We start from the raw sequence: 55,932 nt of genomic DNA on the forward strand, positions 1-55,932 counted from the left end.
GATGTACCCGTGGGTGGTCAGCGTCAGCAGGCTGCACGACGCGGGCTGGCGCCCGCAGTGGACCAACGAGGAGGTCCTCGGGGAGCTCCTTGAGGAGGTCGCGGGCCGCCGTACCGTCGCGGGACGCAGGCTCGGCCGCAAGGACGCGACGGCAGCGGGTGCCGCGGGTGCGACGGTCGCTCTGCTGGGCGCCGCCGCTGTGGTGCGGCGCGCCCGGAAGGCGCGGCGCCGGATCTGAGACGTACCCCGGGCCCGGCCGTGGGCCTGTAGAGAGCTCCAACGCGGCACGCGCGCGTGCCGGGCGAAAGCGCTATTCCGTGATGTCCGTGCCGTGCGGCACCATGGCCGCATGGCACGCACCACGAACGACCACCCCGGCGAGCAGGCCGCACAGGACCCCATCAGGCTTCTCGCGATCCGTGACGCACCGCTCTCCCTGGACGAGGTCTTCCGGGCGGTCGGTGACGACGCCGCGGGCGGCACGGCGCTCTTCGTGGGGACCGTGCGCAATCACGACGGCGGCGCGGACGTCGACGAGCTCGGCTATTCGACCCATCCGACGGCCGAGGCCGAGATGCGCCGAGTGGCCGAGAGGGTCGTCGCCGAATTTCCGGTGCGCGCCCTCGCCGCCGTCCACCGCGTGGGCGACCTGGCCGTGGGCGACCTCGCGGTCGTCGTGGCGGTCTCCTGCCCGCACCGCGCGGAGGCCTTCGCCGCCTGCCGCAAGCTGATCGACGACCTCAAGCACGAGGTACCGATCTGGAAGCACCAACGATTCTCCGACGGTCAGGAGGAGTGGGTCGGCGCCTGTTGAGCCCGTCGCGGTCGGAACGGGCTCGTGTCTGGTCCGGCCGTTCGGACACGGTCGGCGGACGGAGTCCGACGCGGTCGTCGAAGCCTGGGAGGCCCGCCGGGGCCGAGCAGTGCGAGAGCGGCCATCAGGAATTGGGCCGGCCAGGAGGAGTGGGTCGGCGCCTGTTGATCGCCGGCCGCTTCACCGGGCCAGTTGGCCCAAGTGGGCTCCGGTTGCGTAACCCGACCCCTGGCGTGAGCGTTGACGCAGCGGATGGTTAATCTGCTGATCAGTCAGTTGTTGTCGCTCAAGGGGTCGGGAGGTCGACATGGCATCACTTGCCTGGTTGCTGATTCCGTTCGCGGCAGCCGTCGGTGCGGGGGTGTGGGCCGCCTTGGCGGCGCGCAACCGCAAGTCCGGCAAGACCGGGGACAACACCGAGCTGAACGGCTACGCGGCCTTCCGCGAGGCGATGGAGAAGTCCCACTCGGGCACGTGAGGCCGAAGGCCCCGAAGGTGCACTGACAGACAGGTCCCGTACTGTCGTTCCATGCCACGCCGCACCGCGACGATGCTCGCCTCCACCCTGATGCTGATCGCGCTGCTCTGCGCCGGAGTCCTCATCAAAGTGCCGTACTCGGAGATGTCCCCGGGTCCGACGGTGAACACCCTCGGCGACCACGGCGGCGAGCCGGTGCTGCAGATCTCCGGCCACAAGACCTATCCGACGACCGGTCACCTCAACATGACGACGGTCCGGGTCACGAGTGCCGACTACAACATGAACATCGCGGAGGCCGTGTACGGCTGGATGGCCCACGACAACATCGTGGTGCCGCACGACACCCTCTACCCGGACGGCAAGACCGAGCAGCAGTCGAGCCAGGAGAACGCCGAGGAGTTCAGCCAGTCCCAGGAGAGCGCCAAGGTCGCCGCGCTCAGGGAGCTGGACATCCCGGTGAAGTCCCAGGTCGTCGTCTCCACCGTCTTCAAGAACAGCCCCGCCGAGGGCAAGCTCCACGCGGGTGACGTCATCAGGAAGGTCGACGGCAAGCCCGTCAAGGAGATGACGGACGTCGCCGAGCTGGTCACCCAGCACAAGCCGGGCCAGGACGTCGTCTTCAGCCTCGTCCCCGTGAAGGAGGCGGCCGCCGCCGAGAAGGCGGGCAAGGAGCCGACCCGCACGGAGGACGTCAAGATCACCACCGAGAAGGCGAAGGACGGCCGGGCGATCGTGGGCATTCAGGCGGGCACCGATCACACGTTCCCGTTCACGATCGACATCAAGCTCGCCGACGTGGGCGGCCCCAGTGCCGGACTGATGTTCGCGCTCGGCATCGTCGACAAGCTGACCCCGAACGACCTCACGGGCGGCAATTTCGTGGCCGGCACCGGCACGATCGAGGACAACGGCAAGGTCGGCCCGATCGGCGGCATCGGCATGAAGACGGTCGGCGCGCGCGCCAAGGGCGCCGAGTACTTCCTGACGCCCAAGGACAACTGCGCCACGGCCGCCAAGGACGTCCCGGACGGCCTCACGCTGGTCAAGGTGGACACCATCGACGACGCGGTCAGCTCCCTCGACGACATCCGCAAGGGCGACACCGCGGACCTGCCGCAGTGCACGGTGAAGAAGTAGCCGGTGAAGAAGCAGTAGCCGGACGTACGCGGGCGGGGCCGGACCCCGCCCGCATACGGGAACGGCGTGGTGTCAGGCGAACGTGGCCGCAAGCGCCTCCGCGAGGCCCGGAACCAGGTCGGACCCCGTCAGGACCTCGGTGGCCGAGTCCTTCTCGCGCAGCCGCAGGGCCGAATCACGCGCACCGTCACGCAGCACCGCGACCGTCATGCGGACCTCCTGGCGGTCCGGGTGCTCGGCCACCCACTTCGCGAGCTGAGCCTCGCTGAGCCCCTCGGGGACGGACGTCTCCGCGGACGGCGGCAGCATCAGGCGCTCCACCGTGAGCGCGCAGCCCGCCACGGAGTCCGGCCAGGCGATGGTGCCGAGGAACTCGTCCAGCGGCTTGCCCTCCGGGATCTCTTCCTGCTCGATGGGTGTGAGGCCGGTCTCCTCGGGGGAGTTGTCGAGGCCCAGCTGACGGGCGAGGCCGGGTTCTTGGGAGCGCAGTCGCGCCGTGTCGACGAGCGCGAAGAGGCGTGCGGGCCGGTCCCAGCCGAGGCCGGACGCGTACTCGTCGATCTCGAGAACGGCACGGGTGAGGGGGCTCGCTGCCATGGGAGTGTTGGACATGGTCACAATCCTGCCTCGTTAGTCCCGAGAAACGGGAACCGAGTAAAGCGTAGGTAAGTTGCATAGGTGTGGGTCCACGATCACAGGACCCTGACGGATCAACAGAATCAACATCGAACTTCGAGGTGCGCACCTTGGCTTTCCAGATGCCGGACCGCGGCGGAGGCCCGACGGGGCCACGGATCAGAGTGGGCCGACCGTCCCGTCGCGTCCGGACCCTGCTCATGACACTGGGCATCCTGGCGGTACTCGCCATGGTGTTCGTCATGTTCGCGGGGTTCTGGACGGACTGGCTCTGGTACCGCTCGGTTAATTATTCGTCGGTCTTCACGACGACACTGTGGACCAAGATCGGCCTGTTCTTCGTCTTCGGCCTCCTGATGGCGGCCGCGGTCGGACTGAACATCTGGCTGGCGCACCGGCTGCGCCCGCCGCTGAGCGCCATGTCGATGGAGCAGCAGAGCCTCGACCGGTACCGCATGAGCATCGCGCCGTACAAGAAGTGGCTGCTGCTCGGCATCGCCACGCTCGTCGGCCTGATCGCGGGCGCGTCCGCTGCGGGCCAGTGGCGCACATGGCTGCTGTGGGTGAACGGCGTCTCCTTCAATCAGAAGGACCCGCAGTTCCACCTGGACGTGTCGTTCTTCGCGTTCGACCTGCCCTGGTACCGCTTCCTGCTCGGCTTCGGCTTCGCGGCCACGGTGCTCTCCCTGATCGCCGCCGCCCTGACGCACTACCTGTACGGCGGACTGCGGGTCACCAGTCCCGGCGCGCGCGCCACGGCTGCGTCCACCGGGCACCTGTCGGTGCTGCTGGGCGTCTTCGTGACGCTCAAGGCGGTGGCGTACTGGCTCGACCGGTACGGCCTCGCGGTGAAGTCCAGTGACTTCAAGGCGACGGGCGACTGGACGGGCCTTCGCTACGTGGACGCGAACGCGTACCTGCCGGCCAAGACCATCCTGTTCTGCATCGCCGTCATCTGCGCCCTGCTCTTCTTCGGGACGCTGTGGCGGCGCACCTGGCAGCTGCCGGTCATCGGCTTCGGCCTGATGGTCCTCTCCGCCATCCTCATCGGCGGTCTGTACCCGGCCATCGTGCAGAAGTTCCAGGTCCAGCCGAACGAGCAGGCCAAGGAAGCGCCGTACATCAAGAAGAACATCGCGGCGACGCGCAACGCGTACGGCATCAGCGGTGTGAAGCCCGAGGACTACAAGGGCGCCGGCAAGGCCGACGAGGATCCCAAGAAGAAGCGCGACGACGCGGACTCGGCCGCCAACTACCGGCTGAACGACCCGAACATCGTCTCTCCGACGTTCCAGCAGCTGGAGCAGGAGCGCGAGTACTACCGCTTCCCGACGACCCTGGACGTGGACCGCTACAACGGCCAGGACACCATCGTCGGTCTGCGTGAGCTCAGCCTCGACAAGCTCGAGAAGCGCAACTGGATCAACGACCACTTCGCCTACACCCACGGGTACGGCATGGTCACGGCCAAGGGCACGGAGACGAAGAAGGGCTCCAAGGGCGCCCCGGACTTCACGAACTTCGGTCTGCCGACCGCCGGCAACCTCGGCGAGTACGAGCAGCGGATCTACTACGGCGAGAAGACCACCCAGTACTCGATCGTCGGCGGGCCCCAGAAGGAGCTCGACTACGAAGAGGACGGCGGCGGCCAGAAGACCTACAGCTACAAGGGCGACAGCGGGGTCAATCTCTCCAACCCGATCAACCGTGCGGCCTACGCGGTGTCCTTCGGCGAACCGCAGATGCTGTACTCGGGCGCCATCGGTGAGGGCTCGCGGATCCTCTACAACCGCACCCCCAAGGAGCGCGTCGAGTCGGTCGCTCCCTGGCTGACCATCGACGGCGACACGTATCCGACGGTGGTCGACGGCAAGATCCAGTGGGTCGTCGACGCCTACACGACGAGCAACGGCTATCCGTACGCCTCGCGGACCACGCTCGGCGACACCACGGCCGACTCGCTGTCCGAGTCCGACGACCAGCGCGCGGTGGTGGCCCAGCAGAACCAGGTCAACTACATCCGCAACTCGGTGAAGGCGACCGTCGACGCGTACACCGGAGAGGTCAAGCTCTACACCTGGGACGACACGGACCCGGTCCTCAAGACCTGGAAGAAGGCGTTCCCGGACACCGTCAAGGACAAGGGTGAGATCCCCAAGGCCCTGATGGACCACCTGCGCTACCCCCAGGACATGTTCAAGGTGCAGCGCGAACTCCTGACGCTCTACCACGTCACGGACCCCGGCCAGTTCTACAACGCGAGTGACGCCTGGCAGGTGCCGAACGACCCGACGAAGAAGGACAACAGCGCGGTTCCGCCGTACTACCTGTCCATGAAGACGCCGGGCCAGACGCAGCAGCAGTTCGCACTGACGACGACGTTCACCCCCAGCGGGCGCCCCAATCTGCGCGCCTTCATGACGGTCGACGCCGACGCCAGAAGCAAGGACTTCGGCAAGATGAAACTGCTGAGAGTCACGGGCGACGTGGACGGCCCGGAACAGGTCCAGAACAAGCTGAACTCGATGACCGAGGTCGGTAACTTCGTCCGGGACATGAAGGGCGCCGACTCCGACGTCCTCTACGGAAACCTGCTGACGGTGCCACTGGACGACGGGTTCCTCTATGTCGAGCCCGTGTACGTACAGGGACGCAAGTCGGCGTATCCGCTCCTGAAGAAGGTCGCGGTGTCCTACGGCACGGAGACCGCGTTCGCGGACTCCCTGAGCGACGGCCTCAACCAGGTCTTCGGCGCCGAGGGGACCACCAAGCCACCGGCCGACGAGGGCGACACGGACGAGCCGGCCGAGCCGCCCAAGTCGAACGACCCGACGGTGCAGGCTGCCCTCGACGACGCCCAGACGGCGTTCGAGGACGGGCAGACGGCCCTGAAGGACGGCGACTGGGAGGCGTACGGCAAGGCGCAGGACGACCTGCAGGAAGCCCTGCAGCGCGCCGAGGACGCCCAGGCCGCGGCGGACAAGAAGGGCGACAAGAACGGCGACGCGAACGCCGACAAGAACGGCGACAAGAAGGGCGGCTGACCTGCTGCGAAACACCCCCTCCGCGCCGTGGTACGGTTGCAACACAACGGCGCGGGGTGGAGCAGCTCGGTAGCTCGCTGGGCTCATAACCCAGAGGTCGCAGGTTCAAATCCTGTCCCCGCTACTCAAGACAGAGGCCCGGATCCTTATCGGATCCGGGCCTTCGTCGTGTGTGCGTGGGGTCCGTGGCGTCGTGCGCTGGTCTGTGCGAACCGTGCGCCTCCCGGGGGGAGTTGAGGGATTCGTGTTTGACTTGTCTCTCTGTGGGCATGTCGACAAAACGCTGAAGTGACCTCACTGGCTGCGGTATTTCAGGTATACCCAGGGTTGCAGGTGGTGCGACGATGGACGTTATGGGGGACAAGGCAACTCTGTTGGATACAGGGCGGTTTGTGCAGGCGGCCGACCGGGAGGATCCCGGGACGGCCGCCGAGGAGTTGCGCCACCGGATGGCCGCCGAGGCCGGAGATGTCGACGCGATGAGCGTCCTCGGAAGCCTTCTGCTGCGCCGCGGTGATCTCGACGGGGCCGAGTCCCTGCTGCGCGCCGCGACCGCCGAGGGTGACCGTGCGGCGGCCAACAACCTCGGAGTCCTCCTTCACCAGCGCGGGTACGCCGACGAGGCGGCCGGCTGGTGGCGGGTCGCCGCCGTGGCCGGTTCCGCCGCTGCCGCGCACGCGCTCGGGCGCCACCACCGGGAGCGCGGCGACGAGCCCGCCGCGGAGTACTGGCTGCGGCAGTCCGCCGAGCAGGGCCACGCCCTGGGTGCGTACGCCCTCGCCGATCTCCTGGAGCACCGCGGTGACGTGGGCGCCGAGCGCTGGATGCGGGCCTCGGCCGAGCGCGGCCACCGCGAGGCCGCGTACAGGATCGCCCGCGCCCTCGACCGGCGGGCCACTGCCGAGCGCGCCGACGGCAAGGCCACCGCGAAGGCCGACGTCAAAGGAGCACGTTCCGCTGCCGCCGAGGCCGAGCAGTGGTACCGCCAGGCCGCCGCGCGCGGACACCGGCGGGCCGCGCTGCACCTCGGCGCGATCCTGGAGCAGCGCGGCGAGCTGAAGGAGGCCGGGCGCTGGTACCTGAACTCCGCGAAGGACGGGGAGGCGCGTGCCGCCTGCGCCCTCGGCTTCCTGCTGCGTGACGCGGGCGACGAGGAGAGCGCCGCCGTCTGGTGGCTGAAAGCAGCCCAGGACGGCGACGGCAACGCCGCGAACGCCCTGGGCGCGCTGCACGCCGAGCGGGGCGAGACCCAGACCGCCGAGCGCTGGTACAGGGCCGCCATGGACGCGGGCGACGTGAACGGCGCGTACAACCTCGGTCTGCTCTGCGCCGAGCAGGGGCGGACCGTGCAGGCCGACCAGTGGTACAGGCGCGCCGCGTACGCCGGTCACCGCGAGGCCGCCAACGCGCTTGCCGTGCTGCTGCTCCAGGGCGGCGACGCGGCGGGCGCCGAGCCCTGGTTCTCCAAGGCGGCCGAGGCGGGCAGCGTGGACGCGGCCTTCAACCTCGGGATCCTGTACGCCTCCCGGGACGACGACGACTCCGCCCTGCCCTGGTACGAGCGTGCGGCGGCGGCAGGGCACACCGAGGCCGCGCTCCAGGTCGGCACCGCGCGGCTGCGGGAGGGCGACGAGCAGGAGGCCGAGCGGCATCTGCGGTGCGCGGCGGGTGGCGGCAGCGCGGAGGCGGCGTACCGGCTCGGCACCGTGCTCGACGCGCGGCGGTCCGCCGCGGGGCCGCCCGCGCTCGGGGAGCCCGCCGCGGAGAAGACCGAGTGCGAGGAGTGGTACGAGCGGGCTGCCCAGCAGGGGCACCGGCGTGCGCAGGTGCGGGTCGGGATGCTGGCCGCGGGGCGCGGGGATGTCGTCGAGGCGGCGCGGTGGTACCGCCTCGCGGCGGACGCGGGCAGCCGGAACGGGGCGTTCAACCTGGGGCTGCTGCTTGCCCGTGAGGGGAGTGAGCCCGAGGCCGCGCTCTGGTGGACGCGGGCCGCTGACGCGGGGCACGGGCGTGCGGCTCTGCGGCTTGCGCTGCTCTACGCTCGGCGCGGGCAGCTGGTTGAGGGGCAGCGGTGGGCTTCCCGTGCGGTGGAGCTGGGGCCGGCTGAGGTTTCCGAGCGGGCGGCTCGCTTGCGCGAAGCTTTGCAGCAGGAGCTGACTGCGTAACGCCTCAGCTTTCGTGACGTGCGGCTGTCGGGCGGGTGCGGGCCGTCTGTGGGCTGTGCCCACCCGTTCCGCCCTGCGGAACGCCTGCCCACAGCGGCGCGGAACGCCTGCCCACAGCAGGCGCCGGAGCTGATTTGCGCTGGTCGTCGCGCTTGACGTACGGTTGCGACACAACGGCGCGGGGTGGAGCAGCTCGGTAGCTCGCTGGGCTCATAACCCAGAGGTCGCAGGTTCAAATCCTGTCCCCGCTACTCAAGGCCAAGGGCCGGAAAGCTTTTCGAAGCTTTCCGGCCCTTGGTGCGTTACGGGGCGCATGACGGGGCGCGTAACCGGGCCGCTACCGCTTGTGGCCCACCGCCTCCTCGTACAGCCTGCGCTCCACCGCCTTCCCCTCCGGGACCTTCTCGCCCTCGGCGACGCCCGCGGCCTCATAAGCCGCCTGGAGCCGGTCCGTCGTGCCGGCCCGGATCTCCCAGTCCATGCGCAGTGACGGAGTCGACTCCAGGACCGCCTCGTCGATCTTCAGGAGCTTCGCGAGGTCGGCCACGAAGGTCTTGTCCGCCTTGTAGTCACCGGCGAAGTACGTGTTCACGGTCCGGATGTACGCGCGCAGCAGCGCGACGCCCGCGTCCGGGTCCTCGGACAGGAGATTGGGGCCGAAGAGGAGACCGCCGAGCGGTTCGCCCTGGGGCTGGCCGCCGAGGAAGGCGTACCGCTCGTCGCCGTCGACCTTGCGCCAGACCGGGTCGAGGAGCCAGGCGGAGTCGGTGCCGCCGTTCTGGAGCGCCGTCAGGACGTCCGCCGAACCCAGCTGCTGGAACTGGATCTTGTCGAGGCCGCCGCCGTGCTTCTTCAGCGCCTTGCCCATGGGGTACGAGATGACCGAACCCTTGCCGATCATGGTGCCGAGCTTGCGGCCCGCCATCGGGACGCGGTCCGCGCTCTCGCCCTTCTTCAGCTTCACCCACAGGCCGCTCTTGGACTTCGGGTCGGGGGAGAAGTTCCCTGCCGCCCACTTGATGGTGAAGCCGCCCGTGATGCCGTTCATGACGGCGGCCTCGGGGGCGGCCCACTGGGCGTCGATGTCGCCCTTGGCGAGGAGGGGGAGGGCGTCGGGGGTCGGAAGGACCTTGAGCTGGACGTTCAGGCCCTCCTTCTTGAACTCGCCCTTGTCCACGGCCATTTGGAGGGGCGCGACGTACTCGGCGCTGAGCGTGCCCGTGGCGATGGTGAGGTCGCGTTCCTTCGGCAGCGGGCGCGGCGCCGGAGCGCCCTTGTCGCAGCGGGCGGGCGCGCGGTCCTCGGCGAGGTCGGACGGGTCCGTCCAGCTGCCCTTGCCGCAGCCGGGGACCGCCTTGACGGCGCGGGGCTTCGCGGGCGCCGCCGAGTCCGGGGCGTCGTCCTCCTTCGCGCAGCCCGCGGAGGCGAGCAGCGAGCCCGCCACGAGGAGGGCCAGGGCGGAGAACCGGGTGCGGGTGTGCATAGAGCCTCCGTACGCGTACGAATGGTTCATGGCTGGTGGTTCATGGCCGGTGATTCAGGGCTGGCTTCTGCCGCGGTCGCGCGGGGCCCACGGAGTGAGCAACCGGCCCGCGATCCGCACCAGTTCGGAGAAGACGACGCCGAGCACGGCGACGCAGACGATGCCGACGAACATCACGTCGTTCTGGAACAGCGCGCGGGAGTCGAAGATCAGGTGCCCGAGGCCGTTCGACGCCGCGATCTGCTCGGATGCCACGATCACCAGGACCGCGACGCCCGCCGCGATCCGCGCCCCGACGAGCACGGCGGGCAGCGAGGCGGGCAGCAGGACATGGCGGAACATCTGCCACGGCGACGCCCCGAAGACCTGGCCCGCGTCGCGGTGTCCCGAGGGCACGGCGAGCACCGCCGCCATCGTCGAGATCCAGACGAAGAAGAAGACGGTGGCCGCCACGAGCGCGATCTGCGGGCCCTCCCCGAGGCCGAACATGTTCAGGAAGACGGGCAGCAGGGCCAGCTTCGGTACGACGTACAGGGCGTCCAGGAGCGGTTCGAGGGCCGCGCGTACGAGCGAGAGCGAGCCCATGAGGAGGCCGAGCGCGTAGCCGGTGACCGTGCCGATCGCGTAGCCGGCGAGCACGCGCTTGAGCGTGGCCCAGACGTCGGGCCACAGGTCGCCGTCCGCGGCGCGTTCCCAGCCGTCCTGAAGGATGGTCTGGGGAGCGGGGTAGACGCGGTCGTCGATCCAGGCCTGGGTGGCGGCGAGTTGCCACAGGAGGAGCAGGGCGAGGGGGACGGCCGCGGCGAGGCCGATCTCCAGGATGCGGCGCCTGCGGTGGGTGCGGGCGGGGTGCAGCTCCTGGGGGCCGGGCCTGCGGACCAGTACGCCGTCCTCCTCGGGGCCGGCCGCCTTGCGCGGGGTGGTCGTCGTCATGCCGGGACCACCTCGCCGCGCAGCAGGTCCCACAACTCGCCCTTGAGGGCGTTGAATTCGGGCGTCGTGCGTACGTCACCGCTGCGGGGCCGCGGGAACGGCGGGCGGTGCTCGGCGATGATGCGGCCCGGCCGGGCGGACATGACCAGGACGCGGTCGCCGAGCACGATCGCCTCTTCGAGGCTGTGGGTGATGAAGAGGGTGGTGGTGCGGGTGGTCTGCGTGAGGTCGAGGAGTTCGTCCTGGAGGATCGTGCGGAGCTGGGCGTCCAGGGCCGCGAACGGCTCGTCCATCAGGAGGATCTCGGGCTCGACGGCCAAGGCGCGGGCGATGGCCACGCGTTGGCGCATGCCACCGGAGAGGGTGGCGGGGTAGGCGTCGGCGAAGTCGGCAAGGCCGAGGCGGGTCAGCCAGTCGGTGGCGCGGGCGTTCGCTTCTTTTCGCGGTACGCGCTGGATTTCCAGGCCGAAGCGGACGTTGGCCTGGACGGTCTTCCAGTCGTATATGCCGTAGTCCTGGAAGATCATGGCGGCGGGGCGCGGGTCCGTGGTGCGGATCATCAGGCGGCCCTGGCTCGGCCGCAGCAGGCCTGCGGCTATGCGGAGCAGGGTCGACTTTCCGCAGCCTGAGGGGCCGACGATGCAGGTGAATTCGCCTGGGGCGATCTTCAGGTCCAGCGGCCCCAGGGCGTCCACGGCCTTGGCGCCGCGGCCGAACGTTCTCGTTACTGCGTGGGCTTCGAGTTTCGGGTGCGGGTCTCCCACGGGGTCTCCTTGCGGAGGGCAGGCGGATATGTGGCGCCGCCGACCATATGACGCACCGTCAGATTCTGGAAGGGGTCCTTACCCCGCCGCGCAGTTCGGGCACGTGCCCCGGTACGTGACGTCCGCGCCCTCGACCGTGAAGCCGAAGCGCTCCGAGTCGGGGAGGCTGCTCAGCGGGTTGCCCGTGGGGTGGACGTCGCGGATCGTGCCGCACTGCGCGCACACCAGGTGCTGGTGGGGGCGGTGGGCGTTCGGGTCGTACCGCTTGGCCCTGCGGTCCGTGGAGACCTCGATGACCTCGCCGAGGGTCACCAGCTCGCCCAGGGTGTTGTAGACGGTCGCGCGGGAGATCTCGGGCAGCTTGCCGACGGCGCGGGCGTGCACCTCGTCCGCCGTCAGGTGGACGTGGTCCCCGTCGAGGACCTCGGCCACGACGCGCCGCTGCGCTGTCATGCGCCAGCCGCGTCCGCGCAGTCGTTCCAACAGGTCGCTCATGTGAACCAGCCTAACAGGTGGAGAGCCTAAGTCCCGACGAGGTGTGACTTTGGATGCTTGCTTGACTTAGACAATGTCTATCGTAGGATCGGGTTCAGTAAACACCTGGGGACAGGACCCGCAGGAAAATGACGCAGGAGGCGCACGTGACGCAGGGACCGCTCACCACGGAGGCCGGAGCGCCGGTCGCCGACAACCAGCAAAGCGAGACCGCGGGCCTCGGCGGACCGGTGCTCGTGCAGGACCAGCTCCTGCTCGAGAAGCTCGCCCACTTCAACCGCGAGCGCATCCCGGAGCGCGTCGTGCACGCCCGGGGCGCGGGCGCGTACGGCACCTTCACGCTCACCCGTGACGTCTCGCAGTGGACGCGTGCCAAGTTCCTCTCCGAGGTCGGCAAGCAGACCGAGACCTTCCTGCGCTTCTCCACCGTGGCCGGCAACCTCGGCGCGGCCGACGCGGTGCGCGACCCGCGCGGCTGGGCGCTGAAGTTCTACACCGAGGAGGGCAACTACGACCTCGTCGGCAACAACACCCCTGTCTTCTTCATCCGGGACGCCATCAAGTTCCCCGACTTCATCCACACCCAGAAGCGTGACCCGTACACGGGCTCGCAGGAGGCGGACAACGTCTGGGACTTCTGGGGCCTCAGCCCGGAGAGCACCCACCAGGTGACCTGGCTCTTCGGCGACCGCGGCATCCCCGCCTCGTACCGCCACATGGACGGCTTCGGCTCGCACACGTTCCAGTGGAACAACGAGGCCGGTGAGGTCTTCTGGGTCAAGTACCACTTCAAGACCGACCAGGGCATCAAGAACCTCACGCAGGACGAGGCCAACAAGCTCGCCGGTGAGGACCCCGACTCCCACCAGCGCGACCTGCGCCAGTCGATCGAGCGCGGCGAGTTCCCGTCCTGGTCCGTGCAGGTGCAGATCATGCCCGCGGCCGACGCGTCGACGTACCGCTTCAACCCGTTCGACCTCACCAAGGTGTGGCCGCACGCGGACTACCCGCCGATCGAGATCGGCAAGCTGGAGCTCAACCGCAACCCGGAGAACGTCTTCGCGGAGGTCGAGCAGAGCATCTTCTCGCCCGCCCACTTCGTGCCCGGCATCGGCCCGTCCCCGGACAAGATGCTCCAGGGCCGTCTCTTCGCGTACGGCGACGCCCACCGCTACCGCGTCGGCATCAACGCCGACCACCTGCCGGTGAACCGCCCGCACGCCACCGAGGCGCGCACCCACTCCCGTGACGGCGCGCTGTACGACGGCCGTCACAAGGGCACGAAGAACTACGAGCCGAACAGCTTCGGCGGTCCCTTCCAGACGGACCGCGCGCTGTGGCAGCCCGTCCCCGTCACCGGCGCCACCGGCAACCACGAGACGCCCCGGCACGCCGAGGACAACGACTTCGTGCAGGCGGGCAATCTCTACCGCCTGATGTCCGAGGACGAGAAGGGCCGCCTGGTCGACAACCTGGCGGGCTTCCTCGCCAAGGTCTCGCGCGAGGACATCGTGGACCGCGGGATCAACAACTTCCGTCAGGCGGACGGTGACTTCGGCAAGCGTCTGGAGGCCGCGGTCCAGGCCCTGCGCGGCTGAGACCGCTTGTCGTAGGGAAAAGGCGGGCCGGATCCCCTCGGGGGTCCGGCCCGCCGCCGTTCTCGGGGAGCGCCCCTCAGGCCGTGAGCGTGGGTGTGGGCTGCCGGCTCGGGGCCCAGCAGCGGATGATGTCGCGGACCGAGACGATGCCGGTCGGTTCGTTGCCGTCCATCACGATCAGGTGCCGGAAGCCGCCGTGCGACATGGCGTCGGCCGCTTCCTCCAGGGTCCATGACGGGCTGGCGAAAACGACGTCGGTCGTCGTGTGGGTGCCTGCGGTCTCGGTGTCGGGGTTCTGGCCGAGGCCCAGCGAGACGAGGACGTCGCGCTCGGTCAGGATTCCCAGGCTGGTGTCGGAGTCGAGGACGACGGCCGCGCCGACGCGGCGCGCCGACATCAGCCGGGCCGCCTGGCGCAGTGTGTGGGCGGGACCGATGGTGAGGACCATCGTGCTCATGGCGTCGCGGACGAGCATGGGCTTGAGCCACCTCCTGAGTGGACCGCTAGAGAAGCGATTCACAAGTTCACAAGTGGGGGGACTCTCAGAGTCGCAGCCATGCGGGTCGTCAACAAGGGGGCGCGTGCTGCCGGTTCAGGGCGTACGCACAAAGGGCGCACGCCTCGGCCACACGGGGCGCACGCCTCAGTAGCGCTGGTTGAGGTAGCCGAGCAGCTCCTCGTGGAGCAGGCCGTTCGACGCCGCCGCGTTGCCGCTGTGCGGGCCCGGGGCGCCGTCGAGGCCGGTGAACGTGCCGCCCGCCTCGGTCACGATGATCGCGGTCGCCGCCATGTCCCAGAGCGAGAGCTCGGGCTCCGCGCAGATGTCGACCGAGCCCTCGGCGACCATCATGTACGGCCAGAAGTCGCCGTACCCCCGGGTGCGCCAGACCGCCCGTGTGAGGTCCATGAACCCGTCGAGGCGGCCCTGCTCCTCCCAGCCCGTCAGCGAGGAGTACGCGAACGAGGCGTCCTGGAGCCGCGAGACCTTCGAGGCGTGCAGCCGGGTCGCGGAGGTCAGGCTGCGCCCGGTGTAGGCCCCGGCGCCCTTCGCGGCCCACCAGCGGCGGCCGAGTGCAGGCGCCGACACGACGCCCACCACCGGCTGGAAGCCGCCCTCGCCGGCCTCCATCAGGGAGATCAGCGTGGCCCAGACCGGCACCCCGCGCACGTAGTTCTTGGTGCCGTCGATCGGGTCGATCACCCAGCGGCGCGGGCCCGTGCCCTCGACGCCGAACTCCTCGCCGAGGATCGCGTCGCGCGGGCGCCCCCGCTTCAGGTTCGACCGGATCAGTTCCTCGGCCGTTTTGTCCGCCTCGCTCACCGGCGTCATGTCCGGCTTGGTCTCGACCTTGAGGTCGAGAGCCTTGAACCGGTCCATCGTCGCGGCGTCGGCGGCGTCCGCGAGGACATGGGCAAGACGCAGATCATCGTGGTAGTCGGGCATGAGTGAACAGTATCGATCTCGTTGTGCCTGAGCCACAGCGCCGTATGTCCGGGCCGTTCCGGGACATGACGCATACCGTGCCAGGTCGCGCCGGGAGTATTGACACCGCTTCCGAGCACGTCAACTCTGGCCGCAGAGCCGCTTCGGCCCCGGGAGGCGACGATGCCTGCGGCACGGGAATCCTTACTGGACGCGGCCGACACGGCGCTCGCCCGGCGACCGTGGCCGGGCGTCCGCATGGTCGACGTCGCGGCCACCGCCGGGGTGTCCCGGCAGACCCTCTACAACGAGTTCGGCAGCAAGGACGGCCTCGCGCGCGCCCTGCTCCGGCGCGAGACCGACGCGTATCTGCACGGCGTGGAGCGCGCGTTGGCCGTGGAGGGCGGACCGGTGGACCGGCTCACCGCCGTGAGCGCGTGGACGATCGCCGCCGCCCGCGGGAACGAACTCACCCGGGCCATGCTCACCGGCTGCTGGAACGAACGGCTGCCCGCGCCGACCAGGCCAGGAGCCTCCGCGTCGCCCGTACCGGCACAGCGGCGCGCGGACGCGGGTGTCCCCTCGCCCACCGAACTGCTCGCCCTCGTCCGGGACAAGGCGGTGAACGCGCTGAACGGCCGGGTGCGGCCGAAGGACACGGAGGAGCTGGCCCTGGCCTGCGAGAGCGCCGTGCGGATGGCGCTGTCGTACGTCGTCGCGCCCTCGCCCGCGGGGGAGGACCCCGTGGAACTCGTGCGCGGGACCATCGGGCGCTGGATCAACGCCTGAACCCCTGAAGTGACGTGCCGGCCGAAGTGACGTTCTAGTGCGCCGAGCCCGAGAGCTGCAGGCCGATGACGCCCGCGATCACCAGTGAGATGGAGACGATCTTGAGCGTGGAGACCACGTCACCGAGGAAGATCATTCCGTAGATCGCGGTGCCCGCGGCGCCGATCCCCGTCCAGACCGCGTACGCCGGACCCACGTCGAGCTTGCGAAGGGCGAGCGTGAGCAGACCGAAGCTGCCGAGGGCGAAGGCCGCGAAAGTGATCGTCGGCCAGAGTCGGGTGAAGCCGTGCGAGAGTTTGAGGCAGACCGCGAAACCGGTCTCCAGGAACCCCGCGACGATGACCAGCAGCCACGCCATGTCTGTGCCTCCGCAACCGTACGTTCGGTGACCGCTTCGCCTGCCTTGGATCAGGCTTGGTGCGATTATGCCCTTGCCGCTGCGCCCCCGGCGCAAACAACGGCGAGGTCAGTCGTCGTCGCGTCGCTCACGGGTGGCGAGGAGCCTGCGCAGCGAGTAGAGGCGCGCGGGGTCCGCGTGGCCCCCTGCCACCCACGCGTCGAGCGCGCAGTCCGGCTCGTCGTGGCTGCACGCGCGCGGGCACTCCTCCGTCCCCGGCACCAGGTCGGGGAAGGCGAGGATGACGCGGGACGGGTCGACGTGATGCAGGCCGAAGGACCGCACGCCGGGCGTGTCGACCACCCAGCCGCCGGGCGAGCCCGCCAGCGGGAGCGCGAGCGCCGAGACGGTGGTGTGCCTGCCGCGGCCCGTGACGGCGTTGACGTGTCCTGTGCTGCGTCGGCGATCCTCGGGGACCAGGGCGTTCACCAGCGTCGTCTTGCCCACACCGGAGTGGCCGACGAACGCGGTGACCTTGCCGTCGAGCACCTCGTGCACCCGGGCGAGCTCAGCGTCGTCGGTGAACTCCTCGCGGCTGGTGACGACATAGGGCATGTCGAGCGTGGAGTACGTCTCCAGGATCTTGTCGGCGGACGCCAGGTCGGACTTGGTCAGGACGAGGAGCGGCGTGAGACCGCCGTCGTACGCCGCCACGATGCAGCGGTCGATCAGGCGCGTGCGCGGCTCCGGGTCGGCCAGGGCGGTGACGATGGCGAGCTGGTCGGCGTTGGCGACGACCACCCGCTCGTACGGGTCGTCGTCGTCGGCCGTGCGCCGCAGGACCGACGTTCGCGGCGCGATGCGCACGATGCGCGCGAGGGTGTCCTTCTTGCCGGAGAGATCTCCGACGAGCGAGACGTGATCGCCCACCACGGCGGCTTTGCGGCCCAGTTCGCGGGCCTTCATGGCCATCACGATCCGGTCGTCGACCAGGACCGTCAGGCGGCCCCGGTCGACCGTCAGGACCATGCCGTCGGACGCGTCCTCGTGCTTGGGCCTGATGTGGGTGCGAGGGCGGTTGCCCTTGCGGTTGGGGCGGACGCGGATGTCGTCCTCGTCGGGGTTCTTTCCGTAGCGGCGCATGTCCTGGATCCGCCCGTCAGTTCCCGAGCATTCCGGTCCAGAGGTCGGGGAAGTCGGGCAGCGTCTTCGCCGTCGTCGCCACGTTCTCGATCTGTACGCCCTCCACCGCCAGGCCGATGATCGCGCCCGCGGTGGCCATGCGGTGGTCGTCGTACGTGTGGAAGATCCCGCCGTGCAGGCGGCGCGGACGGATGTGCAGGCCGTCAGCGGTCTCGGTGACGTCGCCGCCGAGCTCGTTGATCTCCTTGGTGAGGGCCGCCAGGCGGTCCGTCTCGTGCAGGCGCAGGTGGGCGACGCCGCGCAGGGTCGAGGGGGAGTCGGCCAGGGCCGCGACGGCCGCGATGCCGGGAGTGAGCTCACCGACCTCGCTCAGGTCCACGTCGAGGCCGTGGATCGAGCCGGAGCCGGTGAACACGAGCCCCTGCTCGGCCAGTTCGCAGGAACCGCCCATCTCGGTGAAGATCTCCCGCAGCTTGTCGCCGGGCTGCGTGGTGTGCGCGGGCCAGTCGGGGACGGTCACCCGGCCGCCGGTGACCAGGGCCGCCGCCAGGAACGGCTGGGCGTTCGAGAGGTCCGGCTCGACGGTCAGATCACGGCCGAGCAGGGCGCCGGGGGTGACCCGCCACACGTTCGGCTCGCCGCCCGCCTCCGGGGTGTCCACCTGGGCGCCGACCGCGCGGAGCATGTCGACGGTCATCCGGATGTGCGGCATGGAGGGCAGCGCGGAGCCGGTGTGGCGTACCTCGACACCCTGGTTGAAGCGCGGGCCCGAGAGCAGCAGGGCGCTCACGAACTGCGAGGACGAGGAGGCGTCGATCTCGACCGGGCCGCCGTCCAGGGCGCCCGCGCCGTGCACGGTCAGCGGCAGCGCGCCGCGGCTGTCGTCGTCGATACGGGCGCCGAGCGCGCGCAGGGCGTCGATCACGCCGTTCAGCGGACGCTCGTACGAACGGGGGTCGCCGTCGAAGCGGATCGCGCCGTCGGCGAGGGCGGCGACCGGGGGCAGGAAGCGCATGACCGTGCCGGCGTTGCCGACGTCGACCGTGGCGGGGCCGTGCAGACCGGAGGGGATGATCCGCCAGGCCTCACCGGAGCCGTCCGGGCCGACGCCTTCCTCGATGCCGACGCCGAGCGCGCGCAGGGCCCCCGCCATCAGGAGGGTGTCGCGGGAGCGCAGCGGCCGGCGCAGCCAGCCGGGCTCGGCGGCGAGGGCGGCGAGGACTAGGCCGCGGTTGGTGACCGATTTGGACCCGGGCACATGGACCGTCGCGGCGACGGCTCCGCTCGCGTGCGGGGCTGGCCAGAGGGTGCTGTGCGCGGGGTTAACGGTCATGCCCCCACTTTAGTGGCAGAGAGCTGGGGGGTCGTGGCTGCTCAGAGGCCGAGCAGCCAGCGCCCGCCGCCTATCAGCGAGCACAGTGAGACGGCGTGGAAGAGGAAGAGCCACATGCCCGCGGGGACGTGCGTGAGCCGGGACAGCTGGTCCGCGTCCGAGTCGCCCGCGCCGCCGCGCCTGCGCTTGGACTGCAGCTCGAAGGCGGGACGTACGCCGCCCAGGAGCAGGAACCACACCACGGCGTACGCGAAAGCCGCCTGCACCTGCGAGCTGGTCAGCCAGGAGACGAGCAGGAAGGTGCCGCCGGTGACGATCACCGTGAGGGCGCCGTACGCGTTCCGGATCATGACGAGCATCACGATGAGCAGCGCCGTCGCGATCCACAGGAACGCCGTGATGTGGCCGGCGGCGAGGAGCGCGGCGCCCGCGAGGCCGAGCAGCGGCGGGGCGGTGTAGCCCGACGCCGCGGTCAGGATCATGCCTATGCCGGTGGGCTTGCCCCGGGAGACGGTGAGGCCGCTGGTGTCGGAGTGCAGCCGGATGCCGTCGAGGCGGCGCCCGGTCAGCAGGGCGACCAGGCCGTGGCCGCCCTCGTGCGCGATGGTGATCGCGTTGCGGGCCACACGCCAGATCCCGTGCGGGAGGACGACCGCGAGGGCGACGACGCCGGTGGCGATCACCAGCCACTCGTCGGGGGCGGCCTGCGTGCCGAAGACCCGGTCCCAGAGGTCGGTCAGGCTGGCGGTGGCGGTGCTTTCCATTGCTCGTGCCATGTTCTGGACCGGCTCCTCTGGTGGTACGGGGTCTGGCAGTCTGGCACGTATGTGCGGACGGTATGCATCGAGTCGTAGGCCCGAGGATCTCGCAGGAGTCTTTGAGATCGAGAAGTGGGAGCCGGAGGAGGCGCTGGCCCCCGATTTCAACGTGTCTCCCACCAAGGAGGTCTACGCGGTCCTCGACCGTCCTCTGAAAGACGCCGAGGACCCTGCTCCGGTTCGCCAGCTGCGCACCCTCAAGTGGGGTCTCGTCCCTTCCTGGTCGAAGACGCCCGAGGGCGGCGCCCGGATGATCAACGCCCGCGCGGAGACCGTGCACGAGAAGCCGTCCTACCGCCGGGCCTTCGCCACCCGCCGCTGTGTCATCCCGGCCGACGGCTACTACGAGTGGGTCACCGGCTCCGGCGAGCGCGAACTAGAGGTCGAGGGCAAGAAGAAGCGCCCCCGCAAGCAGCCCTACTTCGTGACGCCCGCCGACGGCTCGGTCTTCGCGATGGCGGGGCTCTACGAGTTCTGGCGCGACAAGACGCTCCCCGATGAGCACCCCCTCGCCTGGTGGGTGACGTGCACGGTGATCACCACCGAGGCGGAGACCGCGCCCCTGGCGGTCGCGCCCGAGGAAGGCCCGCGCTCGCTGCACGACATCCACCCGCGGATGCCCCTGATGCTCACGCCGGACCGCTGGGACGCCTGGCTCGACCCGTCGCGCACGGACGTCGAGGACCTCCGGCCGCTCCTGGAGCCGCCGCCGCACGGCCTGATGCGGGCCTTCCCGGTGTCGACGGCGGTCAGCAACGTGCGCAACAACGGTCCCGAGCTGCTCAAGGAGCTGGACGGGCCAGAGGAAGGCACACTCTTCTGATGTGACCCAGCACATGCCGAAGAGCGAACTCGTCGAGACCGACGCCGGTGAGGCCCGCATCACCTGGCACCCCGCCCCGAAGAACAAGGCCCGCATGGTGCTGGCGGTCAGCCACGGCGCCGGCGGCGGCATCGAGGCCCGTGACCTGCGGGCCATCGCCGCCGCCCTGCCCGCGCACGGCGTCACCGTCGCCCTCGTGGAGCAGCCCTGGCGCGTGGCGGGCAAGAAATTGGCGCCCGCGCCGAAGACGCTGGACGTCGGATGGCGGGGCCTGTGGCCCGCGCTGGCCAAGCCGGGCCTCCCGGTGATCGCGGGCGGCCGCAGCGCCGGTGCGCGAGTGGCATGCCGTACGGCGACCGAGCTCGGCGCCGTCGCCGTACTGGCCCTGAGCTTTCCGCTGCACCCTCCGGGCAAGCCGGAGAAGTCCCGCGCCGAGGAACTGCTCGGCGCCGGGGTGCCCACCCTCGTCGTGCAGGGCGGGAACGACCCCTTCGGTAAGCCCGCGGAGTTCCCCGAGGGAACGCACGAGATCGTGGAGGTCCCGTACGGCGACCATGGCTTCGCGATCCCGAAACGCGCGGACATCAGCGAAGCCGATGCCATGACGATCGTCACGGATGGCGTCATCCGGTGGGCGGGAATGTTGGGTGCGTGACCTCTGTTGTGCCGAACAGATGCCAAACGCTGTTCGTACGAGAGGAAGTCCGCCGCATGGGTTCGACCATCTGCCCGGCCCGCTCCAGCGCCTCTGACCTGGAATGGACGGTGCTGAGCGCGCCCAAGACCGCTCCTATTCGAGCGGCGGCGGGACCGGATCGTCGTCTATCCTCCGATTCGAGTGGGACTGCTTTCGGTCTCGCCACGTCTTTGGAGGAGGTGGGTCCGGTCACTGGGACCGACGCAGGGGCCGAGAACGGCCAGGCGGAGCGACCCGACGGAAGCGCTGAGACGTCGGCGGAGCGCACGGCCCGCTTCGAGCGGGACGCCCTGGGCTTCCTCGACCAGATGTACTCGGCGGCGCTGCGCATGACGCGCAACCCGGCGGACGCGGAGGACCTGGTGCAGGAGACCTACGCCAAGGCGTACGCGTCGTTCCACCAGTTCCGTGAGGGCACCAACCTCAAGGCGTGGCTGTACCGCATCCTCACCAACACGTTCATCAACTCGTACCGCAAGAAGCAGCGCGAGCCCCAGCGCAGCGCCGCCGAGGAGATCGAGGACTGGCAGCTCGCGCGTGCCGAGTCGCACATGTCCACCGGTCTGCGCTCCGCAGAGTCGCAGGCGCTCGATCACCTGCCGGATTCGGACGTGAAGTCCGCACTGCAGGCGATCCCCGAGGAATTCCGCATCGCCGTCTATCTGGCCGACGTAGAGGGCTTTGCGTACAAGGAGATCGCGGACATTATGGGGACACCCATCGGTACGGTGATGTCCCGGTTGCACCGCGGCCGTCGCCAACTGCGCGGCATGCTCGAGGACTACGCCCGTGACCGCGGCCTCGTCCCCGCCGGCGCCGCGTCAGAGTCGTCGAACGAAGCGAAAGGCTCAGGCTCATGAGCTGCGGAGAGCCGCACGAGACGGATTGCAGTGAAGTCCTGGACCATCTCTATGAGTTCCTGGACCACGAGATGCCGGACAGCGACTGCACCAAGTTCGAGACGCACTTTGAGGAGTGCTCCCCGTGCCTGGAGAAGTACGGCCTTGAGCAGGCGGTCAAGAAGCTGGTGAAGCGCTGCTGCGGCCAGGACGACGTCCCCGCCGACCTGCGCTCCAAGGTGATGGGACGCATCGACCTGATCCGGTCGGGCGAGGCCGTGCCCGAGCACGACGTGACGGTGGAGACGGTGACCGCCGAGGGCAGTGTGTCCGCCAAGAGTCTGCGGGCCAAGGAAGCCTGAGCTTCCGGCAGTTGAGTGTGAGCAGGTCGTGACGGGAGCCCGTCACGACCTGCTTTTTTCTGTTCACTGTCACTCGTACGTGCCAATTTCCGCGTGCGGGGCTCGGAGCGGGCGGCAGTCGTTCTAGTCTCCGGACCTTGGAACGTGGTCCCTGAGGACGGTCACGGGGGGCCGGGGACGGTCGCGGGGGAGGAGACAGCGCCATGCGGTCCATCGCTCCATGGGCGCGCGCCTACATCCTGTGCGCCGCCCTTGCCGCCGCCGCCTGCGCAGCGCCCCTGCCGGCCTCGCGCACGCCGTGGGCCGCGGTCGCGCTGCTCGCCGTGCTCTACGCCGGGTGCGAGCAGATCACCCGCTGCCGGGTCATCGGCCGCCGCGCCGGTGCCCCGGCGGGCGGCCTCGGCACCTTCTTCCCCGTGCTGCTCGCCGCCGTCTTCCTGCTGCCGCCCGCGGCCGCCGCGCTCGTCGCCGTGCCGGGGGCGCTGCTCGCGCGCGTCGAGCGGCGCCCCCGGTGGGTGCGCAGGCTCTGGCGCGCGTCCCAACTCGCCCTTTCCGCCTGGGCCGCCGCGTGGACGCACGGCGCGCTGGGCGGGCGTGAGGCCGTGGCCGCGCCCGACTTTCCGTACGCGCTCGTGCCCGCGGGAGCGGCCGTCCTCGCCTTCTCCGTCGTCCTGACCGTCCTGGACGGCGGCATCCTCGCCACGGCGGAACGGGTGCCCGTGCGCAGCGCGTGGCGCGGGCTCTTCCTGCGGTCGTTCGCGCCCGTCGCCGTGCACGGCCTGGCCGGTCTGATGATGGCGGTGCTGTGGCGCAGCCCGTACGGGCCGCTCGCCGCGCTCCTGGTGCTGCTGCCGATGGGAGTCTCCTGCTGGGTCTTCGCGCAGTACCACCGCGAGCGCGCGGCGCACCAGGCCACCATCCGGGCGCTCGTGCAGGCCGTCGACATCAAGGACCGCTACACCCGCGGTCACAGCGAGCGCGTGGGGCGGGCCTCCGTGATGATCGCGCGGGAGCTGGGGATGGCGGACGAGCGGGTGGAGAGCCTGCGCTTCGCCGGGATCCTGCACGACGTGGGCAAGCTCGGCGTACCGACCCGGCTGCTTCGCAAGGACGGCCCGCTGACCCCCGAGGAACGGCGGGTCATCGAGCTGCATCCCGAGTACGGGCACGAGATGGTGCGCGGGATCGGCTTCCTCGGGGAGGCACGGGCGGCGATCCTCCACCACCACGAGCGGATCGACGGCAGCGGGTACCCCTACGGGCTCATCGGACGGCAGATCCCGGAGTTCGCCCGGGTGGTGGCCGTCGCGGACGCCTTCGACGCCATGACGTCCACGAGGTCCTACCGGCGGGGACGGCCGGTCGCCGCCGCCGTGGCCGAGCTGTCCCGATGCGCGGGGTCACAGTTCGACCCCGTGATGGTCAGCGCCTTGCGGCGGGCGCTCGACCGGCACGGATGGCATCCGGCGGTCACCTCGGACACCGGCGCGGTGCCGGGGCCCCGCGCGGAGGCGCCCAGTGTCCCCGCGGCCCCTGGAACGGCGCCACGGTGAGGGCCGTTCACGGCTCTGCCGGAGCCCTTACTCTCATCGCTCTCGGCTGGACCCTCTGGCACGGCGTGCACGAAGCAGGGATCGCGCTCGCCTTCGGGGCGCTCGTCGCCGTGGGGGAGCTGGCCCGGTGGCGTGCGGGCGGGAGCGACCGGGAGCCCGCGCCGCTCGGGGCAGCAGGGGCGCTGGCGTACGCGCTGCTCGGGGAGGCCGGCGGGCAGGCGACGCACCACGGCGTCTTCCAGGTGATCGCCGTGGTCGTGGCCGCCGCGCTCGTCGGGGCCGTGCCGCACGTGGCGCTCGGCAGGGGGCCCGCCCTGGACCACGTGGCGCGGCGCGTGCTCACCGTGGGATTCGCCGCCGCCTGCTTTCAACCGCTCTACAACGCGGGCAAGTTGGAGGAGTGGGTCGGGCAGGGGCCCGGCTTCGCCGCCGTCATCGTGGCGCTGCTCGTCCTGACCGCCCTCTGCGACGCCGTGCTCGCCGCGGCCATGGCGCACTCCCGCACCAGGTGGCCCTTCGGACCGCTCCTGCGCGACGAGCTGCGGGCCATGCTCGGCATCGGGTCCGCCGTCTGCGCGACGGGGGCCGTCATGGCGCTCGCGGTGGCCGTCGCGGGGCTCTGGGCGCTGCCCGTGTTCAGCCTGCCGCTGCTCCTGACCCAGCTGTCCTTCGGGCGGTACGCGGCGGTGCGGACCACCTACCGGCAGACCATCACCTCGCTCGCCCGGTCCACCGAGATCGCCGGGTACACCCCGCAGGGCCACGCGCGCCGCGTGGCCTCGCTCAGCCGGGCCGTCGGGCGTGAGCTGGGGCTCTCCGAGCCGGACCTGGCCGTCCTGGAGCACGCGGCCCTGATGCACGACATCGGGCAGCTCTCCCTCGTCGACCCCGTGCCCGCGGGCGCCACCGCCGCCCTGCCGGACGCGGAACAGCGGCGGATCGCCCTGCTCGGGGGCGCCGTCGTGCGTCAGACGGGGGTGAGCGGCGACGTCGCCGTGGTCGTGGAGCGGCAGGCCGACCCGTACCGCGATCAGCCGCTCACCGCCCGTATTGTGCGGGCCGCCAACGCGTACGACGAGATGGCCAGGGGAGAAGGTCCCGGAGGTCCTCTCAACGCTCTGGAGCGGCTGCGCCTCGGCACCGGCCGCGACTACCAGCCCGAAGTGGTGGAAGCCCTGGCCCGGGTGCTTTCACGGGGCGGTCATAGCTTGCCGTCGGTTGGGTAACCCATGGGTAATGAGCGGCCGTCCGACCGTACGTGGTTGGATGCGAAGAGGGCCCTCGGGCACAGCGGAACACAGGAACTTATGCATCGGCAGGCGGGAATCGTGAGGATCTTCGGCAAGGGACGGCACCGGCCCTCCGCCTCATGGCGGCAGGCCACCGACCGCGCCTTCACGCTGATCGGCGACGGGCGGTACGAGGACGCGGGCGCACTCCTGACCCGCGCGGCGGATCTCGAGCCGTGGCTCTCGGAGTCCTGGTTCAACCTCGCGCTGCTCCACAAGTTCCGGCACGACTGGGAGCAGGCGCGGGCCGCGGGCCTGCGGGCCGTCGCGCTGCTCGACCGGTCGGCGGGCGCCCCCGACTGGTGGAACGTGGGGATCGCCGCCACCGCCCTGCAGGACTGGCCGCTGGCCCGGCGTGCCTGGCAGGCGTACGGCCTGAAGGTGCCCGGCGGGGTGGCCGCCTCCGGGGAGCCCACCGGCATGGACCTGGGCAGCGCCGCCGTGCGGCTCTCGCCCGAGGGTGAGGCCGAGGTCGTGTGGGGGCGCAGACTCGACCCCGCCCGCATCGAGGTGCTCTCCATCCCGCTGCCCTCCTCCGGGCGCCGCTGGGGCGAGGTCGTCCTGCACGACGGCGTCCCGCACGGCGAGCGGACGACGGGCGCGGGGGACTCGTATCCCGTCTTCGACGAGATCGAGCTGTGGGCTCCCTCACCCGTCCCCACCTGGGTGGTTCTCCTTGAGGCCGCCACCGAGGACGACCGTGACGCCTTGGAGAAGCTCGCCGCGGACGCGGGCTTCGCCGCCGAGGACTGGTCGTCGTCCGTGCGGCTGCTGTGCCGGATGTGCTCCGAGAGCCGGATGCCGAGCGACGAGGGCGACGGCGAGCACCTGGACCCGCACGACCACAGCGAGCCGGGCCACCCGGGGCCGCTCGGCCACCGCAGCCCCGGCGCCCTGTGGGTGCCCGAGCGGGAGTGCGGCATCGCGGCGCCCGCCGCCCTGGTGCGCGGGCTGCTCGACGGCTGGGTCGCGGACAGTCCGGACTCCCGCGACTGGCGGGATCTGGAAGAGGTCTGCTGACTCCTGGCCGTAGGCTGTACCGGCACTATCTCTCGTGGGTTCCCAGGAAGGCGTACGTCGGACAATGGCGCAGGACACTGAGCAGCAGGCCTCGGGCGGGGTCCTCCCCGTCGACGACGAGGGCTTCGTCATCGACACGGAGGACTGCGAGGAGCGGGAGACGGCCTACCGCGAGCGCGGCACGTCCCGGCCCATCACGGTCGTCGGCAACCCCGTGCTGCACAAGGAGTGCAAGGACGTCACCGCGTTCGACGCCGAGCTCGAGCAGCTCGTCGCCGACATGTTCGCGAGCCAGCGGACCGCCGAGGGCGTGGGCCTGGCCGCCAACCAGATCGGCGTCGACCTGAAGGTCTTCGTCTACGACTGCATGGACGACGAGGGCAAGCGGCACGTCGGCGTGGTCTGCAACCCCGTCGTGCGCGAGCTCCCCGCGGAGCGGCGCCGCCTGGACGACTCGAACGAGGGCTGCCTCTCCGTGCCCACGGCCTACGCCGAGCTCGCCCGCCCGGACTTCGCCGAGGTCACCGGGCAGGACGAGAAGGGCAACCCCATCAAGGTGCGGGGCACCGGGTACTTCTCGCGCTGCCTCCAGCACGAGACGGACCACCTGTACGGCTACCTCTACATCGACCGCCTGTCCAAGCGTGACCGCAAGGACGCGCTGCGGCAGATGGAAGAGGGCACGCCGCGCTACCCCGTCGTGCCGAACGCCTAGTCGACTCCGGACTCGCGCACACCACGCGCCACCTGCGGCCCCTGGCCGGGAACTCCCTCCCGGCCAGGGGCCGTTCGCATGGACCGACCCGGACCGGTCAGCTGTGCGATCGAATCAGGCTCTTGGTGATCCATAATCAGTCACGTACGGGGATTTTCTCGGCACTGGGGGGTAGTGAATGGCGCAAATCTGTTCCCTGAACGGTCAGTTGTGGTGCTGAATGGAAAGCGCGGGGATACACAACGGCGCGCGCCCGGTACGGCGGGAGGGGCGTGCGTCCTCACGTGGCTGAGAGGGGTTTGTCCGTGCCTGCATATTCACATGGCATTTCACCGACACAGACACATGCGCGGGTGGTATCCGTGCCACCGGCGTTGGCGCTTCCGGTGATCGAGTCAGGGTTCCCTCGCCAACTCCACCCGTATTGGCCACAGCTCCAGGAGAAGTCCCGGACGTGGCTGCGCGAAATGCGCCTCATGCCCGCGGACAAGGTCGAGCGGTACGCGGACAGCCTCTGCTACACGGATCTGGTGGCCGGCTACTACATTGGCGCGCCGGACGAGTTGCTCAGCGCGATAGCCGACCTCAGCAGTTGGTTCTTCGCGTGGGACGACCGGCACGACCGCGACTCCGTGCACGGCAGGGCGGCGCAGTGGCGCCGACTGTGCCGCGGGCTCCACGAGACACTCCGGGCCCCCGGGCCGCAACTACACCACCGTGACCCCCTGGTGGCGGGGTTCGCGGACTGCGTCCTGCGGCTGTACTCGCACCTCGGGCCGGGTTGGAACGCCCGGTTCGCGCGGCATTTCCACAGCGTGATCGAGGCGTACGACCTGGAGTTCAGGAATCGCAGGACCGGGACGGTCCCGACGGTCGAGGCCTACATCGAGCTGCGCAGGCTGACGTTCGCGCACTGGACGTGGATCGACCTGCTCGAACCGACGGCGCGACGGGAACTGCCTTCGGCGGTGCGGAAGCATCCCGCATATCGGCGGGCGGCGCTCGCCACGCAGGATTTCTCCGCCTGGTACAACGACCTGTGCTCACTCCCCAAAGAACTCGCGGGAGATGAACTGCACAATCTCGGGATCAGCCTGATCCAGCACGAGGGACTTTCCCTCGAAGAAGCAGTGTCGGAAGTCCACCGCCGGGTCACTCGATGCATCTCGGATTTCCTGGAGGCAGAAAAGGAAGTACTTCGTCTCGCCGGGCAATTGGCCGACGGGAGCGTTCAGGGCAGGGAGCTCGCGGACGCGGTGGAATCGTGCATCGCCAACATGCGGAACTGGTTCTCCTCCGTGTATTGGTTCCATCATGAATCCGGTCGCTATCGGGTGGACAGCTGGGACGACAGGTCCATTCCCCCGTATGTGAGCGACGCCGTGATGAGTGACTTGGCCGAAACTGAATTGGTTGGTGAGGAATGAGCGTCGAATCCGCGATGTCCGCGACAATGACCCCGCCGCTCGTCAGCGGCGGTGCCCCGCTCATCGGTCACGCCTGGAACCTGGTGCGTGACCCGCTCGGCTTCCTCGCCGCGCTGCGGGATCATGGTGATCTCGTACGCATAAGGCTGGGGCCCAAGACCGCGTACGCGGTCTGTGACCCCGAGCTGGTGGGGCAGCTGCTCCGGAGCCCCGACTACGTCGTCGGCGGGCCCCTCTGGGACACCCTGGAGGTGCTCCTCGGCAAGGGGGTGGCGACCAGCAACGGCAAGCTGCACCGGCGTCAACGGCGCATGATGCAGCCCGCGTTCAGGCCCGAGCGGATCGCCGACTACGCCAAGGTGATGGAGGAGGAGGCCCGGGTGACCGCCGCGCGCTGGCGGTCGGGCGACACGATCGACATCAACGCGGAGATGTTCCGCACGGCCGTGCGTGTCGTCTCGCGCTCGCTCCTGGAGGTCGACGCGATCAGCGAGAAGGCGGACCGCATCGCCGAATCGCTGCACACCGTCTTCGAGGGGCTCTACCGCAGGATGGTCCTCTCGGTCGGGCCGCTGTACCGCGTGCCGACCCAGGGCAATCGCCGCTTCCAGAGCGCGCTCGCCGATCTGCACGCACTGGTCGACGAGATCATCGCCGAAGGCAGGGCGGCAGGACCGGACCAGAACGACCTGTTGGCCGAAATGCTGCGGGCGCGCGATGAATCAGGGCAACCGCTCAGTGATCAGGAGGTTCACGACCATGTGATCTCCCTTGTCGTGGCGGGTGCCGAGAATGTCGCGTCGACCCTGTCGTGGACGTTCCATCTGCTCGCCCAAAACCCTGAGCAGGAAAGGCGATTGGTTGAAGAAGTAAATTCCGTCGCGCCGGGCCGGGAGATCACATTCGCCGATCTCGGGTCCCTTCCGCACACCCGGAATGTCGTCACGGAGGCCATGCGTATACAACCGGCGGCCTGGATATTCACCCGCAGGTCGGTGGGGGAAACCAGCCTGGGCGGCTACCGCATTCCGGCCAATGCCGACATCGTCTACAGCGTGTACGCGATGCAGCGCGATCCGCGTTCCTTCGAGCAGCATCTCCGGTTCGACCCGGACCGCTGGAATCCGGAACGCGCGCAAGACGTACCGGAGTTCGCGATGATGCCGTTCGGCACCGGTAACCGCAAGTGCCCGGGCGACCATTTCAGTCTGGCCGAACTCGCCATCATCCTGGCGACGGTGGCGCCCAAGTGGCGCCTGACGCCGGTCGAGGAGACCGACGCCGGCACCAAGATCGGCATCACGCTACAGCCGAAGCGTCTGGTCCTGCGGGCCGAGCGACGCTGACGGCCGGGCCGCGGAAGGTGCGGCGGTAGGCGTTCGGCGTGGTGCCGAGCGCCCGCAGGAACTGGTGGCGCATCGCCGCCGCGTTGCCGAAACCGGCACGCCCGGCGATGGCGTCCACCGTCTCGTCCGAGCCTTCGAGCAACTCCTGTGCCAGGAGCACGCGTTGGCGCAGGAGCCAGCGGTAGGGCGTGGTGCCGGTCTCCTGCTGGAAGCGGCGTGCGAAGGTACGCGGCGACATGTGCGCGCGCTCGGCGAGCCGCTCGACGGTGACGTCCGTGTCCAGATGGCGCTCCATCCAGGCGAGTACCCCGCCCACGGTGTCGCAGGCCGTGCGCGGCAGCGGGCGCGCCACGAACTGGGCCTGGCCGCCGTCGCGATGGGGCGGTACGACCATGCGCCGGGCGATGGCGTTGGCGACCTCGGTGCCGTGCGCCTGGCGCACGATGTGCAGGCAGGCGTCGATCCCGGCGGCGGTGCCGGCCGAGGTGACGACCGGGCCCTCGTCCACGTACAGGACGTCGGGCTCGACCTGGGCGCGCGGATAGCGCACCGCGAGTTCCGTGGCGTGCTGCCAGTGCACGGCGCAGCGGCGGCCGTCCAGGAGCCCCGCGGCGCCGAGCACGAAGACGCCGGAGCAGACGGAGAGGACGCGGGCCCCGCGGTCCACCGCACGGCGCAAGGCGTCGAGCAGCTCCTCGGGGTAGTCGCGGTCCACGAACGCCTGGCCCGCGGGAACGGTGATGAGGTCGGCCTCTTCGAGCCGGTCGAGGCCGTACGGAGTGGTGATCGAGAACCCGGCGTGATTGCCCAGCGGCCCGCTCTCCGCGGCGACCACCGCGAAGTCGTACGCGGGAAGGCCCGAGTCGCTCCGGTCGAGCCCGAACACCTCGCAGACGACACCGAGTTCGAAGGGATTGACGCCGTCGAGCAGCACGGCGGCCACGTTCTTCAGGGTCCCGGCCTTCAGCATGTCCGCCAGTGTGCCGCAGGAGTGGCAGTAAGTCGATGGTGTGTGGCAGTCCTGCCACTGACGCGCCCGCCCGGCGCGCAGGACAGTAAGGGACATGAGCACATTCCTCGGCTACATCACCGTCCTGACCGTCTTCCTCCTCCTCGCCGCACCCTCGCTCGTCGGGTACCTCCACGACCGCCGGATCGACCGCGGGCTGCGAGAGGCCCCCCGTGCCCCACGCAGCCCGCGGCAACCGGCCGGACTAGAACTCGTCGTCGAAGGAGACCGAACCCTCGACCGCGACCTGGTAGGCCGAAGGGCGCCGCTCGAAGAAGTTGGTCAGCTCCTGGACACCCTGGAGTTCCATGAACGAGAACGGGTTTGAGGAACCGTAGACCGGCGCGAAGCCGAGCCGCTGGAGCCGCTGGTCGGCGACACACTGCAGGTACTCGCGCATGGAGTCGGTGTTCATGCCGGGCAGGCCCTCGCCGCACAGGTCGCGCGCGAACTGCAGCTCGGCCTCGACGGCCTCCTTGAGCATGTCTGTGACCTGCGTCTGCAGCGCGTCGTCGAAGAGCTCCGGCTCCTCCTTGCGGACGGTGTCGACGACGTCGAAGGCGAAGCTCATGTGCATCGTCTCGTCACGGAACACCCAGTTGGTGCCGGTGGCCAGGCCGTGCAGCAGACCGCGCGAGCGGAACCAATAGACGTAGGCGAAGGCGCCGTAGAAGAAGAGCCCCTCGATGCACGCGGCGAAGCAGATCAGGTTCAGCAGGAAGCGGCGCCGGTCGGACTTCGACTCCAGCCGGTCCATCTTCTCGACGGAGTCCATCCACTTGAAGCAGAACTCGGCCTTCTCGCGGATGGAGGGGATCTCCTCGACCGCGTCGAAGGCCGCGGCGCGGTCCTCCGGGTCGGGCAGATAGGTGTCGAGCAGCGTCAGATAGAACTGGACGTGCACGGCCTCCTCGAAGAGCTGGCGGCTCAAGTAGAGCCGCGCCTCGGGGGAGTTGATGTGCTTGTAGAGGGTGAGCACGAGGTTGTTGGAGACGATCGAGTCGCCGGTCGCGAAGAACGCGACCAGGCGGCCGATCATGTGCTGCTCGCCCGGGGACAGCTTCGCCAGGTCGGCGACGTCCGAGTGGAGGTCGACCTCCTCGACGGTCCAGGTGTTCTTGATCGCGTCCCGGTAGCGCTCGTAGAAGTCGGGGTAGCGCATGGGACGCAGGGTCAGCTCGAAGCCCGGGTCGAGGAGGTTCTTCTCGGCGTTGGTGGTGGAGCTCATTACTGGCAGGCCTCGCAGGACTCGGGGTTTTCCAGGGAGCAGGCGACGGCGTCTTCGGCCGTGACCTGGGCGGGTACGGGGACGGGCTCGGCGGTCTTGCCGGCCGCGGCGCGGGCGATGCGGGTCGCCGGGCGCGAACGCAGGTAGTACGTGGTCTTCAGGCCCTGCTGCCAGGCGTACGCGTACATCGAGGAGAGCTTGCCGATGGTCGGCGTCTCCAGGAACAGGTTCAGGGACTGCGCCTGGTCCAGGAACGGCGTGCGCGCGGCTGCCATGTCGATCAGGCCGCGCTGCGGGATCTCCCACGCGGTGCGGTAGAGCTCGCGCACCTCGGCGGGGATCCAGCTGAAGCCCTGCACGGAGCCGCTGGACTCGCGCAACGCCTCGCGGGTCTGTGCGTCCCAGACGCCGAGCCGTTTCAGCTCCTGGACCAAGTAGGCGTTGACCTGGAGGAACTCGCCGCTCAGCGTCTCGCGCTTGAAGAGGTTGGAGACCTGCGGCTCGATGCACTCGTACACGCCCGCGATGGACGCGATCGTGGCGGTCGGCGCGATGGCGAGCAGGAGCGAGTTGCGCATGCCGGTCACGGCGATACGTTCCCGCAGCGCGGCCCAGCGCTCCGGCCAGGTCAGCTCGACGCCGTAGTGGTCGGGGTGCAGGACGCCGCGCGCGGTGCGGGTCTTCTCCCAGGCGGGCAGGGGCCCGTTGCGCTCGGCGAGGTCGGCGGACGCCTCGTACGCGGCGAGCATGATGCGCTCGGCGATGCGCGTCGAGAGGGCACGCGCGGCGGGGGAGTCGAAGGGCAGCTTCAGCTGGAAGAAGACGTCTTGCAGGCCCATCGCGCCGAGGCCCACCGGACGCCAGCGGGCGTTGGACTTCCCGGCCTGCTCGGTCGGGTAGAAGTTGATGTCGACCACGCGGTCGAGGAAGGTGACGGCGGTACGGACGGTCTCGTCGAGCCGCTGCCAGTCGATGTCACCGGCGGCCGTGTCCACGAACGCGCCGAGGTTCACCGAGCCGAGGTTGCAGACGGCCGTCTCGCCGTCGTCCGTGACCTCCAGGATCTCCGTGCAGAGGTTGGAGGAGTGGACGGTGTGGCCGGGCTCCGCCGTCTGGTTGGCGGTGCGGTTGGCGGCGTCCTTGAACGTCATCCAGCCGTTGCCGGTCTGCGCCAGGGTGCGCATCATGCGGCCGTACAGCTCGCGGGCCGGGATGGTCTTGCGGGCGAGCCCGGCGGCCTCGGCCGTGCGGTAGGCGGCGTCGAACTCATCACCCCACAGGTCGACGAGCTCCGGGACATCAGCCGGGGAGAACAGCGACCAGTCCTGGTCGGCGGCGACCCGGCGCATGAACTCGTCCGGGATCCAGTGCGCGAGGTTGAGGTTGTGCGTGCGGCGCGCGTCCTCGCCGGTGTTGTCGCGCAGCTCCAGGAACTCCTCGATGTCGGAGTGCCACGTCTCCAGGTAGACCGCGGCGGCGCCCTTGCGACGGCCGCCCTGGTTCACGGCGGCGACGGAGGCGTCCAGGGTCTTCAGGAACGGCACGATGCCGTTGGAGTGCCCGTTCGTGCCGCGGATCAGCGAACCGCGGGCGCGGATGCGGGAGTACGAGAGGCCGATGCCGCCCGCGTGCTTGGAGAGGCGCGCGACCTGGTGGTAGCGGCCGTAGATGGAGTCCAGCTCGTCCAGCGGGGAGTCGAGGAGGTAGCAGGAGGACATCTGCGGGTGCCGGGTGCCGGAGTTGAAGAGCGTCGGCGATGACGGCAGGTAGTCCAGGCGGCTCATCAGGCGGTACAGGGCGGCGACTTCGTCCACCGAGCGCGCGGAGCCGTCCTCTGCGAGGCCGCTCGCGACGCGCAGCATGAAGTGCTGCGGGGTCTCGATGACGTGCCGGGTGATCGGGTGGCGCAGGAGATAGCGGCTGTGCAGGGTGCGCAGGCCGAAGTATCCGAAGCGGAAGTCGGCGCCGTCCGCCAGTGCCGCCTCCACGAGGCCGTCCAGACGCTCGGCGTGGTCGGTGACGAACGTGGCGGTGCGGTCCGCGATCAGGCCCTCGCGGTGCCCGATGGCGACCGAGTCGGAGAAGCTGCGCACGCCCTGCGACGCGGCCTCGTCACGGATGCTGAGGCTGAGGAGCCTGGCCGCCAGCTGCGAGTACGTCGGGTCCTCGGAGATGAGGCCGGCCGCGGCCTCGGTCGCCAGCTCCCGCAGCTCCGCCAGATCCGCCCTGGCCGAGCGGCCCCGCAGCGCGGCTGCGGCGACCCGGCCGGGGTCGGCGTCGGGGAGGTCGGCGGTGAGGTCGGTCAGGGTACGCAGCAGCGCGGTTCCTGGGCCGTCGGCGGTCTGCTGACCGTCGGTGGTCTGCGCTGACGCAGGTTCGGCTGGCGCGATGGTCACGGAGCACTCCCTCGCTCGGCTCGGAGCCTTGGGGAGGGGTGAGTGAACACACGGGGGCCGGCCCCTGGGCAGGGCTGCGCTCCGCGTCCACCAGCCCATTCCACGAGGCCCGGACGTCGTCGGCACCCGGACCGGTCGGAACGGGCACACTGTCGACAGGTCTTCGGACTTGCGAGCGCGACAAATGCGCACTCATACACCGTTGCGGGACAGTTCCGGACTTGCACCGGATTCCCCTGCGGCGACAGCGAGCACGAGCATACATCTTGTGCTGGCTCTGAGCGGCAGCCCCATATCTTGTGTCGGCACGTGTATCCCCTAGGGTGGCGGTCGAACTGATGGGCGTCCAGGGGGAGGTGCCGTGCGAGGGCGGGGAGCGGGCTGTGCCGCGGTGTTGCTGATGCTGCTCGCCGGGTGCGGGGACGCCGGCGAGGAGGCGAGGACGAAGCCTACGCGGACCCCGGGGCCGGCCGCGGCGGCCGGTGTCGACGGTGACGCGGATCCCCGCAAGGTCTTCACGGACGCCGAGCTGAAGGCCGCGCTGCTGCCCGCGAAGACGGTCGGTGCGCGGGCCGAGACGGTCAACGCCACCACGGGGTCGTTCAACCAGCACTACGGGGGCGGTGACTGGGGCACCTGCGAGCCCGGCAGGAAGGCCCGCGAAGAGCTGTTCGCCATGCGCGGGGCGAGCGCAGGCCACTCGATCCGCCCCTTCCCCGGGGCGATGGCCGACGAGGGGGACCCCTTCGTCTCCCAGAGCCTGGTCTCGATGCCGGCCGGGCAGGCGGGGCGCCACGTCGCGCTGCGCCGCGATCTTCACGAGGCATGCCCCCGGGTCACCGTCGACACCGACGCGGCCCCGGTGGTGGAGCAGCACACGGTGGAGGAGCTGCCGGACCTGGGCGACGAGGCGATCCTGGAGACCACGCGGACCGAGGGCGGCGACGACCACGGCGGTGAAACCCCGTACTACAAGGCCGAGGTGCGGGTCGGTGGGGTGCTCGTGCTGGTGGACGCGGGCCCCGACAAGGACCTGACGATCACCTCGGCGGCCCGGGCGGTGGAACGGGTCCGCACGGAGCTCTACACGGCCCCGTGAGGCCGTACGTGAGCGCGGGCCGCCGGAGGAATCCGACGACCCGCGCTCACCTGCGTACGAAGAACCTCAGTGCCCGCCCGGCGCTCCCGCCGTGGCCGGCGGCAGCTCCTCCACGACGCCGGGGTCGCCCGCGTCCGCCGTGTAGTCGCCGGGAGACGTCTCGTCGATCCCGTCAGGGGCCTTCATGGCGCGCAGGACGAAGGTCATGACCACGGTGACCACCACGTTCAGGACGAACGCCGTGAGGCCGATGTAGCCGATCTCGCCGATGCCGGGGATCTCGTCGGACGAGCCGCCGAAGTGCTTCTGCGTGGGCGAGGCGACACCGTACGCGGCAGCCGTGCCGTAGACCATGCCGACTGCCCAGCCCGCGAGCAGCGCCCAGCGGTGGAACCACCGCGTGAACAGGCCGCCGACGAGCGCGGGCATGGTCTGCAGGATCCAGATGCCGCCCAGGAGCTGGAAGTTGATCGCGACTGTCTTGTCCATGGTGAGGACGAAGGCGAGCGCGCCGACCTTCACCAGGAGCGAGACCAGCTTGGAGACCTTGGTCTCCTGCGCGGGTGTCGCGTCCGGCTTGATGAAGTCCTTGTAGATGTTCCTGGTGAACAGGTTCGCTGCCGCGATGGACATGATGGCGGCCGGGACGAGCGCGCCGATGCCGATCGCCGCGAACGCGACGCCGGTGAACCAGTCGGGGAACATGTTCTCGAACAGCTGCGGGATCGCCAGCTGGCCGTTCTCCACCTTGACCCCGGCCGCGATCGCCATGAAGCCGAGCAGCGCGAGCAGCCCCAGCATCAGCGAGTAGAGCGGCAGGATCGTGGTGTTGCGGCGGATCACGTTGCGGCTCTTGGAGGAGAGCGTCGCCGTGATCGAGTGCGGGTACATGAACAGCGCGAGCGCGGAGCCGAGCGCCAGCGTGGCGTACGTCCACTGTCCGGCCTCGCCCGGCGCGAGACCCGCGACGGGCTTGCCCGCGGCCTCGTTCGCCGACGAGAACTTGTCGCCGGCCGCCTGGAAGATCTCGTCGAAGCCGCCGAGCTTGATCGGGATGTAGATGATCGCGACGGCGATGACGAGATAGATCAGGCCGTCCTTCACGAACGCGATCAGCGCGGGCGCGCGCAGGCCCGAGGAGTACGTGTACGCGGCGAGCACCGCGAACGCGATCAGGAGCGGCAGGTCCTTGATGAACCAATTCGTGTCCGGGCCGCCGCCGACGCCCATCACGTCGAGGACGGCCTGGATGCCGACCAGTTGGAGCGCGATGTACGGCATCGTGGCGAGGATGCCGGTGACCGCGACGGCCAGCGAGAGCCCCTTGGAGCCGAAGCGCCCGCGCACGAAGTCGGAGGTCGTCACGTATCCGTGCTTGTGCGAGACGGACCACAGGCGCGGCAGGAAGGTGAAGATCAGCGGGTAGACAAGGATCGTGTACGGCACCGCGAAGAAGCCGGCCGCGCCCGCCGCGTAGATCGCAGCCGGAACGGCCACGAAGGTGTACGCGGTGTAGAGGTCGCCGCCGAGCAGGAACCACGTGACCCAGGTGCCGAACGACCGGCCGCCAAGGCCCCATTCGTCCAGGCTCTCGGTCTCGGCCTTGCGCCAGCGCGCGGCCAGGAAGCCCATCGCCGTGACGGCGGCGAAGAAGAAGATGAAGACGGCGAGCGCTATGCCGTTGACGCCGCCGGTGTCCGCTGCGAGCACGTTCATCGGGTCGCACCCCCCTGGGCCTGCTCGGCCTTGCGGGCGCGCTGGTCACGCTGCCACAGCTTGTAGGCGATCATGGTGAGAGCGGTGGAGATGACCACCCACAGCATCTGGTACCAGTAGAAGAACGGGATGCCGATGAAGGTCGGTTCGATCTTCGCGTAGGAGCTCACCCAGAGCATCGCCACGAACGGCGCGACGAGACAGAGGGCAACGACCACGCGGACCGGCGTGATCACCGGTCTGCTCACTTCAGGCGCATCTGACACTTCGCGGCTCCGCTCCCTCGCTTATCCCACCTTTAACGTGCGGGAAATCTAAGCGAGAGGATTGATCTATGGAACCCCCGTCCGGATAGCGGACGCATCGATGTGCCTGCTCAGCGCGGGCTCAGCACGGGTTCAGCAGCAGCGGAACCCCTGCCTGGGGTCGGACTCCTGGCGGTCCGTCCGCATTCGCTCGAACTCCCTCCGGGAGGGGACGGATGCCCCGGGATGTGTCCTCTGCGCGTGCTCCACATAGCGGTCGTACGCGGACTCATCGGTCAACTCCCGCGCGTACCACCGCACCCAGCGCAGGCCGCGCAGCACCCACGTCATGACGGGACCTGCGCGTCGTCGGAGGACCTGGCCTTCGCCGCCGCCAGTTCGGCCTTCTCCTCCGGTGTCGCGATGAGCCCGGCCGGCGCGGTCAACTTCGACTCCACGTACTCGGCCTCGCTCAGTTTCGACGCCTGCGGGTTGCGGATGTGCTTGACGCAGATCCGGGCCGCGTCCGCGATCACGATGACGATGAGCAGGGCGAGCGCGGCCGAAAGGACGCCGTCCACCGTGGAGTTGGTGACGACGGTGTGCATGTCGTCCATGGTCTTGGCGGGCGGCAGGATCTTTCCTTCGTCGATCGCGTCCTGGTAGTTCGAGCGCTGCTGGAAGAAGCCCACACGCGGGTCGCTGGAGAACACCTTCTGCCAGCTCGCGGTGAGCGTCACCGTTGCGTCCCAGGCGAGCGGGACCCCGGTGATCCAGGCCCACTTGAGGCGACCGGACTTCACCAGGAGCGTCGTGCAGACGGCGAGCGCGACCGCGGCGAGGAGCTGGTTGGAGATGCCGAAGATCGGGAAGAGCTGGTTGATCCCGCCGAGCGGCTCGTGCACGCCCACCCACAGGAAGTAGCCCCACAGGCCGGTGACGACCGCGCTCGTGATGATGAGACCGGGCTTCCAGCTGACGTTCTTGAAGGGCTTGTAGACGTTCCCGAGCATGTCCTGCAGCATGAACCGGCCCACGCGCGTGCCCGCGTCGAGTGCGGTGAGGATGAACAGCGCCTCAAACATGATCGCGAAGTGGTACCAGAACGCCTTCATGGAGCCGCCGGTGACCTTGGAGAAGATCTCGGAGACACCGACCGCGAGCGTGGGCGCGCCGCCGGTGCGCGAGAGCAGCGAGGACTCCTCGACGTTCTTGGCGGCCTGCGCAAGGTCCTCGGGGGAGATGGAGTACCCGAAGTTCGCGACCGCCTGGCTCGCGGCCTGGACGTTGTCCCCGATGACGCCCGCGGGCGCGTTCATCGCGAAGTAAAGCCCGGGGTCGATGACGCTCGCCGCGACGAGCGCCATGACCGCGACCGACGACTCCATGAGCATGGAGCCGTAGCCGATCATCCGGATCTGCGTCTCCTTCTGGACCATCTTCGGAGTGGTGCCCGACGAGATCAGCGCGTGGAAGCCGGACAGGGCCCCGCAGGCGATGGTGATGAAGACGAACGGGAAGAGCGACCCCGCGAAGACGGGCCCGTCGCCGCGTGAGGCGAAGTCGGTCACCGGGTCCATTTTCATCGTCGGCAGCGTGATGACGACGCCGAGCGCGAGCAGCAGGATCGTGCCGATCTTCATGAACGTGGAGAGGTAGTCGCGCGGCGCGAGCAGCATCCACACCGGCAGGATCGAGGCGATGAACCCGTACGCCACCAGCCAGATGACCAGCGTCGAAGGCGCCAGGGTGAAGGTCTCCGCGAGCGACGACTCGGCGACCCAGCGCCCGGCGACGAGCGCGAGGAGCAGCAGCGTGATCCCGATGAGGGACACCTCGCTGACCCGCCTTGGACGCAGGATGCGCAGGTAGAAGCCCATGAACAGCGCGATCGGAATGGTCATCGCGATGGAGAAGGTGCCCCACGGAGAGTCCGCGAGCGCGTTGACGACGACGAGGGCGAGCACCCCGAGCAGGACGATCATGATGGCGAACGCGGCGAGCAGCGCGGCGGCCCCGCCGAAGGGGCCGATCTCCTCGCGCGCCATCTGCCCGAGCGACTTTCCGTCGCGCCGCGTGGAGAAGAAGAGGACGACCATGTCCTGCACGGCGCCCGCGAAGATCACGCCGACGATGATCCAGATGGTGCCCGGCAGGTAGCCCATCTGCGCGGCGAGCACGGGTCCCACCAGCGGCCCCGCGCCCGCGATCGCCGCGAAGTGGTGGCCGAGCAGGACGCGGCGGTCGGTCGGGTGGAAGTCGATGCCGTTGTCCAGGCGTTCCGCCGGGGTGGCCCGCTTCTTGTCGACCTTCAGTACGCGGTTGACGATGAACTTGGAGTAGAAGCGATAGGCGATCGCGTACGAGCCGAGGGCCGCGGCCACCATCCAGGCCGCCGACACCTCCTCGTCGCGCGAGAGCGCGAGCACCGTCCAGCCCGCGGCGCCCACCAGCGCGACGAGGGTCCAGATGACGATCGTTCGGGGATTCGCTGTGCGCACCGGGTCGTCCTCCCGTTCATCATGCGATGACGGGAGGAACGTAGAGCAGCGCGGTGATCTGCGCCAGACCCCGGAAGGGTTCTTGAAGGGGAGCGGGTCAGTCCGTGGGGCGCTTGAGGCGGGCCACGAACTTGTAGCGGTCGCCGCGGTAGACCGAGCGGACCCACTCCACCGGCTGGCCGCCGCCGTCCAGGGAGTGCCGTGACAGGAGCAGCATCGGCAGGCCCACGTCCGTGCCGAGCAGGCCGGCCTCGCGCGGGGTGGCGAGCGAGGTCTCGATGGTCTCCTCGGCCTCCGCGAGGTGGACGTCGTACACCTCGGCGAGCGCGGTGTAGAGCGAGGTGTACTTCACCAGGGAGCGGCGCAGCGCCGGGAAGCGCTTGGCGGAGAGGTGCGTCGTCTCGATGGCCATCGCCTCGCCGTTGGCGAGGCGCAGGCGCTCGATCCTCAGGACCCGGCCGCCCGTGCTGATGTCGAGCAGTCCGGCGAGGGTGTCGTCCGCGGTGATGTACCCGATGTCCAGGAGCTGCGAGGTGGGTTCGAGGCCCTGGGCCCGCATGTCCTCGGTGTACGAGGTGAGTTGCAGCGCCTGGGAGACCTTTGGCTTGGCCACGAAGGTGCCCTTGCCCTGGATCCGCTCCAGGCGGCCTTCGACGACCAGCTCCTGCAAGGCCTGGCGGACCGTCGTGCGCGAGGTGTCGAACTCGGCGGCCAGCGTGCGCTCGGGCGGGACCGGGGTGCCGGGCGGCAGGGTCTCCGTCATGTCGAGCAAGTGCCGCTTCAGGCGGTAGTACTTGGGCACGCGCGCGGTGCGGCCGACTGCCGCGGCCGCGCCGGTCTCCGGGGCCGGGGACGTGCCCGCCTCGGTTTCCGTACTCCCCGCCTCGGTGCCCATGGCCCGCCTTCCTGCTGCCGTCACCGGCTCCTCCGTCTGTCGCGGCTCACATCGTGGCACGTACCGGGCCGGGCCTACTGCGCCCGCTCAGGTGTCGGTCCGATAACGGACCTGAGAGCCCTTCTTATACACCCTTGACACCCCTAAAGGTCTAGGCCAAGCTCCCCGTACTGGTCTACACCATTAAAGACCAGGTTCCAGTCCCACGGGCAGATCTCGGTCCATTTGGTCGCTGCGGGTGGGGGGTTGACTGGCATCCCTTGAGGAGGGTGACGTGAAGCGCAAGCTCATAGCGGCCATCGGTGTCGCGGGCATGTTGGTCTCGATCGCGGCCTGTGGCGGCGACGACGGCGACGACAAGAAGGCCGGGGCGGACGGCTTCAAGGGGGAGACCCTGACGCTCTGGGCGATGGACGGCTCCACGCCCGACAGTTGGACCAAGGACGTCAAGGCCGCCTTCGAGAAGAAGACCGGCGCCAAGCTGAATCTCGAGATCCAGCAGTGGAACGGCATCCAGCAGAAGCTGACCACGGCCCTCTCCGAGGAGAACCCGCCGGACGTCTTCGAGATCGGCAACACGCAGACCGCCGCGTACGCCAAGACCGGTGGCCTCGCTGACCTCAGCGACCTCAAGGAAGGGGTCGGCGCCGACTGGACCGAGTCGATCAACGAGTCCTCGGTCGTGGACGGCAAGCAGTACGCCGCCCCGTGGTTCGTCCTGAACCGTGTCGTCATCTACAACAAGAAGGTCTGGGCCGACGCGGGCATCAAGGAGACGCCCAAGACCCGCGCGGAGCTCCTGAAGAACCTCAAGACGATCGAGTCCAAGACGGACGCCGAGCCGATCTACCTGCCCGGCCAGAACTGGTACCACTTCGTCGGCCTGACCATCGGTGAGGGCGCCGAACTGGTCAAGAAGGACGGCGACAAGTACGTCTCCAACCTGACCGACCCCAAGGTCGCCAAGGCCATGAAGACGTACAAGCAGTTCGCGGACCTCTCCGAGGCCCCGAAGAACAAGGACGAGGCCACCCCGCAGCAGGCCGAGGTCTTCGCCAAGGGCAAGACCGGCGCCTTCATCGGCATGAGCTGGGAGGCCGCGACCGCGATCAAGGCCAACCCGAAGATCGAGAAGGACATCGGTTACTTCACGATTCCCGGCGCCACCGCCGACAAGCCCGAAGGCGTCTTCCTCGGCGGCTCGAACCTCGCCGTGGCCGCGACAAGCAAGAAGCAGGAGCTCGCCAAGGAGTTCCTGAAGATCGCGCTGAACGACAAGTTCGAGGGTGCGCTCGCCAAGGAAGGCGGCGTCATCCCGAACAAGCAGGCCCTGGAGGCCCAGCTCAAGGGCAACCCGGCCGCCGAGGCCATGGCCCCCGCGACCGCCGGTGGCGGCACCACCCCGCTGATCCCGGAGTGGGCCGCGGTGGAGAACCCGCCGAACCCGATCAAGAACTACATGACCGCGGTCCTGAACGGTAAGTCCAACGACGAGGCCGCCAAGTCGGTCGAGGGCGAGCTCAACAAGCGCCTGTCGCAGAAGCAGTAAGGACGCGCTCCCGCCGGGGACTCCGGGCCCGGGGTGTCACTGCCCCCGGGCCCGGTGCCCCGGCTGAGCGCTGCGTTCCGCGATGCCCACGAAAGAGATGGCGAAGCATGACCGTGCAGACCGAACGGCCGCCCTCCGGCCCGACGGAGGATCTGAAATCGGACAGACGGCCGGCGGATCCGGGTAGACCCCGCACGGGGGCCCGGTCGTTCGGTCCCTACCTGCTGCTGCTCCCCGCGCTCGTGGCCACCCTGCTGTTCCTCGGCTGGCCGCTGGTCAACAACGGGATCCTGTCGTTCCAGAACCTCAACATGAGGCAGTTCATCCTCCACCTCACGGAGTGGAACGGGATCGACAACTTCAAGGAGGTCCTCAGCGGCGAGGACTTCTGGCGCGTCACGGGCCGCTCGATCGCCTTCACCGCGATCAACGTCGCACTGATCATGCTGATCGGCACCCTGATAGGCCTGCTGCTCGCACGGCTCGGCAAGCGGATGCGGACGTTCCTCCTGGTCGGTCTCGTGCTCGCCTGGGCGATGCCGGTCATCGCGGCGACGACCGTCTACCAGTGGCTGTTCGCCCAGCGCTTCGGCGTCGTCAACTGGGTCCTGGACAAGGCCGGCTGGCACTCGATGGCCGACTACGACTGGATGGGCACCCAGTACTCCACCTTCTTCGTGGTCATCACCCTCATCGTCTGGATGTCCGTCCCCTTCGTGGCGATCAACCTGTACGCCGCGACGACCGTGATCCCCAAGGAGCTCTACGAAGCCGCGTCGCTCGACGGCGCCGGCGCCTGGAAGCGCTTCACGAATGTCACGATGCCCTACCTGCGGCCCTTCCTCTACGCGACGACGTTCCTGGAGATCATCTGGGTCTTCAAGGCATTCGCGCAGGTCATGGCCCTCAACGAGGGCGGTCCTGACCGCCTCACCGAGATCCTGCCCGTCTACGCCTACATCGAGGGCATGGGCAACCAGCACTTCGGCATGGGTGCGGCGATCGCGCTGCTCACCATCGTCATCCTGTTGGCCCTGACCGCCTTCTACCTGCGGATCGTGCTCAAGCAAGAGGAGGACGAGCTGTGACGCGCACTGCTCCTGGTACTGCTTCCGGTACTGCTGCGAAGAGGTTCGGCCGCATCTGGCCCAACGCGGTGGCCGTCGTGCTCTTCATCGGCCTCGTCTTCCCCGTCTACTGGATGTTCGCCACGGCCTTCAAGCCGACCGGCGACATCATCAGCGAAGACCCCGTGTGGTTCCCGACCGACGCGACGTTCGAGCACTTCAAGACGGCCATCGAGGCCGAGCACTTCTGGACGATGGTCGGCAACTCCCTCACCGTCACGCTCCTCGCCGTGGTCTTCTCGCTGATCATCGGCCTCGCGGCGGCGTTCGCGCTCGCCCGGATGCGCTTCAAGGGCCGCAAGGGCTTCATCATCGGCTTCATGCTGGCCCAGATGGCGCCCTGGGAAGTCATGGTCATCGCGATCTACATCATCGTGCGCGACGCCGACATGCTGAACAGCCTGGTTCCCCTCACCCTCTTCTACATGGTGATGATCCTGCCCTTCACCCTCCTGACGCTGCGCGGCTTCGTCGCCGCGGTGCCGCGCGAGCTGGAGGAGTCGGCCATGGTCGACGGCTGTTCCCGGATGCAGGCGTTCCGCCGGGTGATCCTGCCGCTGCTCGCACCCGGCCTGATGTCGACCTCGCTCTTCGGCTTCATCACCGCCTGGAACGAATTCCCGCTCGTCCTTGTCCTGAACAAGGAGGCGGAGGCCAAGACGCTCCCGGTGTGGCTTTCCGGCTTCCAGACCGCCTTCGGCGACGACTGGGGCGCCACGATGGCCGCCGCCTCGCTCTTCGCCGTCCCGATCCTCGTCCTCTTCGTCTTCCTGCAGCGCAGGGCCGTCAGCGGTCTGACCGACGGTGCCGTGAAGGGATAACCGCCATATGACGACACTTACAAGCCCCACCGACACTCTGACCCGCGACGCCCTGACCGTCCTGCAGCCCGGCTTCGTCGGGACCAGCGCGCCGGACTGGCTGCTCCGCAGGATCGGCGAAGGGCTCGCCTCGGTCGGCCTCTTCGGCCGCAACATCGCCTCGCCCGAACAACTGGCCGCCCTGACGGCCCAGTTGCGTGCCGAGCGCGACGACGTCCTGGTCGCCATCGACGAGGAGGGCGGTGACGTGACCCGCCTGGAGGTCCGCTCCGGCTCCTCCTTCCCCGGCAACCACGCGCTCGGCGCGGTCGACGACACGGCACTCACCCGTGACGTGGCCGCCGAGCTGGGCCGCAGGCTCGCCGCGTGCGGCGTCAACCTCAACTGGGCGCCGTCCGCCGACGTCAACTCCAACCCGGACAACCCCGTCATCGGCGTACGGTCCTTCGGCTCCGACCCGCTCCTGGTGGCCCGGCACACCGCCGCGTACGTCGAGGGGCTGCAGTCCGCGGGCGTCGCCGCCTGCACCAAGCACTTCCCGGGGCACGGTGACACCGCGGTCGACTCGCACCACGACGTGCCGCGCATCGGCGTGGACCCCGAGGTGCTGCGGGCGCGTGACCTCGCGCCGTTCCGGGCCGCGATCGCCGCGGGCTCGCGTGCGGTGATGAGCGCCCACATCCTCGTCCCGTCGCTGGACGCGGAGTACCCGGCGACCCTCTCGCGCCGGGTCCTGACGGGCGTCCTGCGCGAGGAACTCGGTTTCGACGGACTGATCGTCACGGACGGCATGGAGATGCAGGCCATCTCCGCCACCTACGGCATCGAGCGCGGCAGCGTCCTCGCCATCGCCGCGGGCGCCGACGCGATCTGCGTCGGCGGCGGCCTCGCGGACGACGACACGGTCCTGCGCCTCCGTGACGCGCTGGTCGGGGCCGTCCGCTCGGGCGAGCTCTCCGAGGAGCGCCTCGCCGACGCGGCCACGCGCGTACGGGCGCTGGCCCACGAGACTTCGGTGTCGGGCGCGGCCGAGCGTTCGGGGGGCGCGCCCGGCACCGAGATCGGCCTGGTCGCGGCCCGCCGCGCCCTGACGGTCACCCGGGGCGAGTCCTACGCGGCCCCGCTCACCGAAGCACCGTTCGTCGCCGCCTTCACGCCGATGGCCAACATCGCGGTGGGCGACGAGACCCCGTGGGGCGTGGCCGCGGAGCTGCGCCGCCTCCTCCCGGGCACCGAGACGGGCAGCTTCACCGGCCCGGACGCGGGTGCGCTCGCGCTGAACGAGGCGGGGGAGCGGCGCATCGTGGCCGTGGTCCGCGACGCCCACCGCCACGCGTGGATGGCGGAGGCCCTGGACACCCTGCTGTCCGCCCGCCCCGACACGATCGTGGTCGAGATGGGCGTCCCCAAGTCCGCCCCCACAGGCTCCCTCCACATCGCCACCCACGGCGCGGCAAGAGTCTGCGGCCTGGCAGCAGCAGAGGTGATCACGGCCGCCCCGTAGGGGGGCCCGCAAGGGGCGCGGGGAACTGCGCGCTCAGCCCCCACGCACCCGCAGGTGAGGCACAAGCAAAAAGGTGCCGGGCCGCCCCCAGCAGAGGGGCGCCCCGGCACCTTCGCGCAAGGCCCAGGGGCCCGCTTAAAGCCCTTGCCAGCCCGGCTTCGCCGCATACGTGGCCCGGAAGTACTCCCCAAGCTTCAGCTTGGAGGCAGCGGCCTCGTCCACGACGACCGTCGCATGCGGATGCAACTGCAGAGCCGAGGCCGGCACCACCGCGGCCACGGGCCCCTCCACCGTCGCGGCCACCGCGTCCGCCTTGCCCTCACCGGTGGCGAGCAGCACCAGATGCCGCGCCTCCAGGATCGTCCCGATCCCCTGCGTGATCACGTGGTGCGGCACCTGCCCGATGTCCCCGTCGAAGAAGCGCGCGTTGTCCACCCGCGTCTGCTCCGTCAGCGTCTTGATCCGGGTGCGCGAGGCGAGCGAGGAACACGGTTCGTTGAACCCGATGTGCCCGTCGGTGCCGATCCCGAGCAGCTGGAGGTCCACTCCGCCGGCGTCCGCGAGCGCCTGGTCGTACGCCTCGCAGGCCGCCTGCACGTCCTGCGCGCTGCCGTCGGGCCCCATGAACGACTTCTCGCTGAGCCCGAGCGGCTCGACGACCTCACGCAGCACCACGGATCGGTAGGACTCGGGGTGCCCGGCGGGCAGCCCCACGTACTCGTCGAGCTGGCAGATCCGCGCCCGCGAGGCGTCCACGGCACCGGAGCCGACCTTGGCGGCCAAGGCTTCGTAGATGGGCAGCGGGGTGGATCCGGTGGCGACACCGAGCAGGGCGTCAGGCTTACGGCGCACCAGGGCGGCCATGGCCTCCGCGATGAGCTCGCCGCCTGCCTTGGCGTCCGGGACGATGACAACTTCCACGCTGGGCCTGCCGATCTGGAGGGGGGACTCGCGGGCCCGGAGAGAGAGCCCACGGGGAACTTTGGACTATGTGGTATAGACCAATCTAGCAGAGCTGACCCGCCGTGGCCCAGGTTCTCGGCCCCGGCAGCACGAAGTCCCCGCGTCCCATGCTCGGCTCTGCGACCGCCCCCCGCCCGTCGAGCGACCGCCCCCACTGCCGACCGACCGGCCCCTACGCCAGCGACCCTCCCGTCACGTCCAGCCACTGACCGGTGACCCAGCGCCCGTCGTCCGACGCCAGGAACGCGACGGCGTCGGCTATGTCCGCCGGGGTGCCGACCCTGCCGAGCGCCGACATCGCCGCCGCGCCCGCCCACGCCTCCTTGTTCTCGTCGCCGCGCAGCCAGGCGGCGTTGACGTCCGTGTCCACGATGCCCGGTGCCACCGAGTTGACCGTGATGCCCCGGGGGCCGAGGACCTTGGACAGATTTCGGGTGAACACGTCCAGGGCGCCCTTGGTCATGGCGTACGTCAAGATCTCCGGCATGACCGCGGCGCGCGAGAGGCCCGACGAGATGTTGATGACCCGCCCGCCGTCCCGCAGCCGCCGCTCGCCGAGCTGCGTGATGAAGAACGGGGCCTTGGTGTTGACCGCGAACAGCCGGTCGTACTCCGCGTCGTTCGCCTCGGAGAAGGGGCGGGACGTGCCGATCCCCGCGTTGTTCACCAGGATGTCCAGGCCGTCGGCGTGCCGGTCGAACTCCGTCCACAAGGCCTCCGCGTCGCCGGGGACGCCCAACTCCACGCCGAGGGCGAAGGCGGAGCCCCCGGCTTCCTCGATGGCCGCGACCGTCTCCTTCGCCGCCACCTCATTGCTGCCGTAGTGCACGGCCACCCGTGCGCCGTCCCGCCCCAGCCGCTCGGCGATGCCCCGCCCGATGCCACGGCTGCCGCCCGTGACCAGCGCCGTCCTGCCCGCGAGCTTCCCTGCAAGCGCACCCATGAGAGCCGCCCCCAATTTCTCTAGTGGTCGTTACAGAAAGAACCGTAGCGGACCCGGCGCAGTTTTTCTAGCGGCCGCTATACAATTCACCCCATGGCGACGAAACAGCGCGGCCGCCCCCGCTCCTTCGACCGCGAGACCGCCCTGGAGCAGGCCCTGCGCACCTTCTGGGATCAGGGGTACGAGGCGACATCGGTCACGGACCTCACCCGGGCCATGGGCATCGGCGCCCCCAGCATGTACGCGGCCTTCGGTGACAAGCAGTCACTGTTCGAGGAGGTCGTGCTGCTGTACGGGCAGACGCACGGCTCCTTCGGCGAGCGCGCCTTCGCGGAGGAACCGACCGTCCGCGGCGGAGTCGCGCGGATGCTGCACGAGGCCGCCGACAAGTACACGGAGGCCGGCCACCCGCACGGCTGCCTGGTCATCTGCGCCGCGACGAACTGCACGACGCCGGAGGTCGAGGCCGGCCTGCGTGAGCGGCGCAACGCGAACATCAGCGGCATCGAGTCCCGCATCAAGGCCGCCGTCGCCGCAGGCGAGCTCCCCCCGGGGACCGACGCCCCCGCCCTGGCCCGCTATACGGGAGCGGTGCTCCAGGGCATGTCCCAGCAGTCCCGCGACGGCGCGAGCAGGCAGGATCTTGAGGCGGTCGCCGAGCTGGCCATGGGGGTCTGGCCCGAGGTACAACAAACATCTGCCGACGCATAGACACAGGTGAATGGTCTAGTCCACAATGCGTGGGTAAAGCATCCGCCCTCCCCGCACAGGAGGGTGGACCGAGGAACCGGCACTCTCTGCCCTGACCGTGTCGGATCCTTAGACCGGCCGCCTGGTACCGCACATTCCGGTGGTCGGTGTTCCTGAAGGGCTGCGGTGCCGTGGGTGGGTTGAGGGTCCCGCCCCTGGCGCCGCGGCTCGTCGGGATTCTCCCGGAGCGGGCCCGCCGGACGTGCCAGGTACGCTCGCACACGTGCCCTCCATGAACGACCTCGTACGCCAGCACACCGCTCTCGGTGACTCCGATCTCGAGTGGCTGCATCTGCTGGTCTCGGAGTGGCAACTGCTCTCCGACCTCTCCTTCGCCGACCTCGTGCTGTGGGTCCCCACCCGCGACGGCACCCGCTATGTCTCCGTGGCGCAGATGCGGCCGAACACCGGCCCCACCTCCTACCAGGACGACATGGTCGGCCACCTCGTCCCGCGCGGCCGCCGCCCGCTGCTCGACGCCGCTCTCGACGAGGGCCGCATCGTGCGCGAGGGCGACCCCGAGTGGCGCGAAGAGGTCCCGGTGCGGGTCGAGTCCATCCCCGTACGCAGGGAAGGACGCGTCCTCGGGGTCATCGCCCGCAACACGAACCTGCTCACGGTGCGCACCCCTTCGCGCCTCGAACTGACCTACCTCCAGTCGGCGTCCGACCTGGCCCAGATGATCGCGGCGGGCTCCTTCCCGTTCCCCGGCCAGCAGGTCGACATGGACGCGTCCCCGCGCGTGGGCGACGGTCTGCTCCGGCTCGACGCCGACGGCATCGTCCAGTACGCGTCGCCGAACGCGCTCTCCGCGTACCACCGCCTCGGTCTCGCCGCCGACCTGGTCGGCCACCACCTCGGCACGGCGACCGCCGAACTCGCCCCGTCCCGCGGCCCGGTCGACGAGGCGCTCGCCAAGGTCGCGAGCGGCTGGGCGCCCCGCGAGTTCGAGATCGAGGGCGGCGACGGCGTGATCCAGCTCCGCGCAATCCCGCTCAAGCCCAAGGGCCCGCGCATCGGTTCGCTCGTACTGCTCCGCGACGTCACCGAACTGCGCCGACGCGAGCGGGAGTTGATCACCAAGGACGCGACCATCCGGGAGATCCACCACCGAGTGAAGAACAACCTCCAGACGGTCGCGGCCCTTTTGCGCCTCCAGGCGCGGCGGATCGACTCGGCCACCGGACGCGAGGCGCTCGAAGAGGCCGTGCGCCGCGTGGGCTCCATCGCCATCGTGCACGAGACGCTGTCCCAGAACCTGGACGAGCGCGTGGAGTTCGACGAGATCGCCGACCGCGTCCTCGCGATGGTGGCCGAGATCTCACCCGGCAAGGTCACCGGCCGCCGCACCGGACGCTTCGGCATCCTGGACGCCGAGGTGGCGACGCCGCTGTCGATGGTCCTGACGGAGGTCCTGCAGAACGCCCTGGAGCACGGCTTTCAGGAAGGTGACACCGGAACGGTCGAGGTCTCCGCCGTGCGCGGCGGCACCAGCAAGGACGCCCGGCTCCTCATCACGGTTCAGGACGACGGCGTCGGTCTGCCCGAGGGATTCGACCCGCACCGCTCGGGCAACCTCGGCCTGCAGATCGTCCGCACCCTGGTCGAGGGCGAGATGGGCGGCACCTTCGACATGGTGCGGGCCCCGGAGCGCGGCACGCAGGTCGTCCTCGACATCCCGGTGCGCGCCGACAAGTAAGCCGACAAGCAAACGGAAAGCAGTGAGCCCCGGACCGAAGTGGTCCGGGGCTCACTGCTCACGTTGCGTTGCGCATCGGGGGGTACTGCGCGGCTGCGGCTCGGGGGCGGGAGATGCGTACTCGCTGTACGCGCCGCCGGGCTAAGGCTCGTTAGGGGGCGTGAGCGTCAGGCGCTTGCCTGGCGTGCACGGTTGCGAGCGGCACGGCGCTTCATTGCGCGGCGCTCGTCCTCGCTGAGGCCACCCCAGACGCCGGAGTCCTGGCCGGACTCGAGCGCCCACTGCAGGCACTGCTCCATGACGGGGCAGCGGCGGCAGACGGCCTTGGCTTCCTCGATCTGCAGCAGCGCAGGACCGGTGTTGCCGATGGGGAAGAAGAGCTCGGGGTCTTCCTCGCGGCAAACGGCGTTGTGACGCCAGTCCATGGCTGCTACCTCTCCTTGGTATTACATGCAGGTTGCTTGTGAATGTGAACGCTTTCACGAATCCCTCGACGACGGAAGGGACTTTCGTCACATACGCGACGATGTCCTATGCGTTGAGGAGGGGGTTCTGGCGGTCTGTGGGGCCGATGTTGCGGGCCGTCCCGATCGCCATGTAGAGATTCGCAAACCTCGGCGGCGGATACAACCCCTTCCGGAAAGTTTTTTTTGATTCCTCAGTGTCGACTGGGTCACAGCCGTACTTCCATGGGGTGGACCCTGGCCTAAACGTTCGAGTGAAAGGACTTTGGGCCCTTCTACTCACACAATCACACGCAGTGCACGGCGAACGCCTGTGAACGTCACGCTCGTGCGCAGCCCCAGGTGGTCACCGTCCATCTGAAGGGGCAGCGGCACCTTCGAATGCAAGGTGAAGTTGGTGAGGTCATGGAGCGTAACCGCGTGCTTGCCGTGAGGTCCGCGATCCGGCGTCGAGGTCAGGAGCTGGGTCCCGTACCGGGCCACCGCCGTGGTGGAGAGCTTGCTCAGACCGAGCACGTCGAGGCCCGTGTCGAAGGAGGCCCGCGGGGACGCGTACATCGGGCGATTGCCCAGGTAGGTGTACGGAGAGGTGTTGCAGACTATGGAGAGCACGAGATCGGTGACCGGGTCCATGCCGGGCCGTTCCAGCGTGATCATTCCGTGTCTGCGGTGAGGTTCGTCGAGGAACTGACGGACCACCTGGCGCAAATACAGCGCATGCGTGGACCGCTTCCCGCGTTCCCTCTGTTGTTCGACCCGCCCGACGACCCCGGCGTCGAAGCCGAAGCCGGCGGCGAAAGTGAACCAGTGTGCGGGGATCGTCTCGTCCTCGGTGCCGGGGGTCCCGGCCAGCCGGCCGAGGCTCACTGTCCGTTCGCTTCCCTCACGCAGCGCGTCGAGGATCGCGCCGGTCGCCTCCACGGCGTCGTTGGGCAGACCGAGAGCGCGCGCGAAGACGTTGGTGGAACCGCCGGGGACGACGGCCAGGCGCGGCAGCCGGTCCGGATCGGGACCGTTGTGCAGCAGGCCGTTGGCGACCTCGTTGACCGTGCCGTCCCCGCCGAGAGCGACGACCAGCTCGATGTCCTTGCTCTCCGCGGCCTGTTTCCCGAGGTCCCGGGCATGGCCGCGATACTCCGTGGTGACCGCCTCGAGCTTCATCTCGCTCGCCAGCGCATGGATCAGTACGTCACGCGTGCGCGCGCTGGTGGTGGTTGCCGCCGGGTTGACCACAAGGAGTGCACGCATGCGAAGCAGAGTACCCAGCCCTCTTTGCCCGACACAGACCGAGGGGTCGGACCGGAGGCCGGAGCACGGACACGCACAGCTACCCTGCAAGGGTGAGCACTGAGCGGAACCCCACCCCCGAAGCGCCGGAGCCCGGCCCGCGTCCCGGCCGTCTGACGGCCGCCGCGGCCCTGGCCGCGCTGGAGGGCGTCGCCCTCATCGCCGCCGGCGTCTACATGCTCGTGATGGGCCTCGCGGGTGACCCCGACAACCCGGAACAGGCCACGACGGGCGGCGTCACGCTGATCGTCCTCGCGCTCCTGCCCCTGCTCGCCGCGCGCGGTCTCCTGCTCCGCCGCGGCTGGAGCCGGGGGCCCGCGATCATCACGCAGATCATGGCGCTGCCGGTGGCCTGGCAGCTGCTGCAGGCCGACAGCATGGCCATCCCGGCGGGTATCGCGCTCGCCGCCGTCGCGGTCGCCGCGCTCGTCCTGCTTGTCAATCCCGCCACGACCGAGGCCCTCGGCATCAAGGGCCCGGGGAACGTACAGGACGACGTGAAGTAGCCGTCCCGCACGGGACCGACCGGCTGGCTCGCCGAAGGAGCAGACCAGGAGGGGCGGCCTGCTCCTTCGTCACTCCTCGACGAGGAGCTTCTCGCGCAGCTGCGCGAGTGTGCGGGCGAGAAGCCGGGAGACGTGCATCTGGGAGATGCCGACTTCCTGGGCGATCTGCGACTGCGTCATGTTGCCGAAGAACCGCAGCAGCAGGATGCGCTTCTCGCGCGGTGGAAGGTCCTCCAGAAGCGGTTTGAGGGACTCCCTGTACTCGACGCCCTCCAGGGCCTCGTCCTCCGCGCCCAGGGTGTCCGCGACCGCCGGGGACTCGTCGTCCGTGTCCGGGACGTCCAGGGACAGCGTGGAGTACGCGTTGGCCGACTCCAGGCCCTCCAGGACCTCCTCTTCGGAGATGCCCAGTTTCTCGGCGAGCTCGTGCACCGTGGGCGAGCGGCCGTGCAGCTGGGACAGCTCGGCGGTCGCCGTGGTCAGCGCGAGCCGCAGCTCCTGAAGACGCCGCGGGACCCTGACCGCCCAGCCCTTGTCGCGGAAGTGGCGCTTGATCTCACCGACGACCGTGGGTGTCGCGTACGTGGAGAACTCCACGCCGCGCTCCGGGTCGAAGCGGTCCACCGACTTGATCAGGCCGATCGTGGCGACCTGCGTCAGGTCGTCGAGGGGCTCGCCGCGGTTGCGGAAGCGGCGGGCCAGGTGCTCGACGAGCGGCAGGTGCATGCGGACCAGCTTGTTGCGCAGATCCGCGTACTCAGGGCTGCCGTCCTTCAGCTCGCGCAGTTCGATGAACATCGCGCGTGCACCACTGCGGTCCCGCGGATCGTGCCGGGTGTGCTGCTGCTCACCGTGTTCGCTCATGTATCCCGCCCGTTGCGCGCCGCCCCGGACGGAGGGCTTCGCGCTCTCCTCCTCGGCGGTCGGCTCTGCCTGCTCCGACGCGTCAGCCACAGTCGACGGACCCGGGTGCTCCGGGTCCTCCGGGTGCGGCCTGGCCTGCTGCTCGGGGATGCCCTTGAGCGCCGGCTCCACCGGAGCCCCGCGCCTCGTGGGCGTCACTCCCCGGCCACCGGGCAGACCCCGTGTGCCGCGCTCTTCGTCCCGCACCGGCCCCTCCCCGCCCCTCACGCCGGCCCGGGTCCCGCGCCGCGCTTCTTGTAGAGACTGATCGAGACGGTGTTGTCCTCGGCCACGGAGGAGTCGACCTGACCCGCGAGGGCGGACAGCACTGTCCAGGCGAAGGTGTCCCGTTCCGGGGCCCGGCCGTCGGTGGTCGGCGCCGAGACGGTCACCTCCAGGGAGTCGTCGACGAGCTGGAAGACGCAGCTGAGCACCGAACCGGGCACGGCCTGCTGGAGCAGGATCGCGCACGCCTCGTCGACCGCGATGCGAAGGTCCTCGATCTCGTCGAGAGTGAAGTCCAAACGCGCCGCGAGACCGGCCGTGGCCGTACGCAGCACCGACAGGTAGGCACCCGCAGCCGGAAGGCGGACCTCGACGAAGTCCTGATTTCCGGGCTCGCCTGCGATCTGGGACACCCTCACCTCCAAGGTGGTACAAGCACTTTCGGGGCTCCAGGTCCACCGTCGAGCGGCGGGCCGGACTGCGTCACACGGGTAACGCACCACGTAGTTATGCGGTGACGCTACCGCGCTCCCCAGTTCCGTGTCCCGGGGACCCCGCTCCGTTGCTGTCACTCATAGTAAGCCTATAGGTACGGAGAGTGGCTAGGGGTCGCGCGGGCCCAATTGGAGAGTACGGGCGTCGGGTTGACGTACCCAGACGTCAGACGATCGAACCGTCGACGAAGCACCAACGCCAGCTCTCGCCCGGTTCGAAGGTCCTCATCACCGGGTGTCCGCTGTCCTTGTGGTGCTCCGTCGCGTGCCGGTAGGGCGAGGAGTCGCAGCAGCCGACATGGCCGCAGTCCAGGCAGAGCCGTAGTTGCACGGGGTGACTGCCGGCCGCGAGGCACTCGAGACAGGTCTCGCTCAGCGGCGCGGGCTCAGGGTGCGGCAGCGCTGCGACATGCGGGCACTCGTTCATGATTGCCAGATTACGACGGGAACGCGTATCGCGGAGGGCCTGACCGATGGACGTACTGCCCCTGGTGGCACTGATCGCGGCGAGTGCCGCGGTGGCCGGAGCCGCGCGCCGGACACCGGTGCCCGCGCCGCTGCTCCTCGTCGCGGCGGGTCTCGTCGCCGCGTACGTGCCCGGGGTGCCGGACTATCACCTGGATCCGCACATCGTGCTCCCGCTGATCCTGCCGCCGCTGCTGCACACCGCGGCCCTGGAGAGCTCGTACCTCGATCTGCGCGCCAACATCAGGCCCGTGGCGCTGCTCTCGGTCGGTTACACGCTGTTCGCGACCCTCGCCGTCGGGTATCTCGCGTATCTGCTGATCCCCGATCTGCCGCTGACCGCCGCGCTGGTCCTCGGCGCGGTGATCGCGCCGCCGGACGCGGTGGCTGCCACGGCCATCGCGCGGAAGGTGGGGCTGCCGTCGCGGATCACCACGATCCTGCAGGGCGAGTCGCTGGTGAACGACGCGACCGCGATCACCGCCTACAAGGTTGCCCTGGCGGCGGCGGTCGGCGAGGGCGCGAGCTGGGCGGGCGGGATCCAGGAATTCCTGGTGGCGGCGGTCGGCGGGGTCGGTGTCGGTCTCGTCCTCATGGTGCCGATCCACTGGCTGCGGCGGCACATGAGGGAGGCGATGCTGCAGAACACCCTCTCCTTGCTGATCCCCTTCGTCGCATACGCGGCCGCCGAGCAGGTGGGCGCCTCCGGAGTGCTCGCCGTGGTCGTCGTCGCCCTGTTCCTGGGTCACCGCTCCTGGGAGGTCGACTTCGAGACGCGGCTCCAGGAGGCCGCCGTGTGGAAGGTGGTCGCGTTCATCCTGGAGTCCGCGGTCTTCGCGCTCATCGGCCTGCAACTGCCGCTCGTCCTCAAGGGGCTCGGCGAGTACAGCGGCCTGGAGGCGGCCTGGTACGCGCTGGGGGTCTTCTTCCTGGTCGTCCTCGTGCGCTTCGTGTGGTCGTACCCGGCGACCTACCTGCCGCGGATGCTGTCGAAGCGCATCAAGGAGCGCGAGAGCGACATGGACTGGCGGCGGCCGCTGATCGTCAGCTGGGCCGGCATGCGCGGTGTGGTGTCGCTGGCGATCGCCTTCTCGATCCCGCTCGTCATGGACGACGGGGAGCCGTTCCCCGCTCGCAACCTGGTGCTGTTCCTGACCTTCACCACGGTGATCGGCACGTTGGTCGTGCAGGGGCTCTCGCTGCCGTGGCTGATCCGGGTCCTGCGGCTGCCGGGGCGTGACACGCAGGCGGAGACGCTCGCGGAGGCGCAGGCGCAGAACGCCGCCTCACAGGCCGCGGAGCGTCGGGTGGACGAACTCATGCGGGACGAGCGCAATCGCCTCCCAGAGCCCCTCCAGGACCGTCTGCGCACCGTTCTGGAACGGCGCCGCAACTCCGTGTGGGAACGCCTCGGCCAGTCCAACCCGGTGACGGGGGAGTCCGCCGACGACACCTACCGCAGGCTCGCCCGGGAGGCGATCGCCGCGGAACGGGAGGTGTTCGTGACGATGCGGGACGAGCGGCGCATCGACGACGAGATGATGCGGACGCTGCTGCGCAAGCTGGACCTGGAGGAGGCCGCGGCCTACCGGGAGGTCGAGGAGTGAGCCGAGGGGCCATCGGGGCCGCGGGTTCCGTCGCGGTGATGACCGCTGTCACGTCGGTGCCGGGGGGAAACG

At 69.6% G+C, this 55,932-nt stretch carries 53 protein-coding genes, 2 tRNA genes, 1 pseudogene and 1 riboswitch (2 of these 57 cut by a window edge); of the genes and pseudogenes, 29 read left to right on the forward strand and 27 right to left on the reverse strand.

Annotated elements, in window-relative coordinates; all coding sequences use genetic code 11:
• The 4 genes from ACZ5U5_RS35365 to ACZ5U5_RS35380 form a co-directional block, all read left to right on the forward strand.
• Positions 1-238: the final stretch of an SDR family oxidoreductase gene (locus ACZ5U5_RS35365; protein ID WP_469030120.1), read on the forward strand. The gene continues 875 nt to the left of window position 1, outside the view; 238 of the gene's 1,113 nt are visible here — the last part of the coding sequence; its start codon lies beyond the left edge, outside the window; it ends in the stop codon at positions 236-238.
• Positions 239-349: 111 nt separating this feature from the next.
• The gene (locus ACZ5U5_RS35370) at positions 350-814 is read left to right on the forward strand and encodes a molybdenum cofactor biosynthesis protein MoaE (protein ID WP_469030122.1); all 465 of its coding nucleotides are present in this window, start codon (positions 350-352) and stop codon (positions 812-814) included.
• 307 nt (positions 815-1,121) lie between these two features.
• Positions 1,122-1,292, forward strand: a complete 171-nt coding sequence (locus ACZ5U5_RS35375) for a hypothetical protein (protein WP_469030124.1) — start codon at positions 1,122-1,124, stop codon at positions 1,290-1,292.
• Positions 1,293-1,343: 51 nt separating this feature from the next.
• Positions 1,344-2,432 (forward strand): YlbL family protein, encoded by a 1,089-nt coding sequence (locus ACZ5U5_RS35380; RefSeq protein ID WP_469030127.1) that lies wholly within the window; start codon positions 1,344-1,346, stop codon positions 2,430-2,432.
• 72 nt (positions 2,433-2,504) lie between these two features.
• Here the strand turns inward: ACZ5U5_RS35380 and ACZ5U5_RS35385 are convergent, their stop codons facing one another.
• Positions 2,505-3,044 (reverse strand): PPA1309 family protein, encoded by a 540-nt coding sequence (locus ACZ5U5_RS35385; protein WP_469030130.1) that lies wholly within the window; start codon positions 3,042-3,044, stop codon positions 2,505-2,507.
• A gap of 146 nt (positions 3,045-3,190) precedes the next feature.
• Here ACZ5U5_RS35385 and ACZ5U5_RS35390 point away from each other — a divergent pair, with 146 nt between their 5' ends.
• From ACZ5U5_RS35390 to ACZ5U5_RS35405, 4 genes are all read left to right on the forward strand, one after another.
• Complete coding sequence (locus ACZ5U5_RS35390; protein ID WP_469030620.1) at positions 3,191-6,112, forward strand: UPF0182 family membrane protein; 2,922 nt, start codon at positions 3,191-3,193, stop codon at positions 6,110-6,112.
• Between the two features lie 50 nt (positions 6,113-6,162).
• A tRNA-Met gene (locus ACZ5U5_RS35395) sits at positions 6,163-6,236 on the forward strand.
• Positions 6,237-6,456: 220 nt separating this feature from the next.
• Positions 6,457-8,277, forward strand: a complete 1,821-nt coding sequence (locus ACZ5U5_RS35400) for a tetratricopeptide repeat protein (protein WP_469030133.1) — start codon at positions 6,457-6,459, stop codon at positions 8,275-8,277.
• 177 nt (positions 8,278-8,454) lie between these two features.
• A tRNA-Met gene (locus ACZ5U5_RS35405) sits at positions 8,455-8,528 on the forward strand.
• 86 nt (positions 8,529-8,614) lie between these two features.
• Here the strand turns inward: ACZ5U5_RS35405 and ACZ5U5_RS35410 are convergent.
• From ACZ5U5_RS35410 to ACZ5U5_RS35425, 4 genes are all read right to left on the reverse strand, one after another.
• Positions 8,615-9,760, reverse strand: a complete 1,146-nt coding sequence (locus tag ACZ5U5_RS35410; RefSeq protein WP_469030136.1) for an ABC transporter substrate-binding protein — start codon at positions 9,758-9,760, stop codon at positions 8,615-8,617.
• 54 nt (positions 9,761-9,814) lie between these two features.
• Entirely contained in the window at positions 9,815-10,693 is an 879-nt protein-coding gene (locus ACZ5U5_RS35415) for an ABC transporter permease (protein ID WP_469030139.1), read from the reverse strand.
• Positions 10,690-11,457: an ABC transporter ATP-binding protein gene (locus ACZ5U5_RS35420; protein WP_469030142.1), complete on the reverse strand. Its 768-nt coding sequence runs from the start codon at positions 11,455-11,457 to the stop codon at positions 10,690-10,692. Before ACZ5U5_RS35420 ends, ACZ5U5_RS35415 begins: the two co-directional genes overlap by 4 nt.
• A gap of 78 nt (positions 11,458-11,535) precedes the next feature.
• The gene (locus tag ACZ5U5_RS35425) at positions 11,536-11,952 is read right to left on the reverse strand and encodes a Fur family transcriptional regulator (RefSeq protein WP_469030144.1); all 417 of its coding nucleotides are present in this window, start codon (positions 11,950-11,952) and stop codon (positions 11,536-11,538) included.
• A gap of 128 nt (positions 11,953-12,080) precedes the next feature.
• Between ACZ5U5_RS35425 and ACZ5U5_RS35430 the strand changes: the two genes are divergently transcribed.
• A complete protein-coding gene (locus ACZ5U5_RS35430; protein ID WP_469030146.1) occupies positions 12,081-13,550 on the forward strand; it encodes a catalase in 1,470 nt (489 codons plus the stop codon).
• Positions 13,551-13,626: 76 nt separating this feature from the next.
• Here the strand turns inward: ACZ5U5_RS35430 and ACZ5U5_RS35435 are convergent, their stop codons facing one another.
• A complete protein-coding gene (locus ACZ5U5_RS35435; RefSeq protein WP_469030148.1) occupies positions 13,627-14,025 on the reverse strand; it encodes a CBS domain-containing protein in 399 nt (132 codons plus the stop codon).
• A 168-nt stretch (positions 14,026-14,193) separates the two neighbouring features.
• Entirely contained in the window at positions 14,194-14,994 is an 801-nt protein-coding gene (gene hisN, locus ACZ5U5_RS35440; RefSeq protein ID WP_469030151.1) for a histidinol-phosphatase, read from the reverse strand.
• 162 nt (positions 14,995-15,156) lie between these two features.
• Between hisN and ACZ5U5_RS35445 the strand changes: the two genes are divergently transcribed.
• The gene (locus ACZ5U5_RS35445) at positions 15,157-15,762 is read left to right on the forward strand and encodes a TetR/AcrR family transcriptional regulator (protein ID WP_469030153.1); all 606 of its coding nucleotides are present in this window, start codon (positions 15,157-15,159) and stop codon (positions 15,760-15,762) included.
• A 34-nt stretch (positions 15,763-15,796) separates the two neighbouring features.
• Here the strand turns inward: ACZ5U5_RS35445 and ACZ5U5_RS35450 are convergent, their stop codons facing one another.
• The 4 genes from ACZ5U5_RS35450 to ACZ5U5_RS35465 all read right to left on the reverse strand — a co-directional run bounded on the left by ACZ5U5_RS35450 (position 15,797) and on the right by ACZ5U5_RS35465 (position 19,339).
• On the reverse strand, positions 15,797-16,120 hold the full coding sequence (locus ACZ5U5_RS35450; RefSeq protein WP_344525002.1) for a DMT family transporter: 324 nt from the start codon (positions 16,118-16,120) through the stop codon (positions 15,797-15,799).
• Between the two features lie 108 nt (positions 16,121-16,228).
• Positions 16,229-17,242 carry a ribosome small subunit-dependent GTPase A gene (gene rsgA / locus ACZ5U5_RS35455; protein ID WP_469030157.1) on the reverse strand — a complete coding sequence of 338 codons (1,014 nt, stop codon included), beginning with the start codon at positions 17,240-17,242 and terminating at the stop codon, positions 16,229-16,231.
• Positions 17,243-17,258: 16 nt separating this feature from the next.
• Entirely contained in the window at positions 17,259-18,575 is a 1,317-nt protein-coding gene (aroA, locus tag ACZ5U5_RS35460) for a 3-phosphoshikimate 1-carboxyvinyltransferase (RefSeq protein ID WP_469030159.1), read from the reverse strand.
• Positions 18,576-18,616: 41 nt separating this feature from the next.
• Positions 18,617-19,339 carry a M50 family metallopeptidase gene (locus tag ACZ5U5_RS35465; protein ID WP_469030622.1) on the reverse strand — a complete coding sequence of 241 codons (723 nt, stop codon included), beginning with the start codon at positions 19,337-19,339 and terminating at the stop codon, positions 18,617-18,619.
• Between the two features lie 61 nt (positions 19,340-19,400).
• Between ACZ5U5_RS35465 and ACZ5U5_RS35470 the strand changes: the two genes are divergently transcribed.
• From ACZ5U5_RS35470 to ACZ5U5_RS35515, 10 genes are all read left to right on the forward strand, one after another.
• Positions 19,401-20,216: an SOS response-associated peptidase gene (locus tag ACZ5U5_RS35470; RefSeq protein WP_469030162.1), complete on the forward strand. Its 816-nt coding sequence runs from the start codon at positions 19,401-19,403 to the stop codon at positions 20,214-20,216.
• Positions 20,217-20,229: 13 nt separating this feature from the next.
• Positions 20,230-20,871: an alpha/beta hydrolase family protein gene (locus tag ACZ5U5_RS35475; RefSeq protein ID WP_469030624.1), complete on the forward strand. Its 642-nt coding sequence runs from the start codon at positions 20,230-20,232 to the stop codon at positions 20,869-20,871.
• Between the two features lie 221 nt (positions 20,872-21,092).
• A complete protein-coding gene (locus ACZ5U5_RS35480; RefSeq protein WP_336605886.1) occupies positions 21,093-21,773 on the forward strand; it encodes a sigma-70 family RNA polymerase sigma factor in 681 nt (226 codons plus the stop codon).
• The gene (gene rsrA / locus ACZ5U5_RS35485) at positions 21,770-22,114 is read left to right on the forward strand and encodes a mycothiol system anti-sigma-R factor (protein WP_469030165.1); all 345 of its coding nucleotides are present in this window, start codon (positions 21,770-21,772) and stop codon (positions 22,112-22,114) included. Before ACZ5U5_RS35480 ends, rsrA begins: the two co-directional genes overlap by 4 nt.
• A 203-nt stretch (positions 22,115-22,317) precedes the next feature.
• Complete coding sequence (locus ACZ5U5_RS35490) at positions 22,318-23,667, forward strand: HD-GYP domain-containing protein (protein ID WP_469030168.1); 1,350 nt, start codon at positions 22,318-22,320, stop codon at positions 23,665-23,667.
• Positions 23,571-24,893: an HD-GYP domain-containing protein gene (locus ACZ5U5_RS35495; RefSeq protein ID WP_469030172.1), complete on the forward strand. Its 1,323-nt coding sequence runs from the start codon at positions 23,571-23,573 to the stop codon at positions 24,891-24,893. Before ACZ5U5_RS35490 ends, ACZ5U5_RS35495 begins: the two co-directional genes overlap by 97 nt.
• Positions 24,894-24,995: 102 nt before the next feature.
• Entirely contained in the window at positions 24,996-25,976 is a 981-nt protein-coding gene (locus tag ACZ5U5_RS35500) for a tetratricopeptide repeat protein (RefSeq protein ID WP_351163657.1), read from the forward strand.
• A 64-nt stretch (positions 25,977-26,040) separates the two neighbouring features.
• Positions 26,041-26,691 carry a peptide deformylase gene (gene def, locus ACZ5U5_RS35505; RefSeq protein WP_363209182.1) on the forward strand — a complete coding sequence of 217 codons (651 nt, stop codon included), beginning with the start codon at positions 26,041-26,043 and terminating at the stop codon, positions 26,689-26,691.
• Between the two features lie 305 nt (positions 26,692-26,996).
• Complete coding sequence (cyc1, locus tag ACZ5U5_RS35510; RefSeq protein ID WP_469030176.1) at positions 26,997-28,118, forward strand: epi-isozizaene synthase; 1,122 nt, start codon at positions 26,997-26,999, stop codon at positions 28,116-28,118.
• Complete coding sequence (locus ACZ5U5_RS35515; protein ID WP_469030179.1) at positions 28,115-29,464, forward strand: bifunctional albaflavenone monooxygenase/terpene synthase; 1,350 nt, start codon at positions 28,115-28,117, stop codon at positions 29,462-29,464. Before cyc1 ends, ACZ5U5_RS35515 begins: the two co-directional genes overlap by 4 nt.
• Here the strand turns inward: ACZ5U5_RS35515 and ACZ5U5_RS35520 are convergent.
• The 3 genes from ACZ5U5_RS35520 to ACZ5U5_RS35530 form a co-directional block, all read right to left on the reverse strand.
• Positions 29,418-30,434 carry a helix-turn-helix domain-containing protein gene (locus ACZ5U5_RS35520; RefSeq protein ID WP_469030627.1) on the reverse strand — a complete coding sequence of 339 codons (1,017 nt, stop codon included), beginning with the start codon at positions 30,432-30,434 and terminating at the stop codon, positions 29,418-29,420. The two genes, ACZ5U5_RS35515 and ACZ5U5_RS35520, sit on opposite strands and share 47 nt — an antisense overlap.
• A 244-nt stretch (positions 30,435-30,678) precedes the next feature.
• Positions 30,679-31,701 (reverse strand): ribonucleotide-diphosphate reductase subunit beta, encoded by a 1,023-nt coding sequence (locus tag ACZ5U5_RS35525; RefSeq protein ID WP_469030181.1) that lies wholly within the window; start codon positions 31,699-31,701, stop codon positions 30,679-30,681.
• On the reverse strand, positions 31,701-34,097 hold the full coding sequence (locus tag ACZ5U5_RS35530; protein ID WP_469030184.1) for a ribonucleoside-diphosphate reductase subunit alpha: 2,397 nt from the start codon (positions 34,095-34,097) through the stop codon (positions 31,701-31,703). The genes ACZ5U5_RS35525 and ACZ5U5_RS35530 overlap by 1 nt, the downstream gene beginning before the upstream one ends.
• Positions 34,098-34,234: 137 nt before the next feature.
• A riboswitch (cobalamin riboswitch) is annotated at positions 34,235-34,358 on the reverse strand.
• A 100-nt stretch (positions 34,359-34,458) separates the two neighbouring features.
• Here ACZ5U5_RS35530 and ACZ5U5_RS35535 point away from each other — a divergent pair.
• Positions 34,459-35,196 (forward strand): hypothetical protein, encoded by a 738-nt coding sequence (locus tag ACZ5U5_RS35535; RefSeq protein ID WP_469030186.1) that lies wholly within the window; start codon positions 34,459-34,461, stop codon positions 35,194-35,196.
• A 66-nt stretch (positions 35,197-35,262) separates the two neighbouring features.
• On the opposite strand, the gene mctP is transcribed toward ACZ5U5_RS35535, so the two are convergent.
• The 5 genes from mctP to ACZ5U5_RS35560 form a co-directional block, all read right to left on the reverse strand.
• Positions 35,263-36,912: a monocarboxylate uptake permease MctP gene (gene mctP, locus ACZ5U5_RS35540; protein WP_469030188.1), complete on the reverse strand. Its 1,650-nt coding sequence runs from the start codon at positions 36,910-36,912 to the stop codon at positions 35,263-35,265.
• On the reverse strand, positions 36,909-37,178 hold the full coding sequence (locus ACZ5U5_RS35545) for a DUF3311 domain-containing protein (protein ID WP_469030191.1): 270 nt from the start codon (positions 37,176-37,178) through the stop codon (positions 36,909-36,911). Before ACZ5U5_RS35545 ends, mctP begins: the two co-directional genes overlap by 4 nt.
• A 132-nt stretch (positions 37,179-37,310) precedes the next feature.
• Positions 37,311-37,508: a YbdD/YjiX family protein gene (locus ACZ5U5_RS35550; RefSeq protein ID WP_367044888.1), complete on the reverse strand. Its 198-nt coding sequence runs from the start codon at positions 37,506-37,508 to the stop codon at positions 37,311-37,313.
• Positions 37,505-39,658, reverse strand: coding sequence for a carbon starvation CstA family protein (locus tag ACZ5U5_RS35555; RefSeq protein WP_469030194.1), 2,154 nt, complete (start codon positions 39,656-39,658; stop codon positions 37,505-37,507). The genes ACZ5U5_RS35550 and ACZ5U5_RS35555 overlap by 4 nt, the downstream gene beginning before the upstream one ends.
• 97 nt (positions 39,659-39,755) lie before the next feature.
• Positions 39,756-40,553 (reverse strand): GntR family transcriptional regulator, encoded by a 798-nt coding sequence (locus ACZ5U5_RS35560; RefSeq protein WP_451207427.1) that lies wholly within the window; start codon positions 40,551-40,553, stop codon positions 39,756-39,758.
• 274 nt (positions 40,554-40,827) lie between these two features.
• Here ACZ5U5_RS35560 and ACZ5U5_RS35565 point away from each other — a divergent pair, with 274 nt between their 5' ends.
• The 4 genes from ACZ5U5_RS35565 to ACZ5U5_RS35580 all read left to right on the forward strand — a co-directional run bounded on the left by ACZ5U5_RS35565 (position 40,828) and on the right by ACZ5U5_RS35580 (position 45,554).
• Complete coding sequence (locus ACZ5U5_RS35565) at positions 40,828-42,102, forward strand: extracellular solute-binding protein (RefSeq protein WP_469030196.1); 1,275 nt, start codon at positions 40,828-40,830, stop codon at positions 42,100-42,102.
• 107 nt (positions 42,103-42,209) lie between these two features.
• Positions 42,210-43,190, forward strand: a complete 981-nt coding sequence (locus tag ACZ5U5_RS35570; protein ID WP_469030199.1) for a carbohydrate ABC transporter permease — start codon at positions 42,210-42,212, stop codon at positions 43,188-43,190.
• Positions 43,191-43,243: 53 nt separating this feature from the next.
• On the forward strand, positions 43,244-44,050 hold the full coding sequence (locus ACZ5U5_RS35575; RefSeq protein ID WP_469030630.1) for a carbohydrate ABC transporter permease: 807 nt from the start codon (positions 43,244-43,246) through the stop codon (positions 44,048-44,050).
• A gap of 7 nt (positions 44,051-44,057) precedes the next feature.
• The gene (locus ACZ5U5_RS35580) at positions 44,058-45,554 is read left to right on the forward strand and encodes a glycoside hydrolase family 3 protein (RefSeq protein ID WP_469030201.1); all 1,497 of its coding nucleotides are present in this window, start codon (positions 44,058-44,060) and stop codon (positions 45,552-45,554) included.
• A gap of 135 nt (positions 45,555-45,689) precedes the next feature.
• Here ACZ5U5_RS35580 and nagB read toward each other — a convergent pair whose 3' ends face one another.
• A complete protein-coding gene (nagB, locus tag ACZ5U5_RS35585) occupies positions 45,690-46,475 on the reverse strand; it encodes a glucosamine-6-phosphate deaminase (RefSeq protein ID WP_469030204.1) in 786 nt (261 codons plus the stop codon).
• Positions 46,476-46,689: 214 nt separating this feature from the next.
• The gene (locus tag ACZ5U5_RS35590) at positions 46,690-47,460 is read right to left on the reverse strand and encodes an SDR family oxidoreductase (protein ID WP_469030207.1); all 771 of its coding nucleotides are present in this window, start codon (positions 47,458-47,460) and stop codon (positions 46,690-46,692) included.
• A gap of 93 nt (positions 47,461-47,553) precedes the next feature.
• Between ACZ5U5_RS35590 and ACZ5U5_RS35595 the strand changes: the two genes are divergently transcribed.
• A complete protein-coding gene (locus tag ACZ5U5_RS35595; protein ID WP_469030209.1) occupies positions 47,554-48,171 on the forward strand; it encodes a TetR/AcrR family transcriptional regulator in 618 nt (205 codons plus the stop codon).
• A gap of 271 nt (positions 48,172-48,442) precedes the next feature.
• Positions 48,443-49,909, forward strand: coding sequence for a sensor histidine kinase (locus ACZ5U5_RS35600; protein WP_451207422.1), 1,467 nt, complete (start codon positions 48,443-48,445; stop codon positions 49,907-49,909).
• 167 nt (positions 49,910-50,076) lie between these two features.
• Here ACZ5U5_RS35600 and ACZ5U5_RS35605 read toward each other — a convergent pair whose 3' ends face one another.
• Positions 50,077-50,334 (reverse strand): WhiB family transcriptional regulator, encoded by a 258-nt coding sequence (locus tag ACZ5U5_RS35605; protein WP_016639615.1) that lies wholly within the window; start codon positions 50,332-50,334, stop codon positions 50,077-50,079.
• 318 nt (positions 50,335-50,652) lie between these two features.
• Complete coding sequence (locus ACZ5U5_RS35610) at positions 50,653-51,621, reverse strand: diacylglycerol/lipid kinase family protein (RefSeq protein WP_469030213.1); 969 nt, start codon at positions 51,619-51,621, stop codon at positions 50,653-50,655.
• A 92-nt stretch (positions 51,622-51,713) separates the two neighbouring features.
• On the opposite strand from ACZ5U5_RS35610, the gene ACZ5U5_RS35615 reads away from it, so the two are divergent.
• A complete protein-coding gene (locus ACZ5U5_RS35615; RefSeq protein WP_469030216.1) occupies positions 51,714-52,166 on the forward strand; it encodes a hypothetical protein in 453 nt (150 codons plus the stop codon).
• A gap of 69 nt (positions 52,167-52,235) precedes the next feature.
• On the opposite strand, the gene ACZ5U5_RS35620 is transcribed toward ACZ5U5_RS35615, so the two are convergent.
• The 3 genes from ACZ5U5_RS35620 to ACZ5U5_RS35630 all read right to left on the reverse strand — a co-directional run bounded on the left by ACZ5U5_RS35620 (position 52,236) and on the right by ACZ5U5_RS35630 (position 54,215).
• The gene (locus ACZ5U5_RS35620; protein WP_469030219.1) at positions 52,236-53,276 is read right to left on the reverse strand and encodes an RNA polymerase sigma factor SigF; all 1,041 of its coding nucleotides are present in this window, start codon (positions 53,274-53,276) and stop codon (positions 52,236-52,238) included.
• A gap of 17 nt (positions 53,277-53,293) precedes the next feature.
• On the reverse strand, positions 53,294-53,707 hold the full coding sequence (locus tag ACZ5U5_RS35625; RefSeq protein ID WP_363308118.1) for an ATP-binding protein: 414 nt from the start codon (positions 53,705-53,707) through the stop codon (positions 53,294-53,296).
• Between the two features lie 247 nt (positions 53,708-53,954).
• Positions 53,955-54,215 (reverse strand): UBP-type zinc finger domain-containing protein, encoded by a 261-nt coding sequence (locus ACZ5U5_RS35630; protein ID WP_469030222.1) that lies wholly within the window; start codon positions 54,213-54,215, stop codon positions 53,955-53,957.
• Between the two features lie 46 nt (positions 54,216-54,261).
• Here ACZ5U5_RS35630 and ACZ5U5_RS35635 point away from each other — a divergent pair, with 46 nt between their 5' ends.
• Entirely contained in the window at positions 54,262-55,860 is a 1,599-nt protein-coding gene (locus ACZ5U5_RS35635) for a Na+/H+ antiporter (RefSeq protein ID WP_469030225.1), read from the forward strand.
• Positions 55,861-55,876: 16 nt separating this feature from the next.
• Here the strand turns inward: ACZ5U5_RS35635 and ACZ5U5_RS35640 are convergent.
• A pseudogene (locus tag ACZ5U5_RS35640) lies at positions 55,877-55,932 on the reverse strand (1-aminocyclopropane-1-carboxylate deaminase/D-cysteine desulfhydrase); its annotated part runs 865 nt beyond the window's last position; the annotation flags it as partial.

This window comes from Streptomyces sp. NPDC033177 (assembly GCF_055577715.1).

Coding starts and splice junctions, on each gene's coding strand:
- ACZ5U5_RS35370 (WP_469030122.1), top strand. CDS start 350: ATGGCACGCACCACGAACGACCACCCCGGCGAGCAGGCCGCACAGGAC.
- ACZ5U5_RS35425 (WP_469030144.1), bottom strand. CDS start 11,952: ATGAGCGACCTGTTGGAACGACTGCGCGGACGCGGCTGGCGCATGACA.
- ACZ5U5_RS35465 (WP_469030622.1), bottom strand. CDS start 19,339: ATGGAAAGCACCGCCACCGCCAGCCTGACCGACCTCTGGGACCGGGTC.
- ACZ5U5_RS35605 (WP_016639615.1), bottom strand. CDS start 50,334: ATGGACTGGCGTCACAACGCCGTTTGCCGCGAGGAAGACCCCGAGCTC.
- ACZ5U5_RS35415 (WP_469030139.1), bottom strand. CDS start 10,693: ATGACGACGACCACCCCGCGCAAGGCGGCCGGCCCCGAGGAGGACGGC.
- ACZ5U5_RS35475 (WP_469030624.1), top strand. CDS start 20,230: ATGCCGAAGAGCGAACTCGTCGAGACCGACGCCGGTGAGGCCCGCATC.
- ACZ5U5_RS35400 (WP_469030133.1), top strand. CDS start 6,457: ATGGACGTTATGGGGGACAAGGCAACTCTGTTGGATACAGGGCGGTTT.
- ACZ5U5_RS35410 (WP_469030136.1), bottom strand. CDS start 9,760: ATGCACACCCGCACCCGGTTCTCCGCCCTGGCCCTCCTCGTGGCGGGC.
- mctP (WP_469030188.1), bottom strand. CDS start 36,912: ATGAACGTGCTCGCAGCGGACACCGGCGGCGTCAACGGCATAGCGCTC.
- ACZ5U5_RS35495 (WP_469030172.1), top strand. CDS start 23,571: ATGGCATCCGGCGGTCACCTCGGACACCGGCGCGGTGCCGGGGCCCCG.
- ACZ5U5_RS35390 (WP_469030620.1), top strand. CDS start 3,191: ATGCCGGACCGCGGCGGAGGCCCGACGGGGCCACGGATCAGAGTGGGC.
- ACZ5U5_RS35580 (WP_469030201.1), top strand. CDS start 44,058: ATGACGACACTTACAAGCCCCACCGACACTCTGACCCGCGACGCCCTG.
- ACZ5U5_RS35570 (WP_469030199.1), top strand. CDS start 42,210: ATGACCGTGCAGACCGAACGGCCGCCCTCCGGCCCGACGGAGGATCTG.
- ACZ5U5_RS35635 (WP_469030225.1), top strand. CDS start 54,262: ATGGACGTACTGCCCCTGGTGGCACTGATCGCGGCGAGTGCCGCGGTG.
- rsrA (WP_469030165.1), top strand. CDS start 21,770: ATGAGCTGCGGAGAGCCGCACGAGACGGATTGCAGTGAAGTCCTGGAC.
- ACZ5U5_RS35385 (WP_469030130.1), bottom strand. CDS start 3,044: ATGTCCAACACTCCCATGGCAGCGAGCCCCCTCACCCGTGCCGTTCTC.
- ACZ5U5_RS35550 (WP_367044888.1), bottom strand. CDS start 37,508: ATGACGTGGGTGCTGCGCGGCCTGCGCTGGGTGCGGTGGTACGCGCGG.
- ACZ5U5_RS35525 (WP_469030181.1), bottom strand. CDS start 31,701: ATGAGCTCCACCACCAACGCCGAGAAGAACCTCCTCGACCCGGGCTTC.
- ACZ5U5_RS35515 (WP_469030179.1), top strand. CDS start 28,115: ATGAGCGTCGAATCCGCGATGTCCGCGACAATGACCCCGCCGCTCGTC.
- ACZ5U5_RS35430 (WP_469030146.1), top strand. CDS start 12,081: ATGACGCAGGAGGCGCACGTGACGCAGGGACCGCTCACCACGGAGGCC.
- def (WP_363209182.1), top strand. CDS start 26,041: ATGGCGCAGGACACTGAGCAGCAGGCCTCGGGCGGGGTCCTCCCCGTC.
- hisN (WP_469030151.1), bottom strand. CDS start 14,994: ATGCCCGACTACCACGATGATCTGCGTCTTGCCCATGTCCTCGCGGAC.
- ACZ5U5_RS35435 (WP_469030148.1), bottom strand. CDS start 14,025: ATGCTCGTCCGCGACGCCATGAGCACGATGGTCCTCACCATCGGTCCC.
- ACZ5U5_RS35630 (WP_469030222.1), bottom strand. CDS start 54,215: ATGAACGAGTGCCCGCATGTCGCAGCGCTGCCGCACCCTGAGCCCGCG.
- ACZ5U5_RS35375 (WP_469030124.1), top strand. CDS start 1,122: ATGGCATCACTTGCCTGGTTGCTGATTCCGTTCGCGGCAGCCGTCGGT.
- rsgA (WP_469030157.1), bottom strand. CDS start 17,242: ATGCGCCGCTACGGAAAGAACCCCGACGAGGACGACATCCGCGTCCGC.
- ACZ5U5_RS35380 (WP_469030127.1), top strand. CDS start 1,344: ATGCCACGCCGCACCGCGACGATGCTCGCCTCCACCCTGATGCTGATC.
- ACZ5U5_RS35520 (WP_469030627.1), bottom strand. CDS start 30,434: ATGCTGAAGGCCGGGACCCTGAAGAACGTGGCCGCCGTGCTGCTCGAC.
- ACZ5U5_RS35490 (WP_469030168.1), top strand. CDS start 22,318: ATGCGGTCCATCGCTCCATGGGCGCGCGCCTACATCCTGTGCGCCGCC.
- ACZ5U5_RS35595 (WP_469030209.1), top strand. CDS start 47,554: ATGGCGACGAAACAGCGCGGCCGCCCCCGCTCCTTCGACCGCGAGACC.
- ACZ5U5_RS35600 (WP_451207422.1), top strand. CDS start 48,443: ATGAACGACCTCGTACGCCAGCACACCGCTCTCGGTGACTCCGATCTC.
- ACZ5U5_RS35590 (WP_469030207.1), bottom strand. CDS start 47,460: ATGGGTGCGCTTGCAGGGAAGCTCGCGGGCAGGACGGCGCTGGTCACG.
- ACZ5U5_RS35610 (WP_469030213.1), bottom strand. CDS start 51,621: ATGCGTGCACTCCTTGTGGTCAACCCGGCGGCAACCACCACCAGCGCG.
- ACZ5U5_RS35445 (WP_469030153.1), top strand. CDS start 15,157: ATGCCTGCGGCACGGGAATCCTTACTGGACGCGGCCGACACGGCGCTC.
- ACZ5U5_RS35450 (WP_344525002.1), bottom strand. CDS start 16,120: ATGGCGTGGCTGCTGGTCATCGTCGCGGGGTTCCTGGAGACCGGTTTC.
- ACZ5U5_RS35560 (WP_451207427.1), bottom strand. CDS start 40,553: ATGGGCACCGAGGCGGGGAGTACGGAAACCGAGGCGGGCACGTCCCCG.
- aroA (WP_469030159.1), bottom strand. CDS start 18,575: ATGACCGTTAACCCCGCGCACAGCACCCTCTGGCCAGCCCCGCACGCG.
- ACZ5U5_RS35470 (WP_469030162.1), top strand. CDS start 19,401: ATGTGCGGACGGTATGCATCGAGTCGTAGGCCCGAGGATCTCGCAGGA.